The following is a 55,727-nucleotide window of genomic DNA, read 5'->3' as shown; positions in this document are numbered from 1 at the left end:
GAACTGCTCCGACACCTGCGCCGCGTGCGCCTGCCCGAGCCGCATGCCGACGAGATTGAGCATCAGATCGAGCGGCGCGGTGCCTCCCGTGCACGTCAGGCGATCGCGATCGATCACGAAGAGCTCGTCGGCGAATCGCACATGCGGGAAGCGCTTGTTGACCGGCGACATGTCTTCCCAGTGCAGCGTGCAGCGATAACCGTCGAGCAGCTTCGCCGCGAGCAGCGCGTACGGCCCGGTGCAGATGCCGCCGAGCGGAATGCCCGCTTCATGCGCGCGCCGCAGCAGCTCGATCACCTTGTCATCGACATAGTCGGCGACGTGCCAGCCCGCGCACACGATCAGCACGTCGGGCATGCCCGCCTCGTCGAGCGTCACCGTCGGCTTCACAGTGATGCCGTTGCTCGCGCGCGCCGGCTCGCCCTCCGGCGTGATGATCGACCAGCGGTAGTGCTGCTCACGGCCGACGTAGTTGGCCATGCGCAGCACCTCGACCGCGCTCGTGAACGCGATCATCGAAAAGTTCGGCAGCGTGAGAAAGCCGAAGTGCGCGAGATTGGACAACGGTGAATCGGTAACCGCCGGGACGATCGCGTCGCGCTTCATGGCTCGTGCCTTTGCCTTTATCAGCTCTGTTGCGTCGCCGGTTCGCGGCGCACTTTCATCACGCTCTTGAGACCGGAGAGCAGCGGGGCGCGCGCCATGCCCGGCGAACGGCCGAAGCTCTCGGTGATGCGGTCGAGAATGATCGCGAGCAAGACCACCGACAGGCCGCTTTCGAAGCCGAGGCCGATATCCAGACGCTGAATCGATGCGAGCACGTCGTTGCCGAGACCGCCCGCGCCGACCATCGACGCGATGATGACCATCGACAACGCCATCATGATCGTCTGGTTCACGCCGGTCATGATCGAAGGCAGCGCGTTCGGAATCTGCACCTTGTAGAGCAGTTGCCACGGCGTGCAGCCGAACGCCTGACCCGCTTCCACGATCTCGCGATTCACCTGCTTGATGCCGAGCGCGGTAAGACGCACAGCCGGCGGCATCGCGAAGATGACGGTGGCCAGAATGCCCGGCACGCGCCCGAGGCCGAACAGCATCGCGGCCGGAATCAGATAGACGAAGGCGGGCATCGTCTGCATCAGATCAAGGACCGGGCGCACGGCCATTTCGACGTACTTGCTCTTCGAGGTCCAGATGCCGAGCGGAATGCCGAGCAACAGGCTGATGAACGTGGACGACAACGTGAGGCCCAGCGTGATGACCATCTGATCCCAGAAGTTGGTCGCGTAGATCAGCAACAGCGACGCCAGCACGAACGCCGCGAATCGCCAGCCGACACGCCACAAGCCGATGCCGACGAAGATCGCCATCAACAGCCACATCGGAACGGCCTGCAGGCCGTGTTCGATCGCCGCGGCAAACGTTTCGATGACCTTGCCGATGGCGTCGAAGGTTTTCGCGTCGTGATCGAGGAGATAGTGGACGCCGTGGTCCACCCAACTGCCAAGCGGAATGATTTCAGACATGGGAACCTCGATGGTGCGTAAGAATCTTCAGGACATTGGCCTTGTTGATCGAACCGCAATACGAACCGTCGGCTTCGACGACCGGCAGCGGCGCGGGGCTGGCGACGACGCGATTGACGACGTCATCGAGCGCCATGCTGCGCTGGACGCATTCGATGGGATTGATCTGCGACGCGGCATTGCCGTTCGCATCGCGCCCGACGAAGCCGCGGATGCGGCGTTGCGCATCGAGCACGAACGCGTAGTCGGCGCTGCCGTTGAGCGTCGCCGCGACGCTCGAGGCGTCGATCTGCGGCGCGTGCTTCATCAGCGGCACGGCGTCCGTCTGCATCAGATCGCCCGCGGTCAGATAGCGACTCGTGTCGATGCCTTCGAAGAACGCTTCCACGTAGTCGTCGGCCGGATTCGTGATGATTTCCTGCGGCGTGCCGATCTGCACCACGCGGCCGCCTTCCATGATCGCGATGCGCGTGCCGATGCGCATCGCCTCTTCCAGATCGTGCGACACGAAGAGAATCGTGCGGCGCTGCTCGCGTTGCAAATCGAGCAGCACGTTCTGCATTTCCTTGCGCTTGAGCGGATCGAGTGCCGAGAACGCTTCGTCCATGATCATCAGCGAAGGATTCACCGCAAGCGCGCGCGCGAGGCCGACGCGCTGCTGCATCCCGCCCGATAGTTGCGCAGGCAACTTCTGCGCGAAGGGCGCGAGGCCGACCTGCTCGAGCACGGTCATCGCGCGTGCCTCGCGCTCCTTCTTGCCGACGCCCGCGACCTCGAGGCCGAATGCGGCGTTGGAAAGAACAGTGCGCTGCGGCATGAGCGCGAAGGACTGGAACACCATGCTCATGTCCTTGCGGCGCAGGGCCGTGAGTTCCGAGCGCGGCACCGAGGCCACGTCGCGGCCGTCGATCAGCACCTTGCCGGCCGTCGGTTCGACCAGCCGGTTGATGAGCCGGATCAGCGTGGATTTGCCCGAGCCGGACAGGCCCATGAGCACGAAAATCTCGCCTTCCCTGACATCGAAGGAGACGTTATGGACGCCGACGATCTGGCCGGTGCGCTTGAAGACTTCTTCCTTCGTCGCGCCACCGGCCAGCATGTCCAGCGCCTGTTTGGGACTGTTGCCGAAAACCTTACACAGTCCTTCGACTACTACCTTGGGGGAATTCATCGAATATCTCCTGGCGTGGGCGGACGCGCGTCCGCGCTGTGCATACATAGTTGCCAGAAAAAAGTCGCATCAGCCGACTATTTGCGACAACCACATGTGGAAATACGACACCGGAATAAGGGCGGAAGTGCAAAGTGACGAGCGAAGCCTTGCTGGACAAGGGTTTGCGGGGTACGAAGAGAACGATCTTGCGATTTTCGGCGTGTCGCGCAAATACAAGTCGCCATGTCGTTTTGCGATACAGGCGGGTCGCGAAGCCTGTGTCGGCAGGACGAAAGGGAAGAAAACGAGGGTGACGCGCGAGGCGTGGAAGAAAGATGCGTCCGGCAGAAAGGCCGAAGCGGGGGAACTACGCTAGAAAAACTACAAATTGATGAAGACTGGCGGGCGGGTCGTACGGCGTTTGCCGTCGTGTGTTGCTTGTATTGTGTTTCCCGCGCCGCCCTCAGCGACGCATTACAGACGGATGCCGAAAGCCGTGCCGCGTGCCTTGCGCTGACGCTCGGACTCACGGAAACGTGCTTGATACGAATAGTCTTTATCCATCGGCAGGTGTGCGGACTCGAACATCGAAGCGAATTTTTGCAGCAGGGCGAAGAGGTAGCTCATGACTGACTCCGGTTTGGTGATAGAGGGTTTTCCCTTAGAGAGAATTATAGGGTTAGCCCTGACCTTTTTCTAGTGCAATGCAACATTTCTCGGAAAGAAATCCTGTAGTTTTTCTACAGCCTTACCGTTTTGAGTTGCGCAGAAAAGAGGGACGGGCCGGAGAAGTCCAAAAGACGAACCTCGAGCGCCGCGGCGAGCGAGGACGCGACGTGCCGCCGCAAGGGGCGGTGTCGCAGGAAAGTGACAGCGGGGATCAGTGCGCCGAAGAAATCGCGCGATGGTGCGCGCGATGCGCGTGCTTTTTCGGCGCTGAATCAGGCTGCGCGGCGCGGACCGGCTGCAGCGGCGAGGCGTCGCCGGAATCGCGCGCGCTGTCGGGTGCGCCGTGCAGGCTGACGGTCGCGGAATCGGTATCGAAGAGCGAGGCGAGCGTCGCCTGCTGGTTGAGCATCAACTGCTCGGTGCGGTCCTGCTGCAGTTTGCCGTCGCGGCTCATGCGCAGCAGCAGCGACGTCTGTGCGATGCCGGTCGCCACCGTGACGAGCATCACGCAGACGATGATCGTCAGCATCGTCTTCATGCGGCGCGCGTGGGCTATGGCCGACGTGCGCTGCTCGGCGAGCACCGCGTAGAGCGCGTCGACGGTGTCCGCGAACGCCGTCGCGCGGGCGCGGTCGAGCTCGGGCGCGGCATGGCGGACGTTCGACTTCGCGAGCGGCTCGGCGGCGTTGCGTTCCCCGCGCTCACTGCGATCGCTCGCGATCAGCGCCGAAGCGAGCGCGGCCGGCGACGGCGGTACGCCCTCCGGCGCGACACAAGTGCTAATGCCCGCCGATCGCGTCGCGGCAGCGGCGATCGCGCCGGTCTTTGCGGCCGTCTTGCTCGCGTCCGGTTCCGGCGCCTCGACGTGGGGCAAATCTTCCTGAAACAGGCTGCGCACCGGCGCCACCGCCGCCACCGCCGCCACCGCCGCCACGCTCTCCCGCGCCGCGCGTTTTGCGGCAGCGGAATCAGGCGCAACGCCGCCCGGCGACGCCGTCCCGCCGTTGCATTGCACCGCCGCCAGAAATACGTCCGGCAGTTCGAAACCCTCGAAAGTGCCCTGGCGGATATCGGTGTTCATTGCCTGGAGATGCGCACGTTCGGCGTCTTCGGCGAACAGGTCGAGCGTTTCGCCGCCGCGCGCACCATCGCTCAACTGTGCGAGACGCTGCGCCGAGCGCGCGGCGCGGGCAAGTTTCCTTTCGGTGTCGGTTATGGCTTGCGTGACCTGCAATTCATGCGCTGGCGCGCCGCGCCGGCGGCGGGATGAGGCGGCTGGATCGCCCCGGAGCGCGTCGGAATCTCTCTTTACTGCGGAATCTGGCATAGGTTCGAAAGGCGGCGGCATCTATGGCCGGCGCGCAAGGCACACCGGCGTTTCGGCGATAATTTCCGAGAGGCCGCATTGTCGCATGGCCGCGTGCGCAAACCAGCATCCTCGCGGCGATTTCAGGTCGTATCGTCCTCGCGAAACTCGCGCACGCCGTCGAGGTGCCGCAAACGCTCGCAAATCGCCCGATATTCCATCGCCGATGCGCGCGACAGCTCCACCCGCACCTCGTCCAGATCCGGCGAATCGTCGCTCTGCTGCACGACGAACTGTTTCACGCGCACGCTGCCGGGCCCGAGCGCCTCGTGCAGACCGTGAAACGAGAGCGAGCCGCGATCGACGAGCATCGTCAGTTGCCGGCGCTGTTTCACGCTGATGAAGCGGCGCTCGAGCGGCTTGATCCCCGCCAGAATGATCAGGATGATCGCCGTCGCCGCGATCGACGCCGTGTAGAGCCCGCCGCCGACCGCAAGCCCGATCGCCGCGACCGACCAGAGGCTCGCGGCCGTCGTCAGCCCGCGCACGATTTCCCCGCGCAGCAGAATCGAGCCCGCGCCGAGAAAGCCGATGCCCGAGACGACCTGCGCCGCGACCCGCGACGGATCGAGCACGACGTGGTCGTACTTCAATGCATCCGCGAAGCCGTAGGCGGACACGATCATGATGAGCGCCGAACCCACGCACACGAGCATGTGCGTCCGCAGGCCGGCCGCCCATGAGAGCCGCTCACGCTCGAAGCCGATCACGCTGCCGAGCGCCGCGGCCATCACGAGCCGCGACACCAGTTCCATATTTCCCAACACGTTTCGTCCTCCTCGCGGTAATGGGTCCAAAGACGCGGCGCTCCATGCAGCTTTTGCTATTCTTTTGAGTTGCGTGTGCCTCGCACGGCTGCGCGCCCCTCGAAACAATAAGAGTGTTCTTATGCAGGATCAGCAATCAAACGCTTCGTCGCGCATGCAATCGACGAGCCCGGAATCCGCCGCCCAGTTGCGCGCGCATTACACGAACATCGTGCTGCCGGTGTGGCGCGGGCCCGGATTCAACGCGGCGCTCGGCCTGGCGTATGAAGCCGTCGCGCCGGGCGACCATGCGCCGCTGCCGCCGAAGCGCTATCGGGCGATGGCCTGCGCACGCCAGCTATTCGTGTTCTCGGCAGCGGGCGATCTCGCGCACGCCGCGACGCTCTTCGAATCGCTACGGCACTATTTTCATGACAAGCGCAACGGCGGATGGTTCTACAGCGTGGATGCAAGCGGCGCGCCGCTCGAGCGCCAAAAGGATTTGTACACGCATGCGTTCGTCGTTTTCGCGTGCGCGCATTACGCGAAGAAAAGCGGCTCGGCCGACGCTTTGGCGCTGCTCGATGAAACGTCGCGGCTCATCGAGGCGCGCTTTTCGAGCCACGGCGATCTCCTGAACGCGGTGCTGGCCGAGGATTTCGGCGCCACGATCGAAACGCCGTTGCAAAACCCGCTGATGCATCTCGCCGAAGCGTGGCTCGCCGCACGCGATGCAACCGGCGATGCCGCCTACGACCGGCGTCTCGGGCTGCTCGCGCGCTCCGTCGCGGACGCCTTCGTGCACGCGCCGAGCGGCTCGATTGCCGAATTGCCGATGGGCACGGCGGGCAACCGGCTGGAGCCGGGACATCAGTTCGAGTGGTACTTCCTCGCGCTGGGAAGCGGGCATCCCGCGTTCGAGGCGGCAGGGCTCAACGAAGGGCTCGTTCGCGCGTTCGATTTCGCGCAGCAGCGCGGCGTGGACAAGGAAACGGGCGGCGTGTATGCCGCCATCGACGAAGCGGGCCATGTGATCGACGGCACGCAGCGCATCTGGGCGCAGACGGAGTATCTGCGCGCGCTGGCCACGCGCGGCGAAGCCGTCGGTGCGCAAATCGAGCGCTTTCGCGCGCGCTTTCTGCATGAAACCGGCTGGGTCGAATGCCGCTCGGCGCAAGGCGAGATCAGCCGCGCCGAAATGCCGTCGACGACGCCGTATCACCTCGCGACGTCGTACGCGGCGCTGCCGGTCTGACCCGGCCCTGACTCAGGCGAGCTGGAACACCGACACAGCCGCCTTCAACTGCCGCGTCTGCTCGTGCAGCGACGACGCGGCAGCCGCGGCCTGTTCGACGAGCGCCGCGTTCTGCTGGGTCATTTCGTCCATCTGCGTGACGGCCTGATTGACCTGCTCGATGCCCACGCTCTGCTCGAGCGAAGAGGCGCTGATCTCCGCCATCATCTGCGTGACGCGAGAAATCGACGCCGATACTTCGTGCATCGCCTGGCCCGCGCGCTCGACGAGCACGGAGCCGTCGCTCACCTGCGCGACCGACTCGCCGATCAGTTCCTTGATCTCCTTCGCCGATTGCGCCGAGCGCTGCGCGAGCCCGCGCACTTCGCCCGCCACGACCGCGAAGCCGCGCCCCTGCTCGCCAGCGCGCGCGGCCTCGACAGCCGCATTCAGCGCGAGAATGTTGGTCTGGAACGCAATGCCGTCGATGACCGAAATGATCTCCGCGATCTTGTCCGAACTCGACGCGATGCCGCGCATCTTCTCGACGACATCGTCCACGACGCTCGAACCGCGCGAGGTCGCGTCGAGCGCTTCGCCCGCGAGGGTGTTCGCCTCGCGCGCGTGCTCGGCATTCTGACGCACCGTCGCGGTCAGTTCTTCCATGCTCGATGCGGTTTCTTCGAGCGAGGCCGCCTGATTCTCCGTGCGCGCGGACAGATCCGCGTTGCCGCTCGCGATTTCATCGGCGCCGAGATTGATCGAATCGGATGTCGCGCGCACGGTCTTCACGGTGCTCGCGACGCTTGCCTGCATGGTCGCGAGTCCCGCGAACAGACGGCCGATCTCGTTCGTGCCGCGATCTTCGATGCGCTCATCCAGACGCCCGTTCGCGATGCGCTCGAAATGCCTGCCGGCTTCCTCCAGCGGCTGAATCACGCCACGGCGCAGCGCGACGTGCACGAGTGCGATCCCGGCGACGAGCGCCGCGAGAATCACGATGCCCACCGCGCGGAACCACGCGTAACGCGTGTCGATCGACGCGAGATAGCCGCGGCCCGCTTCATCGCCGAAATTGACGAAGTTCTGCTGTTCCGCGAGATAGCGGTCCTGGAAACCTTGCGTCGGCTGATCGAGGAACGCCTGGAGATTGCCGGCGTCGAGATACTGCACGAGCTCGCTCAAAGCCTTCGAATACTCGGCGTATTTCGCCTGCAACGCGGTCGTGCGCGCCGCGTTCTCCTCGCCGGTCTTCGGCGCGTTCAGGAACGCCGCGAACGACTTGTCCGCCGCCGCGATCTGCTCGCGCGCGTGCTGAACGATCTCGGTCGGCTCGGTGCCGCCGCGCACCATGCGCGTTCCCGCGCGCGAAAGGTTGATGCGCGCGTCCATCAGATGCTGGGTGGTCTTGTTGACCGCGTTCACCTGCTTGAGAGCGATATCGGACAGGCTGCCGACGTCGTCATGCGTGCGCGAGAGGGACCAGAAACCGAGCCCTTCGGTCACCAGTTGAAAAAGACAGAACACCACCAGAACTGCGAGCAAACCCGATGAAACCTTGATCTTTCCGAACATCACTTGCACCCACACTTTCCGAAATTAGGCCCGCCGACGCGGGGACAGTGCGGGTTTACGGCATTCGCGCCGGAAAGCTTGAATCGTTTGCCAAAAGGCTGATCTACGCGAATGCAGGCTTCGCGCCGCTTTCGCGACTGCATCGGCGGGACGCGTCTGCGAGCCGAAACGCACCATTGCACAATTTTTGCCTGACTTCCTTGCAGTGCGCGCGAACGCTTCCTATTGTCTTTGCAGGACGGCACCGAACCCACCCAAGGAGTGTCCGAATGGCCGAAATAGTCGATATCGCGCGCGGTGCGCTGAATGCGCAACCGTTCAGCGCCTTGCTCGGAACCAAGCTGATGCAGGTCGATTCAGCGAGTCTCACGCTGTGCCTGACGATCAGGGACGAGCTCAGGCAACAACACGGCTTCGTGCACGGAGGGGTGGTCAGTTATCTCGTCGACAACGCACTGACCTTCGCGGGCGCGCTGCGGCTCGGGCCGAAGGTCGTCACCGGCGAATACAAGATCAACTATCTGCGGCCGGCCGTCTCCGGCACGCTGATGGCGCGTGCCCGCGTCGTCCATGCCGGGATGACGCAGGCCACCTGCCAGTGCGACGTGTTCGTCACCGATGGCGGCGCCGAGCGGCTCGTCGCGGTCGCGCAGGGCACGATCACGCGCATCGGCGAAAGCGTCTCCGCCGAGCCGGTTTATCACGCCTGAACCTTCAATCTCAATCTCCGTCCTTCAAAGCAAAAAACCTCGCCGCGGCGAGGTTTTTTGTTGGCTGCGCGTGCGCGTCACTGCGCCGCGACGGTCTTCTGCGTCTGCTCGCCGAGGCCCTGAATGCCCAGACGCATCGTCTGGCCGGCCTTCAGATACACCGCTTCCGGCTTCACGCCCATGCCGACGCCCGGCGGCGTGCCCGTCGAAATGACATCGCCCGGCTGCAGGCTCATCACCTTCGACAGATACGCGACGAGTTGCGCGACCGTGAAGACCATTGTCTTCGTGTTGCCGTTCTGATAGCGCTTGCCGTCGACCTCGAGCCACAGATCGAGCTTCTGCGGATCGGCGACTTCGTCCTTCGTGACGAGCCACGGGCCGATCGGGCCGAATGTGTCGAAGCCCTTGCCCTTGTCCCACTGCGTGCCGTGCTCGAGTTGCCATTCGCGCTCGGAGACGTCGTTGATGACGCAGTAGCCCGCGACGTAATCGAGCGCGTTCGCTTCGTCGACGTACTTCGCTTCCTTGCCGATCACCACGCCCAGCTCGACTTCCCAGTCGGTCTTGACCGAGTTGCGCGGAATTTCCACGTCGTCGTTCGGACCGCTGATCGCGCTCGTCCACTTGTTGAAGATGACCGGCTCGGTCGGCACGGGCAGATTCGATTCGGCGGCGTGATCCGCATAGTTGAGCCCGATGCACACGAACTTGCCGATGCGCCCGACACACGGCCCGATGCGCGGATTGCCGTCGACTGCGGGCAGCGACGCGATATCGGCCGCGCGCAGTTTCGCCAGGCCCGCTTCGGTCAGCGTCGCGCCGGCGATGTCATCGACGACCTTCGACAGGTCGCGAATCTTGCCCTCGGCGTCCAGCAAACCCGGTTTTTCCTGACCCTTGGGGCCGTAACGAAGCAGTTTCATCTGGTTTGATCCTTCTGGTTCGGAAAAAGAATGAGGGGCCGGTCAGTTCGACCAGCCGCCATCGATGACATGAATCTGGCCCGTCGTGAACGACGATTCGTCCGATCCAAGATAAAGCGCAAGTGCCGCGATTTCTTCGGCACGGCCGACGCGCCCCATCGGCTGGCGCGCGACGAACGCCGCATGGACCTGATCGACGCTCGCGCCCTGCGCCTTCGCCTGCTCCGCGATGCGGTCCTTCAGCGACGGCGATTCCACCGTGCCGGGACAGATCGCATTGCAGCGGATGCCACGCGTGACGAAATCGGCGGCGACGGACTTCGTCAGCCCGATCACGGCCGCCTTCGACGCACCATACACGAAGCGGTTGGGCACGCCCTTCACGCTCGACGCCGCCGACGACATGTTGATGATCGAGCCGCCGCCCTTTTCCAGCATCTTCGGCAGGAACGCGCGAATCGTCCGATACATCGCCCTGGCGTTCAGGTCGAAGGCGAAGTCCCAGTCTTCCTCGCTCGCTTCGAGAATCGATCCAGCGTGCACGTAGCCCGCGCAGTTGAAAAGCACGTCGATCGCGCCGATTTCATCGGCCAGCGCGTTGATCGCCTGCGGGTCGCGCACGTCGAGCGTGCGCACGTCGAAAGGCTTTCCTTCGAGCGATCCCGTGCGGATATCCGTGGCGATCACGCGCGCGCCCTCTGCCGCGAAAAGCTCGGCCGTCGCGAGCCCGATGCCTTGTCCCGCCGCCGTGATCAGCGCCGTCTTGCCTGCCAGTCTTTGTACCATCCACTACTCCAGTCGAAAGTGTTTTTGAGACATGCCGGGTATATCAGCCGTTTCAGAGACGGTAGAACGCGCGAGCGTTCGCGCCGAAAATCGCGGCTTGCTCGGCTTTTTCGAGATGTGACGTGAGGTTTTGGGCCGTGCTGTGCCATGCAGTGTAACTGCCATTCATGTCGAGCACGGGCCAGTCGCTGCCCCACATCAGGCGCTCGGGACCGAAATGCCGGAGAAGATGTGCGACGTAGGGCTTCAATGTTTCGTCGGTCCAGTTTTCGCCGGATTCGGTCGCCAGGCCCGAGAGCTTGCAATGAAGTCTTTGCCGCAACGCGGCGAGTTGCGCGATGCCGTCGGCCCAGGGTTGCCAGCCGGATGCGAGACCATCGCGGATCGGCGGTTTGGCGCCGTGATCGACCACGATGCGCAAGGTCGGATATCGCTCCACGAATTCGATCAACGAGGGCACATGCCGCGCGAAGATCAACGCATCGAAGGCCAGATCGAGGTCGATGAGACGGCCGATCGCGTCCTCGCGCGGCGCGTGTGCGATCCACGTATCGTCGGGCAAGTCCTGCAGCATCGGGCGCACGCCCTTGAACTTCGGCTCTTGCGCGAATTCGTCGATGAACTTCGCTGCATCGGGCGAATCGAGCGGAACCCAGCCGACGACGCCCGCGATCGACTCTTCATTGCGCGCGAGTTCGAGCAAATAGCGCGTTTCGTCGAGCGTCGGCGCGGCCTGAACGACGACCGTTCGTTGAACGCCGACCGACTCGCGAAGCGGCGCGAGATCGTCCGGACCGAATACGCGATAGAGCGGCTTCATGTCCGGCGTGAGCCATCCGTAGTCGCCGCGCGATGGATCCCAGTAATGCTGATGTGCGTCGACATTCATCGCGGCACCGGCGCGTTCGCGTGCAGCAGACCTTCGGCGCGCAACGCGTCCCATAGCGCGGACGGAACCGGCGTCGCGAACGATGCCGCGTTTTCGCGCACTTCATCCGGCGTGCGCGCCCCCATCAGCACCGTGGCGACGACTTTATGCGCATAAGGAAACTGGATGGCCGCGGTCGCCAGCGCAACGCCATGCGCACGGCATACGCGCTCCAGCTTGCCGACACGCTCGACAATGTCCTTGGGCGCATCGCCGTAATTGAACTTGAGATCGCCGTGCGCGTTGGCATCGAGACCGCGCGCGAGAATGCCCGAATTGAACGCGCCACCGAGCAGGATGCTCACGCCGCGTTTTTCGCACTCGGGCAGAAGATCGTCGAGCGTGTTTTGTTCAAGCAGCGTGTAGCGGCCCGCGAGCAATGCGCAGTCGATATCGAATTCGGCCATCGCTTCCATTACCGCCGCGCCTTCGTTCACGCCGAGGCCTACGGCTTTCACGCCGCGCGACTGCTTCAACTCTTCGAGCGCGCGAAAACCGCCTTCATCGGTAAGCTGCTTCCAGTAATGCGCGTTCTTCTCGCCATGCGTAACGCGGCCGATGTCGTGAATCAGCACGATGTCGATATCGACCATGCCGAGCCGCATCTGGCTGTCTTCGAACGAGCGGACGATGCCGTCGTAGGTGTAGTCGTAGATCGCTTCGAAGGGCAGCGGCGCGGCCCAGCCTTCGCTGCCGTCGTAGGCTGTCGTGCGCGGGACGAAGCGCCGGCCGACCTTGGTCGAGAGGACGAAGTCGCCGCGTGGATAACGCCGCAAGGCATCGCCCAGACGATGCTCCGCCTTCGTGTGACCGTAGTGCGGCGCGGTATCGAAGCAGCGGATGCCTGCTTCCCAGGCGGCATCGACGGTCGCGCGCGCCTCGTCTTCCGTCAGTTCGTGATACAGCCCGCCGAGCGGCGCGGTGCCGAGCGACAGCGCCGTGACTTCCAGCGCCGTGCGGCCGATTTTGCGCCGGCGCGAAACGGCCTGCGTGTCTCCTGTCATGTGCGACCCCCAGTCGATACGTTCAGTTTGAAACGCTCTCCACGGCGCGAGGCACCACAGTAACGCGTCCCGCGCCGCCGGGCAAACACGCGGGTCCGACCGGTTCGAAGGATTTGTAAGTCAGGATGAATTCCTGATGCCCGAGCGCTTCCGACTTCGACGCCGCACCCGCCGCGACCGCGACAGTGACATCGACGATTTCGCGCCCCACTTCGTCGAGCGTCGCGCGGCCTTCGAGGATGCGGCCGGCATCGACATCCATGTCGCCGGACAGGTTGCGATACGTCGACGGATTCGCGCAGACCTTGATGACCGGCGATATCGCCGAGCCGACCACCGAGCCGCGCCCGGTCGTGAAGAGGATGACGTGACAACCGCACGCGATCAGCTCGCCGATCTCCGCGTTGTCGCTGATATTGGGAAAGCCGAAGCGCGGTTCGCCATCGGGGACGACATCGAGCAGATAGAGCCCGCTCGTCGGCGGCACATCGCCCGGCTTGATGATGCCGACGATCGGCGACGCGCCGCTCTTCGAATACGCGCCGAGCGATTTCTCTTCCTGCGTCGTCAGCCCGCCGTCCGCGTTGCCGACGGAGAACGAGCCGTGACCCATCGTCGTGTAATAGCGCGCGGCCTTCTGCACGCAATCCACGATGGCGTCGCCGAGTTCGGGCCGCGCCGCCCGCCGCTTCATATGGAATTCGCAGCCGACGAGCTCGCCCGTTTCCTCGAAGACGCACGACGCGCCCGCGTCAATGAACGCATCGAATGCGCGGCCCACCGCAGGATTCGCCGTGATGCCGCTCGTGCCGTCCGAACCGCCGCATATCGTGCCGACGATCAGTTCGTCGAGCGCCATCGGCACCTTCCGTTGCGCCGCGAGCGTCGCACGCGCCTCGCGCACCCAGTCGAGCCCGTTCTGGATCGTGCTGCGCGTGCCGCCTTTTTCCTGGATCGTCAGCACGGCGGCGGGGCGGCCGCTCGCGCGCACGACATCGGCGAGATAGTGCTTGTTCATGCTCTCGCAACCGAGCGACACGAACAGCACTGCGCCGACGTTCGGGTGCGTGCAGATGCGCTCCAGCATCTTTTCGGCGTAGCTGTTCGGGTAGCAGCCCGGAAAGCCGATCAGATGCACGGGCGACCCGGCCTGCGGGTCGAAGGAATCGAAGTCATCGAACGATGGACGGAAGTGCGCGACGATCTCACGCGCGACGTGATGCGCGCACTCGACGAGATACGCCACCGCGACGACATTGCGGATGCCCTTCCTGCCATCCGCGCGCAGATAGCCTTGCAGTGCTGGACTGTTCATGAGTGTTCTTTAGTGCTGTACGTAGGCGTGCCCGGCATCGTGCGTGTACGTCGGGATGTAGTCGCTTTCCAGATTGTGCGTATGCAGATGCTCGCCGCATGCGACATCCGCATTCACATGACCGATGATCGCGCCGTAGCGCAGTACCTTCTCGTCCTTCGACAGCGCCCGCCGCGCGACCTTGTGCGCAAGCTCGATGGTCGTCGCGAGCGTGACGGACTCGCCTTCGATCATCAACGTTTCGCCTGCGGGCAAGCGCGCGGCGGCGATCAGGCAGTTGTCTTCCGGGCTCAGCAGGATGAGGCGCGGGTCGGTTGTCTTTTGCATCGTTCGATATCTCAAGTTTGCGTGTCGCCACCCGCGATTCGCGCCACCATCAGCGAGCCGAGAATGATCGCGCCGTAGATCGCCTGAATCCAGAACGAAGGAACTTGCGCAAGTGTCAGGAGGTTTTGCACGACGCCCAACAGCAAAACGCCTGACAGCGCGCCGAGCATCGTGCCCTTGCCGCCATCGAGCGAGATGCCGCCGATCACCGCCGCGGCGAATACCGTGAAGATCATGCCGTTGCCCTGATTCGCATTGATCGCGCCGACATAGCCCGTGACGACCAGACCGCCGATCGATGCGAGCACACTGCCCAGAATGAACACGCCCCACGTGATGCGCTCGACACGAATGCCCGCCGCACGCGCCGCTTCCGGATTGCCGCCGATGGCATACAGCGCGCGCCCGAGCCGGTGATAGCGCAGCATGAACGCGGCCGCCGCGAACGCCGCCGCCGCGAGCCACACGGAAATCGGCAGGCCGAGCACGAGCGTCGTTGCGAGCGTGAAGAACGACGGCGGCATGTCGAAGAGCGTGCCGCCCTTCGTCGCGCCGACGAGCATCCCGCGCAGCACGATCAGCATCGCAAGGGTGACGATGAACGCGTTCAGGCGCAGCCGCACGACCAGAAAGCCGTTGACGAAGCCGATCAGCGCGCCCACGACCACGATCGCCGCGAGACCCGCCGCAACCGGCCACTCGAGACCGAAGCCCGCCGACGCCGCGGGCATCACGAGCATCGCGCCGACGGCGGGCGCGATGCCGACCGTCGACTCGAGCGATAAATCGAACTTGCCCGTCAGCACGATCAGCGATTCGGCGAGCACGACGAGCGCGAGCGCTGCCGACGCGCCGAGGATGCTGATCAGATTCGCCTGCGTCAGAAAGCTCGGGCTGACGAACGCGCCGATCGCGAGCAGCAACGCGAGCGCGGGCAGCAGCGCGAGATCGCGGAACCGCGCGAGCTCGATGCGCGGGCGCTGGCGTTGCATCGGCACGCCGGCCATCGCGGGACTGGAAACGTCATGCTTCATGGAGACTCACTCCTTCGACGGATGCGATGAGTTCATGGTCCTGCCATCCGGCAGGAAATTCGGCCGCGATCGCGCCACGGAACATCACGAGGACGCGGTCGCAGGTGCGCAGGTCGTCGAGTTCGCCGGAGACGACGAGCACCGCCTTGCCTTCCTCGCGCACGCGTTCGACGACGCCGAGCAGCGCTTCCTTCGATTTCACGTCGACGCCCGCGGTCGGATCGATGAGCACGAGCACGTCCGGATCGGTCGCGAGCGCGCGCGCCATCACCACCTTTTGCTGATTGCCCCCGGACAGGCCGGACACGACATGCTCCGGCCCTTGCGTCTTGATACCGAGCGCCGCGATCATGCGGCGCCCGAACGCGTTCTTCTTCGCCGGCGACGCGATGCCGAAGCGCCCGAGCGTGCGCGCGATCGTCATCGACGCGTTCTCCGCGACGGACTGGGTGAGCACGAGACCCTCGCGATGCCGGTCCTTCGGCACGCAGCCGACGCCGTTCGCCAATGCATCGGGCACGTCGCCGGGCGTGAGCGCGCGGCCGTCGACCGCAATCGTGCCGCTGCGCTGCGCCTTCAATCCGGCGATGGCTTCCGCAACGCTCGTGCGACCGCTCGTCGTCGCGCCCGTCAGTCCGATGACTTCGCCGCGTCGCACGTCGAAGCTGACGTCGTCGTAGTCATCTCCGCACAGGCGGGACACGGCAAGCGCGATCGATGCGTCCGCGGGCAAAGGCGCGCGCGCCGCCGCATCGGCGACGGCGAGACCGCCTTGTTCGCCCGTCATCGCTTCGATCAGCTTGTCGCGCGGCAGCGCCGAAACCGGTGCGCTGACGATATGCCGCGCATCGCGCAATACGGTCACCGCCTGACAGATTTCGTACACCTCCTGCAAGTGATGGGAAATGAACAGGAAAGTGACACCTTCTGTCTGCAACTCTTCGATACGCCTGAAGAGACGCTTGATCTCGTCGCCGTCCAGTTGTGCAGTCGGCTCGTCGAGGATGATGAAGCGCGCGCCATACGACAGCGCCCGCGCGATCTCGACCAGTTGCCGCGCCTCGACGGTCAGGTCGCCTGCGCGCGCGTCTTCGCGCACGTCGATCTTCCAGTGATCGAGCAATGCGCGCGCGTCGCGACGCATCGTGCGCCAGTCGATCACACCGCCGCGCCGATGCTGGCGATTGATGAACAGGTTCTCGGCGACCGACAAGTCGCGAATGATCGTCGAATGCTGGTAGACGCACGCGACGCGCTCGCGCCATCCGTCGCGGTCCGCAAGGGGCGGCGCAGGCTCGCCGCCGAAGCGGATCTCGCCGGCGTCGGGACGGCGCAGGCCTGTGATCATCGAGACGAGCGTCGACTTGCCCGCGCCGTTGCGCCCGACGAGCGCATGCGACTCGCCGGGCAAAACGCGCATGGTGACGTCCGACAGCGCCGCCGTCGAACCGTAACGCTTGGTCAGCCCAAGCGCTTCCACCACGGGCGCGCTCATTTGATGCTGTTGCCCCAGAGGGACTTGTCGTCGACGTTGGCTTTCGTCACGAGCGGCGCGGGCAACTGATCTTCCAGAATGCCGGGCGCGCGCTGGACGATCGTGCTGCCGTGATCCGTCGGGCCGGGCTTGAAGGTCTGTCCGGCGAGTGCCGCCTTGATATAGAAGAGGCCGTACTTCGCGTACAGATCGGCGGGCTGCGAGATGGTCGCGTCGATTTCGCCGCGGCGGATCGCATCGTATTCCTGCGGGATGCCGTCGTTGCTCACGATCACAATGTGTTTCGGATCGCCCGCCTTGACGAGCAGTTGCTTGCGGCGCAGCGTCTGGAGCGTCGGCGACAGATAGACGCCGCCTGCCTGCATGTAGATCGCCTTCACGTCGGGATTCGCAGTCAGCAGGCTGTCGAGCGCGGTCGCGGCGGCGTCGCCTTTCCATGCTGCCGGAATCTCCAGAAGACTCAGCGACGGATATTTCTTGAGGCACTCGCGAAATGCCTCGGACCGGTCGCGGCCGTTCACCGATGCCAGATCACCCATGATCTGCACGACCTTGCCCGACTTCACGTGCTCGCCGATGTACTCGCACGACTTCGTGCCGTACGCGCGGTTGTCGGCGCGCACGACCATCGCGACCTTGCCCTGGGTCGGCGCAACGTCCACCGCGACGACCGGCACGCTCTTCGCAGACGACGCATCGAGCGCCCGGCTGATCGCCGCCGAATCCAGCGGTCCGACGACAATGCCCTTCGCGCCGAGATTCAGCAGGCTGTTCATGTCGGTGATCTGCTGCGCGGGGTCGCCGTTCGAATTGACGGGCGCGAGGATGTCTAGGCCCATTTCTTTCGCATATTTCGGCAGGTAGTTGTTGTACGACTGCCAGAACGGCGATGTCAGCAGCGGCAGGCCGAGGCCGACCTTGCCGCTCTCGGTGGCGTGCGCGAGGCCGATGGTGCCCGCCGCCGCAATGGCGACGGCGAGTGTCTTCGTGATTCTCATGCGTCTGTCTCCTGATTTGTGCGGTTCTTCGTGACTGCTACGTGGGGCTTCGGAAACTGCCGGTGCATCTATTCATCAGTGAACGTATTATTCATATACGCACAAATTGAAGTCAAGGACGATGCGCGGCGAAACCGGTCGGTAATTTCCCTAGCCGGTATTCGCCGACTGACAGAAGGCTTAAACTCGGCGCGAATTCATGAACCGACCCAGACTGCCCATGGACGTGGAAGACAACGACGCCGACCGCTATCGCGCGCCCGCTCTCGACAAGGGGCTCGATATCCTCGAATTGCTTTCGGAGCAGAAGTCGGGACTGACGCGTGCGGAAATCACGAAAATGCTCGGGCGCAACGCGAGCGAGATGTATCGGATGCTGGAGCGGCTCGTCGCGCGGCAGTACGTCGTGCGCTCGCCCGAAGGCGATCGCTATTCGCTGAGCCTCAAGCTCTATGCGCTCGCGCATCGGCATCCGCCGATGAACCGCCTGATCGCCGAAGCGTTGCCGGTGATGCAGCGATTCGCCGACTCGGCCGAGCAGTCGGTGCATCTCGCCGTCTACGATCGCGGCAATCTGCTCGTCATCGCGCAAGTGGATGGACCCGGCACCTGGGGCATTTCGGTGCGGCTCGGCTCGCGCGTCGGTTTGATCGACACCGGCTCGGGCCGCGTGATGCTCGCTTTTCAGACCGAGGAGCAGCGCGAGCACATGCTTGCGGAGCACACCAAGGTCAAAGGCGAGCTCGCGCTGGATCGCGCGGTGCTCGACGCCGATTACCGGCGGATTTGCGAACTCGGCTACTCGAAGAAGGACAGTCAGCAGACCTTCGGCGTGACGGACGTGACGTTTCCGCTGCTCGGGCCATCCGGCCAGGCGATCGCCGCCCTCACCTGCCCGTATATGCGACGTATCGACGAATACGTGGCGCCGTCGATCGAAGACGTCACGGCATTGTTGAAAGACGCCGCGGCATCGCTTTCGATGATGCACGACTGACTGGCGCGCTCGACGCGTTAGAATGGCGGCCCTCTCAAAAAGCCGGCGCGCCGCGATCGCGTGCGGCCGTGTTCAATTCAACGCATTCCCGATGGCGAAACTCCTCTCCGACACCGAATTCCTCCGATTCACCGAGCTTCAGCAAAAGCAGGCGAACTTCACGATCACGTCCGACGAAGCCGATGAGCTCCGCGAAATCGTCGCCCGTGCGCAGAAAACGCGCGACGATCGCGCGGCCGCGATGCAGGCGATAGAAACGTATATCGCGCAGTTCGACATCACGCCCGACGAGCTTTTCCCGGCCGAGCAGATCGGCGATGCGGCGCGCACCTTCGGCCTGATTCCCGCCGCAAAGAAGGAGCGCACGCTGCCACCCCAGCTGACGCACAACGGCAAGCCATATCAGTGGACGTCACGCGCGCTGCCCGAGGACATCCGCGTGCCGCTTTTCGACGCGTTCACATCGGGCCAATCGGTCAAGCCGTTCATCGCGACATTGAAGGACACGTCGCGTTGCGCATTGACAATCGCGCGACTCGAAAAGGAAACGGGAAGTACGTACGCCGAAGCATTGCTCGACGAGCTTTCGCTGTCGCGGGCCCAGATCGACGAAGCGCTCGCGAAACTGGCGGCCTAATCGGCGCGCGGCTGTGCTGGCGTATCGCACAGCCGCATCCTGAAGCCGACGACGGTCGGATCGTCGGTCTTCGTCAGCTCGAAGCCGCTATTGCGCGCGAGTGCGATCATGCCGGCGTTCTCGCGCAAGGCTTCGCCGACCAGCCAGCGCGTGCCGCGCTGTTTCACGTAGTCGATGATGCGCGACAGCAGCAGCGATCCCAATCCCTTCCCCTTCATATCCGAGCGTGCGGCGACGGCGAACTCGGCGGTCTCGTTGTCGGGATCGGCGATCGCGCGCGCGACGCCGAGCGTCTCGCCTGTCCCTTCGCCGTTCGCCCGCGTGACGATCAACGCCATCTCGCGGTCATAGTCAATCTGCGTCATGCGCGCGAGTTGCGAGTGATCGAAGCTGCGGACAGCGCCGAAGAAACGCAGACGCAAATCTTCGGCGGTATTGGCGGCGACGAAGGCCGCGTGCGCTTCTTCGTCTTCGGGGCGAATCGGCCGCACGGTGACGCGCATGCCGCGCCAGTCGAGCGTCTCTTCGAGGCAGCGCGGATACGGCACGATTGCAAGCGGCTTGCGATGCGCGCCAAGCGTGAGTTGCGGTTCGTGAACCGCGACCGAATCGCGCGTCACGCGCAAGGTGAGCCGCAGCGCGACGACTTCCTCGATATAACAAACGAGTTGCGACAACGCGGTCAGCGCATTGAGCAGCGTTTCGGCAGGGAGTTCGCGCGAGCGCGGCGAGCGCATGACGAGATCGCGTGCGAGCACGGGGTTGAGCGGCGGCAACGCGAACTCGTGAAGCGCGTCGGCAAGTCCAAGTGCGCCTTCGGCCTTGAACTCGAACACGGGACCGAACACGCGATGGTTGAGAAGCCGCGCCTGAATTTCGACGGCATCGCTCGTGAGCGAGTCGGGCGGCCCTGGCTTCACCGTAATGCCGAAGCGAGCGAACACGCGCGCCGCCCGCTCGCCATTCAGTTCGGTGATGCCGTTTTCGAGCGCGCTGCGGATTTCGCATTGCGCGGCATCGATATCTTCTGGGATATCGGCGGGGAGGCCGTCGGGCGTTTGCATCAACAACTCGCGGCCTTGCCGGAAATTGACAAGGCGCGCGAAGCCGCGAGCGAGCCGATGCGGCGTCGTGTGGACCGGAATGCCGTTCGCGTGCAGTTCGTCGCGCGTGGCCGAATCGACGCAGCCGAAAAAGCAGGCCAGCAATCCGCGATAGGCGTGACGCCGCTCGGCGATCAATGTGCGCGCGACGTCCGCGACGGGCGCGCTATGCGTCGGCGCATGCACGACGAACACGGTGCCGGTTTCGCGATGCGACGCGAGCGCCTCGAGCGCGGCGCCGAAATCGGCGGGCGTGGCATCGTCGCCCAGGAGAAGCGGGTTGCCCGCACGGGCGCGAGGCAGTGCGGCGGCCACGGCATCGCGGGCGGCGGCCGGCCAATGAGCGAGGTCATCGCCCGCGGCGCCGAACGCGTCCTGCGCGAGGGTAGCGACGCCGCGGTCGCTCGTGATGACGGTCGCGACATCGCTCGCCGCCACGCGTCCAATGCCGAGCGTTTCGATTTCGTCGAGCAGATCGTCGAGTGAATCGACGCGGACGAGTCCCGCGCGACGGAAGGCCGCCCCGTAAAGACGATCGAACGGATCGTCACGGCCGTTGCGAAGCACGAGCACGGGCTTATTTCGCGCGGCGGCGCGCGCGGCGGACATGAATTTGCGCGCCGACCGGACAGTTTCTATCGCGAGCAGGATTGCACGCGTCGATGCATCGCTCGCGAGGTAATCGAGGATGTCGCCGGAATCGACATCGGCTTCATCGCCAAGCGCGACGATGCGCGAGAAGCCGAGCCCACGTGCGCGCGCCCAGCCCAGCACGCCGTTTGTCAACGCGTTCGATCCGGAAACCCACGCAACGCCACCGGATTTCACACTGCATGCGGGCGCGCCGAGACACGCGCCGATCGCAGGCGTGACTACACCGAGACTTCCAGGCCCGATGATCCGCACGAGGAAAGGCCGCGCGGCTGCAAGGGTTCGACCGGTCCATTCATCCGCCTCGGCGGCGGACGATTGATGCTTGTCTTGCAATGACGACGAACCGCCACGTTGCTTTGCTTCGCCGACGATTACGACGGCCTTCGTTCCTCGTCGGCCCAGGCGCTCGACGAGCCCCGGCCATGTGTGCGGTCGAGTGCACAGCACGGCGACGTTCGGCGCTTCGGGCAACGCATCGACGTCCGCATACACGGTTTCGCCATCGAGCGACTTGTGCTTCGGGTTGACCGGCCACAGTGAACCTTTGAATCCGGCGCATTGGATACGCGCCCATACCATCTCGCCGACGCTCCCTGCACGCGACGAGGCCCCCACGATAGCGATCGACTTCGGCGCGAAAAGAATATCCAGATTGCGAACGGTCATGGCGGCTCCGGCACGAGCGGCAGTTGTGACAGCGCTTAGGATAGGCGATTTTGTTTTGGGGAGGATGACTGAGATCGAACGTCGCCGGGGCGGACTTTATGCGCATAAAGTCCGATGACCGTCTCACCGACTTGGCCGCGTCGGACCGGTCCCGCGCGCCGTACTTTATGCGCATAAACCTCGGCCGAATGGCTAACCGACCCGCTTTGTTGCTGTTTATCACTGGAAAAAAAACTACGCCAATGTAAAATTCAACGAACTTCAAAATCCGGAGCGAAATGTGGCGGCGGAAATCATAGCGATCACGCAGCAGAAGGGTGGCGTCGGCAAGAGCACGATTGCGATGCATCTCGGTGCGGCCTTTCACGAAAAAAAGAAGCGTGTGCTGGTGGTCGACGCGGATGGTCAGAACACCTTGGTACATTGGTCGAGCGCCGCATCGGACGGCGCAAGCGGAATTCCGTTTCCGGTCGTCAATCTCTCCGAAGCGGGAGGACAGATCCACCGCGAGATCAAGAAGTTCGTCAACGACTACGACATCATCGTCGTGGATTGCCCACCGTCGATCACCGAGAAAGTGTCCGGCGTCGTGCTGCTCGCGGCGAGCGTCGCCGTGATTCCGACTTCGTCGTCGCCTGCGGATTATTGGTCAAGCGTCGGTCTGGTTAAGCTCGTCCAACAAGCACAGGTGATGAACGAAGATCTGCGCGCTGTCTTCCTGCTCAACAAGACGGAAGAGAAGCGCATGCTCACACGCGAACTCAAAGTCGCGCTCGAAGAGCTCGGCTTTCCTTTGCTTAAAACCCAAATCCCCACGCGCGAGTGCTACAAGCAGGCGATGGCACTCGGTGTGACCGTCCTTCAAATGAGCGATCGCGGGTCGCGTCTCGCGGCAGCGGAGATCCGCGCCGTGGCGGACGAGATCCTCGCCATGCTGTCCTGACTTTATGCGCATAAAGGACCCTGAATGAAACCGTCTCAGTTTGCAAAGGGCTTCAAGGCTCGCCCCGATTCGACAAGCAGTGAGAAGCGCACGGCGCTCGATCGTCTCAATGCAATCGATGGCATCGTCGACATTCAGCACGTGGGGCAGGCTGCCGCGAATGGCCGATCGAGCGCTTTCGTCGCCGATGATCCCGCCGACGTGAATACCGGACCGGAGTCCGATGAATATCGCGCGTGGCGGCGCGCTAACCGTTATACGACGGGCCAAGTGATCGAACTGCCGCTCAAGTCAATCAAACCCAGTCCGTTCAATCCGCGCCATTTCTATCTCAAGACCTCGATTGCGGAATTGGCCGTCAATCTCGCGAAGCAGGGGCAACAGCAGGCGATTCACGTCATCCCTGACTACGAAAGCCCGGGAACGTTTTTCGTCAGCGATGGCGGTCGCCGCGTACGGGCGCTCAAAGAGGCGAACAAGGAAACGGTCAAGGCGGTGGTCGTCGACCTGCCGATTGGCATTCAGAGCTACAAGCTGGGTTACGACCTCAACGTTCAACGCGACTCACAAACCGTGTTCGACAACGCCGTAGTCTGGCGGCGCTTCCTCGACGAGCAGCACTTCCAGAGTCAGCGCGAACTGGCCGACCATCTCGGTCTGGATGAATCGACAATCGCCGTGGCGCTATCCATCGCGAAGCTTCCCGAGAACGTCATGCACGAGATGGTCGCGCGGCCGGACCGGTTCGGCTCGAACATGGCTTATCAGATCGCCCGCTATCATGCGGCGCGCGGCAGCGACGCGACGTTGCGGCTCATCAACAAGATCACGTCGGACGATCTGAGCACCCGCCAGGTCGCCGATATCGTCAAAGGTCGTGCGAGCGCTCAAGAAACACCGAAGACACCGAGCCGTCAGCGCTATGCGCAGCGTCTCGAGATCAAGCTGGATGGCGTCGCAGTCGGCGATCTGAAGTCATACGGTGAAGATCGTCTTGAACTGCGTTTGCGGGGCTTGTCGCGGGACAAGCGCGATGCGTTGCTGCATCAGATCGAGCTCATGCTTCAGCCTTCCGACGCCGAAAAGTAACGCAGTGAATGGCCGCGGAACTGATTCTTCGGCGGCCGTTCTTGTCTCACGATTCATTCTGAAAGTATTGCAGCGGCGCCTGCGGCATCACTGTGCATGCGAAGCGGTCAGCGCGACTGACTCAGCGTAAATGCCAACAAGTCGCCATCCGTAGGCTCGCCCCATGTCTTTCGAGCCAACCAGTCGAAGAAGGATGTCTCCGCGAGCTTGGAATCCAGTCCGCGCTTGCGCCAATCGTCGCGCATATGCGTGCCCAGCCCCGGAAGCACATCCTCCTCGAAAGACTGGCGCGCGATCTCCCGTTCTTCCTCACCTTGCTCGTCGTACAGCACGCGCGCTTCCTTGCGGCGGTAGGCCGAAAACTCGCTCAGCAAGCGGGCCTTGAGATCGTCGGCGGCAAAAGCGGTCGCTGGCGTGCGCACCGCCGTACCGCTCGTTGCGGGGGGCAGTGCCTCTACAGGCGGCGCATAGCCCTTCTTGAGCGCGTCCTTAAAAAGAGCCGCTGCGCTGCGAACCGGCGGTAGGGTTGTGCTGCGCATGCGCTGCTCCGTCATCTGGAGCGCCGCGCGGATGCGGTTTTCCTCGCTGTCTGCGTAAAGTGTCTGCGCGTCTTTCAATGGAATGCCAATCTTTACCATCCGATCAACGAGCGTACTGTCGAACACGTTCGGATGTTCGTCGAGCGCCAGCATCGGCTGCTTGCGCTCGGTGACGCGGAACTGAATTTCAGCGACCCGCCGCCCTTCACGATGTTCGACCAACTCGACGAAGATGTTGGTTACCGCATTCACCTCGGCAATCGCGGGGCGCAGATAATCGCGCTTGAAGTATTTGTATTCGCGCTTGGCTTCGTCGCCGGCTTCGGTGTCGGGCGTACCGGAAAGGATCGGCCGCCACCACTCCCACGTTTCGCGCATCGTCAGATGACTGGGATTGGTCAAGTAGCGAACACAGATTTCGTAGAGTGCAAGGCCAGCGCTGCTGCGCAGTTGGCTTTGGAACTGCAGGCTTAGTCGCGCATACTGGACGGGATCCAGCAGCTTCTTTTTGATTTTGGGCGCGAAAGAGAATTCGACCCATACGCGACGTGTTGTCGGATCTTCGAGAATTTCCGCATCGGCGATCAGCGTCGAAATGCCCCATTTCCGACCGGGCTTCTGGCTCGACGTGCCGGTACTCCACTCGACCTGCACCGACACCATGCGACGCAAATGCTCTTTGACAAGTGCGGTATCGTTCGAGTCGAACGCAGAGTTCGCGACGATATCCGATAACAGCGCGCGATACGTGTCGCCAGCGTCGTCAGCCTGCTGAGCGACTGCGAGGAGCACATTGAAGAGCTTTCGGGTGAGCAGCGTGATCTTGCCGCTCTTCGGTTGAATCGCAATAGCCTCGACCGCCTTGCGCAATTCCGCCGAGCTCGGGCTGACTACGTCGGTCTTCTTTGCGCGCTTGGTGGCCATGAGATGGTCAGGATCGATATTGCGAGCAAGGATACCCATCGGGGTGAACCGCGTCTATAGGGGCGACTTCACCATAGAGGGGTGAGGTTGGTCCGAATCATTCGACTCACTGCGGTGCGCTCCTGTAAACGCTCACCGCTCACCAATCGGGTTCATCTCATATAAGCACTGCCCGCACGGGTAAACGAAATGCGGGGATTTCTGGAAGTGCCCGCAACGTCCGAACGCAGGTCCCGAACACACTCACCTGCGATTTTTTTGGCGCATTATGAGGTGTGGTACGCGAGAGACATTCCGGCACTTGAACATGAACTAGCACGCGATTGTGACGGTTGAGGTGCAAATCCAGCGCTAACGCTCTTCACTCTGCGTCCAGCCCAGCAAGACGTCCCGAAAACTCTCACCTTCGAGTCGGGTGGACCGGACGTTATATGTACGCCGAGGCCCTATCCCGGCGTCCGCACAACGGAATAACCTCCCGTAAATGCTCACCGACTGAGTCTTGAAGCGCGCGCAAGAACCAAAAAGCACGGCCTCGGGCTCCTGCAAAGGCTCACCTTTGCGAGTCGCCGTCGGAAAAACGCGCCTTTTTGGGCACCTATCTCGCTTTCACTGCGTGGCTATGCGGACACCGGCTCCCGCAAAGCCTCACCTTTTGACGCTGTGCTACAGAAAACTAGCGGTACCAGCCGCTCCCGAATTTGCTCACCATCCCTCATCACAACCACGCGGGCCTCGGCCTATCTATCTGATTTCACGGGAGTTACGACATCAGGACGAAGCGGCGGCGCTCGCTCTCCATCCAACTCGACAAAGTGACATCCCGGATTTCCTCACCATAAACTGGGTACTTTTCCTACAGAACGTTCGCCAGTACTACGCTGTCTCTTCCCGAAAATGCTCACCTTACATCGTCGAGCCTGAAAGTTTCGGTCGCGAGGGGCAGTCTTGCGGCTCAACACCCCCGGCCGCCAGTCCATTACTCCCGAAAAAGCTCACTCTTCGATCAAAACTACACCAGGGAGCAGCGCAATGTTGCACATTCGCCCGAAAAGACTCACCTTCGTTCCCGAACCTTTCCTGTAAACGCTCACCTGTCGGGAATTATTACTTCATACATGTAGTTAACACCCCATCTAGCCGCCTCCCTAGAATCCTCACCTTTCCCCAATTGCTGGGCATGAGAGGATTCACGTATAGCAACGCCGACAGGGTATTAGTCTCCCGAATACGCTCACCTAGATGTTTACCACGCTCCCTGAATCCGCTCACGATCCCTCCCGCAGGTGCTCACTGACTGTCCCGAAGCCCGTCACCGATCCCTCCCGAATAGCTTCACCATAGTTCCCGTACAATCTCACCCGATCAACCGCAAAGCCTTATGGGATAAGGCTTTACCGCGGCGTTAACAGGGTTAACAAGGTTCAAGGGTGTTTACTTCTAATACTCTCAAGCGCCACTGAGTCTCTTTCGCTAGCTGCGATACAAAACGCGTGAAACATCGCCCGGAAAACGCATATATCGTAAATCCCTTGCTAAATCATAGGCTTGTAGCCACAATCTCAGGATGTTTCACGAATAACCTCGACGACGCCGGCTCGAATGCTTAAAACGGCAGGAAGCGGTCTGACAGGGACATTGGTGCAGATCAACAAACCATTTTCATAACGTTCAACACGTAAAACGTTATGATCGTTATGTTGAACGGCTTATTCTCGGACATGAATCAGCACACCCGCGACATCTTGCGTCAGGAAATCGAAGCGATGCGTACCGCAGGCGCCCGACGGCAAGATCTTTCTCAGCACGCGTGCAAGCGGCTTTTCTTCGACCTCGGCATACGACCTTCAGTCACCACCGTCCGCGAACTCACACAGACGGGCAGCGCGAGCGACATTCCCAAAGATATCGAAGCCTTTTGGGCGGGCCTGCGCACGGCGCTGCGCGTGCGCATCGACGCCGGCGCGATGCCGGAGGTGTTGCAGCAACGCGCAGGCGAACTGCTGGCGGCGCTCTATGACGAGGCTCAAAAACTCGCACTCGCAGCTCTCGACGACGACAAAGCTCGTCTCAACGCGGCCGTCCAGGCCGCGCAGGCGCAGGTTCGGGATGCCAACATTCGTCGCGAGGCGATCGAGCAGGCCCATCAGCGTGCGGAGGCACGCGCCGAAGCCAACGCTGCACAGATCGCCGCCCTGGAAGCCGAACTGAAGGCGCTGCGCAATGAGGGATCGGGCGCTCAGGCCGGTCTACGCGAGGTCATCGCGCGTTGGGAAAAGGAAAACGAGACCCTGGCGGCGCGCCTGCAGCAGGAGCAAGAGTCGGCTGCGCGGCTTCGCGACCGGGTCGACGAACTGCAAGCCGAATTGCGCCAGAACACCGAGCACTACGCCCAGCAGATCAAGGACGCAATCAAGGAAGCTGAACGACGCGTTCACCCGATGCTGGTCGAGCTCGACTCCTTGCGCGGCATGGCAGCTACTTATCAGGCAGGCGCGCGCGAAGCAGGCCAGAAGGAATTTGATTTCATTCAACAACTTAGCGCTGCAAGAAGTCGCGCGGATCGGCTCGAATCGCAAGTGCGGGCGCAGTCCGACGAAATCGATGCGCTCGTTCGAGAGCGCGACGCTCAGCGTGTCCAGTCCGGGGCCAGCGCTGAAGTCGGTGCGTTGATTGCGTCGCTGGCGGCCGAGGGTCGCCTGAGTTCCGTCGAAATCGCCAGACTGGGTACGCAAGTGGATGCGCACGTCGTGGCGCCCCCCGCCTGTCCGGCGTGCGAAACGGGCGAACCGGAACTTCAGCGCCACGAAGACGAATACGAACTCTCCTGCCCGAACTGCGAGCGGACATCGGGTGCAGCGTCATCCAAGCTCGCGGCTGTCGACGGCTTTATCCGCTCGGCGCGTGTCAGCGCATCGTGAGAGCCGTCTCGCGGGCGTATCGGGTCAAAGGTGAGGGTTTTCGGGATCGTCGACGGCTGTGTGTAAATCCCCGCCGGGCGTTCCGCTAACGCGCGCCTGAGCGAGATCCCGCTCCCGTATTTGCTCACCCATCCAATCCTGCCATGCACGGAGCAGCCGATGCACGGAGATCGTCTGCTGAAATCCGAGCCATTGCCCGACGCGTTCGGGGTCCGTTCCGTCTTCGAAGTGTTCCGCCGCGTACGTGTTGCGCAGCGTCTGCGGACTCGCTCGCGCGACGCGTGATGCGGCGATGCCGGACGCGGCCACGACAGCGTCGATCGCGCGCAGCATAGTCGCCTTGTGCATGTGGCGGCCGGACGACGCGGCCGGAAACAGCAGCTCGCCCGCTAGATCTGCCGTCTTGCGCTCGCTGATCCAGTTGTCGAGCAATTCGACCGCGAACGGCGCAAGCCGCGCTTGCCGGATCAACAGCGGGTTCGACGCATCGACGGTGATATACGGCGCGCCCGCCGCGTAGCAGTCGACGGTCAATTGCGCCGCTTCGCCCGTTTTCACGCCTCCGCCCAGAAACACGGCGACCAGCGCCCGGTCGCGTCGCTCGCGCCAGCGCTGCCCGGCCGGCATCGCGCCCATAGGCGAAAACAGATGCGCGACGAGCAGCGCCCGCTCGTCGTGAGTGAGAAACCCGGTCGGCTCGTTGTCGCGCGCTTTGCGCCATGCCGCGTTGCCGTCCTGAGCGATGAATCGCGCCGGATTCGTCGCCGCCGATTCCACCTCGCGCACATGATCCAGCACGCGCTCGATCAGCCTCAGATAGCGCATGCGTTGCGGACGTCGGATGTCCAGCTGCGCGACGAACTGCTCGATCACGGGACGTTGCACCGTATGCAGCGTCGCGCGCTTCGCGGCCAGCCACTCGAGAAAGTTGCCCCACTGCGCGCGATACACATCCGCCGATGACGCCCGGAACGACTGCTGGGCGAGCCATGCATCGAAAGCGGCGTGCGGATCGGCCTGCCAGTCGGCGCGCTGTTGGTCAAAAAGATCGGGAGTGTTCGGCATAGTGTTCGGAAGGCGCGTTGCGCACTGTGTTGCACTGCGCACAGGGTCGGGCTTCACGCGCGGAACGTCAAGCAGAGGTGTTCGCAAAAGTGTCGAACACTGTCTTGCCGCCGGTGCGTTTGGTCACTACTGTCGTCGATACGGCTTCCTTCCGCCCGCAAGCACAAGAGCAAAATGGAGTGAGTGATGCCCCAGCTATCCTGGCGGCAACGCCGTGCAACGGGACGCGCCGCGCGCGAGCGCACGCCGCGAAGCGCACAAGAGGCGATTGGCGACATCGACCGCGATCCGATCGAGCTCTTGCGGATAAGCAGCGAAGGCCGCGTGCGTGCGCTGATCCCTTTGCGCTACGGCCGCATGCTGGTTTCGCCGTTCACCTTCTATCGCGGGAGCGCCATTTTGCAGGCGCATGATTTGGCCACCACGCCGGACAGCGGCATCGCGATTCAAATTTGCGGCGACTGTCATTTGTCCAATTTCGGCGGCTTCGCGACGCCGGAGCGCGCGCTCATCTTCGATCTCAACGACTTCGACGAAACCGCGCCCGGACCCTGGGAATGGGATCTGAAACGGCTCGTTGCGAGCTTCACGATCGCCGGTCGGCATCTCGGCCACGGAGATCTTGCCGCCGACGAGTTCGCTTTTCGCGCCGCGCGCAGCTATCAGACGCATCTGCGCGAGTACGCCGAAATGAGCGTGCTCGATCTCTGGTACGAGCGCATCACTTTCGATCGCATGCACGACACGCTGCAGAGCGAGGACGCGCGGCGGCGCATCAAGCGCGGCATCGACCGGGCGTCGCGCCGCACGCACGAGACGATGCTGCCGAAGCTCGCGGAACGGACCTGCGACGCCTGGCGCATTCGCGATGCGCCGCCTGCCGTATTCCACATTCAGGGCAAGAGCACGCTGATCGACAAAAACGATGGCTGGATGACGCTGAAAGGCAGGCGCGACGAGATTTTCGAGGCGCTCATGCTGAAGTACGTGGCCACGCTGACGCCGGAGCGGGCGAGGCTGCTGTCGCAATTCGCGCTGCAGGACGTCGCGTTCAAGGTGGTAGGCGTGGGCAGTGTCGGCACGCGTTGCTTCGTCCTGTTGCTAACCGACCACCACGACAAACCGCTTTTTTTGCAGATGAAGGAAGCATCGACGTCGGTTGTCGCGAGATACGCGAAGCACGCGAGAGACGTGGACCATTCCGGGCACGATGGACAGCGCGTCGTTCATGGTCAACGTCTGATGCAGGCGGCCACGGACCCGTTCCTCGGCTGGGCGACAGGGCCGCTCGGACGTACGCTGTACATCCGTCAGTTGCGCGACATGAAAATTTCCGCCGAACTCGAAAACCTGAGCGACGACGCCTTTCGCGAATACGCCGCGCTTTGCGGCTGGGCACTTGCCCGCGCGCACGCGAAGGCAGGCGGACGCGCGCCGGACATTTCGGGCTATCTCGGCAACAGCGATCGCATGGCCGAAGTGCTGGTGCGTTACGGGCGGAGCTACGCGGATCAGGTGGAGAAGGATTACGAGGTGTTTCGTGCCGCGTGTCGGAACGGCAAGCTCGAAGCGCGTTCCGATGCGGACATGTCGGCCGACTTTGCGCCTTGAAGCTATTCGATGCCGGGTGAGATGGAACCGGGGACGTCGGCATCGCCGCGTCCCCGGGTGCCACGTCAGTGCGCGCCGATGACCGCCCGCGGTTGCCCTTGTCGGGCTGCGCGCTCGTAAGCGTCTACGGCGAAAGCGAAAACGGCGGGCAACGCGTCGGACGATGCAACATCGACTACGTCGTCCGTCTCAGGGAAATGAAAGTCGTCGGGACGCGCAAACAGTTCACGCAATGCGGCTTCGTGCCGTCCGGCAAACCCGAGGTCCGCGACGGCCTCGGCCTCGATTGCGTGCAATAGCCGCCAGGTCAACGGCACGCCTTTGTCGATGTAACGCCCTGCGATCTGACGCGTGATGCGCTCCAGGTCGCGCACGGCGCGGGCAAACTGCCGCCTGCTCAGGTTCTCGCCATTCGACTCCATGATTCACCCCTTTTCCCAACCGGTCTCATTATACTGTATAAACATACAGTACTTGTTGCAATGAAAATAGCGTCGCGCTACTCGACCCGGGTGTATGTGCGATTCCGCCTACGTGCGATTCAGACATTCGCTGCTATGCGTGCCGGCCGTCGAAGCGCATCGTGGAACCATGCTTGGGAAATCTTCCGAGCTGAACGCGCAGACGCTACTGCGTGCGTTCGACGGCACCGCGCGGCCAACACCGCTGCAAACCACGGGAGAACTGAGATGAATAAGGATCAAGTCGAAGGCGTCGGCAAGCAGGTCAAGGGCAAGATCAATGAGGGCGTCGGGAAGGTAACTGGCGACACGGCTCAGGAAGCCAAGGGCGATCTGCAACAGGCTGCGGGCAAGGTCCAGAAAGGCGTGGGCGATGCGCGCGAAGATCTGAAGGACACTGTGAAGAAGAACCCGTAAGACGGGCGTTTCGGCGCCGCGACGTTGGCGCCGTTTCCGGCGGGACGTGCTCCGATGCGCGTCCCGTTTTTCATTGCGGGTGAACTATTGTCGCGGGCTTTGTGCGCATAAAGTTGCCGCGGACGCGTCAGCCGTGAATCACCACGAGCAGCGCCTTGGCTTCCGCGCGTCCGACGTTGCGGACCGCATGCGCTTCGTCCGCCGCGTAGCGCGCCGTTTCTCCCGCTTTGAGCCGACGCGTCGAACCCGACGCATCCACTTCGATCGTCCCGTTTAGCACCGTCACGTGCTCACGCGTCCCCGGTTCATGCGCGTTCGACGTGAGCGCGGCGCCCGATTGCAGTGTGAGTTCATACCATTCGAATTTGCCCGCTAGTTCTATCGGTCCCCACACACGCAACTGATAACCACCGTTATCGCCGGTCAACGTCGGTATTTCGTGCGGCCCGGCAACGCGGATTGCTTCGACCGGCCTCTGCTGCGCGAACAATTGATCCAGACTGATGCCGAGCGCGTTGGTCAGTCGCCAGGCGACCGCAATCGTCGGATTCGCCTTGTCGCGCTCGATTTCCGACAGCATCGACTTCGACACGCCGGCCGCCCGCGATAAATCGTCGAGCGTCAGCTTCCGTTCATTGCGCAAGCGTTGAATGATCTCTCCGACGCGCGGTGGCGTCGCACCGGCCCCCGCGAGGTCGCCTGTTTTTCCTTCCGAAACCGTGCTTGCCATGAATCGATCAATCCCTTAAAGTGTTCGGCATATCGAAAATAAGTTCGAAATATCGAACGTGTCCGATGCGATGAATGCACTATAACAGGGCTAAGGGCCGCTCGCGCGCACTGCGCGGCCGGACACCACGATCAGGCCAAACAAAGGATTGCGATGAAAGACCGATATCTCTCCCATCTGCGTTCGACACTCGACGAAATTCGCTCTGCAGGCTTCTATAAAACGGAGCGCGTAATCGCAAGCCCGCAGTCATCAGATATCCGGCTCGCGAACGGAAGCGGCGTGCTGAACTTCTGCGCCAACAACTACCTCGGTCTTGCGGACGATCGCCGCCTCATCGAGGCCGCGAAGGCTGGTCTCGACGCCGACGGTTTCGGCATGGCGTCCGTACGGTTCATCTGCGGCACGCAGACCGTGCACAAGGAACTCGAGCAGGCGATCGCGCAATTTCTTGGCACCGACGACGCAATTCTTTATTCCAGTTGCTTCGACGCGAACGGCGGCCTTTTCGAGACGCTGCTGACAGAGGAAGACGCCATCATTAGCGACGAGCTCAATCACGCCAGCATCATCGACGGCGTGCGGCTTTCGAAGGCGCGGCGTCTGCGCTACAAGAACAACGACCTCGCGGATCTCGAGGCGCGCCTCCAGGAAGCCGACGCCGCCGGCGCACGCTTCAAACTGATTGCGACCGACGGCGTCTTCTCGATGGACGGCATCATCGCGAACCTTGCCGGGATCTGCGATCTCGCCGACCGTTACGGCGCGCTTGTGATGGTCGACGACTCGCACGCCGTGGGCTTCATCGGCGAAGGCGGACGCGGAACGCCGGAGCACTGCGGCGTACTGGATCGCGTGGACATCATCACCGGAACGCTCGGCAAGGCGCTCGGCGGCGCATCAGGCGGCTATGTCGCCGCGCACAAGGAGGTCACCGACCTGCTGCGTCAGCGTAGTCGGCCGTATCTGTTCTCTAACTCGTTGGCGCCGAGTATCGCGGCGGCATCGCTGAAGGTGCTCGAACTGCTCGACAGCGCTGAAGGCGCGACATTGCGCCGGCGTGTCCGCGAGAACGGCGCGCACTTCCGCCGCGCGATGTCCTCGCTCGGCTTCGACCTTGTCCCCGGCGAACATCCGATCATCCCGGTCATGCTCGGCGACGCGCAACTCGCCTCGAAGATGGCCGATGCGTTGCTCGAAGAAGGCGTCTATGTAATCGGCTTCTCCTACCCCGTCGTACCCAAGGGACGCGCGCGCATCCGCACGCAGATGAGTGCGGCGCATACGCCCGAACAGATCGATCGCGCAGTCGATGCGTTCGCGCGCGTCGGCCGCTCGCTCGGCGTCATCCGCTGAGCAGCACCGCGGACTTTATGCGCATAAACCACGAGGAACGGGCCACGAGCCCTCGACCTTCGAAGAAGCACCACGAAGACCACACGTCAGGAACAAACGCAATGAAAGCCCTCGCCAAACTCGAACGCGCACCCGGCCTCACGTTGACGCGCGTGAAGCGGCCCGAAGTCGGCCACAACGACGTTCTCATCCGGATCCGCAAGACAGCGATTTGCGGCACCGACATCCACATCTGGAAGTGGGACGATTGGGCACAGAAGACAATTCCTGTGCCGATGCATGTCGGGCACGAGTACGTCGGCGAAATCGTGGAGATGGGTCAGGAAGTGCGCGGATTCGCCATCGGCGATCGCGTGTCCGGTGAAGGCCATATCACCTGCGGCTTCTGCCGCAACTGTCGCGCGGGCCGTCGTCACTTGTGCCGCAACACGGTCGGCGTTGGCGTGAACCGCGAAGGCGCGTTCGCGGAATATCTCGTGATTCCTGCGTTCAACGCATTCAAGATTCCGCCCGATATCTCCGACGATCTCGCCGCCATCTTCGATCCGTTCGGCAACGCGACGCACACTGCGCTTTCCTTCAATCTCGTCGGCGAAGACGTACTGATTACCGGCGCCGGGCCGATTGGCGTGATGGCCGCCGCGATCGCGCGGCATGTGGGCGCCCGCAACGTCGTCATCACCGATGTCAACGACTATCGCCTCGAACTCGCCCGCAAGATGGGCGCGACGCGCGCGGTCAATGTTGCGAACGAAAACCTGCGTGACGTGATGAGCGAACTCGGCATGACCGAAGGCTTCGACGTCGGTCTGGAAATGTCGGGTGTGCCGAGCGCATTCACGGCGATGCTCGAATCGATGAATCACGGCGGCAAGGTCGCGCTGCTCGGCATTCCGCCGGCACAGACCGCGATCGACTGGAATCAGGTGATCTTCAAGGGACTCGAAATCAAGGGCATTTACGGACGCGAGATGTTCGAGACCTGGTACAAGATGGTCGCGATGCTGCAAAGCGGCCTCGATTTATCGCCGATCCTCACACACACCTTTGCCGTCGACGACTATCAGCAGGCGTTCGACACGATGCTCTCCGGGAACAGCGGCAAGGTCGTGCTCGACTGGACCGCAGCTTGAACGCTGCTCGTCATTGGCTTGTCATTGAGCAGAAACAGCCGGCGCTTTCGAAAATTCGGCCTGAATGGCGACGTGCACATCGTCGCCGACGGCTGGATACCACGTCGTCAATCCGAACTTCGCGCGGCTGAAATGTCCATCGGCTGAAAAGCCCAGCGTTTCCTGCTTCGTAAGCGGATTGACCGCATGCCCGTTGAAGGTCACGTTCAGCGTAACGGGCTTCGTCGTGCCGCGTATCGTCAGGTCGCCCGTCAATACACCTTTGTCGTCGCCCGTGCGCTGAAAAGCCGTGCTGACGAAAACGATGCTCGGATACCGCTCGACATCGAACATGTCCGGCCCTTTCAACATGCGGTCGAGTAGCGGCACGTTGGTGTTGACGCTCGACGCGTCGATGGTCGCACGCACCGAGCTTCGCGACATGCCGTCCGCATTCCAGTCGAGTTGCGCGGTTGTCCTGTCGAATCGGATGACGAAGCGCGAGTAGTGAAAATGATCGACGTCGAAGCTTACGTTCCAGTGATGCGGATCGAGCTGATAACGTCCCGGCGGCACGCTCGATTCGCTCGACGACACATGATGCGTAACGACCTGCAGCGGCGTGCACGCCGTCAGCGCGGCCGCCGCCAGAAAAGGAACGAGACACTTATAAACGTTCATCGCGCTTTGCCTCGGATACACGTACAAGAAAATTTCGACAAGTTTCGCCGAGATCATGAAAGCGTGCGCAAGCCGTCACGCGCTTTTCGTCAGCACACACAAAAATGCGGCGATCAGGTAGAGTTCGCCTCGACCTCCATCTCAAAAAAGGCGCCATCGCCTGCGCGCGACGGCGGAGAACCCATGCGCACATGGCTGTCCCGTTTCCGAACCTTCCGCGCGCACGTGTTGACGGCCGTCGCCGTCGCCGCGTCGGCCTGGACACCAGCCGCGCACGCGAGCTGGTGTGGAGACGGCCTCTGGATCGACGCGATGGTCGCTTCGCATCACTTTCATCCGGACAAGGATTTCGAGCAGTTCAATCCCGGCATCGGCGCGGAATGCTGGGTCGCGCCGCAATGGGCGGTAACGGGCGGCTACTTCCGCAATTCGCTGTCGAAGCCATCGTTCTATGGCGGCGGCGTCTGGGGCCCGGACTTTCTTCACTGGAACTACATCAGGCTCGCCGTGATGGCCGGCCTCATCTCCGGCTACGACTACGGCAGTTATGGCATCGGGCATAACCATATGGTCGGGCCCGTGGCCGCGCCGCTCATCATGCTCGAATACAAGCACGTCGGCGCGAATATCATTCTGATTCCGCCGATACCGTCGAGCGATCTCCCATTCACGCTGGGCTTCATGCTCAGAATGAAATTCTAGGGAATCCTCAGCGAGACAATAAAGTGTCGACTTTTCGGAAACCTCATTAGAACGCCAATATTGTGGCGATGTTTCACTTCTCTTTTGAAATGGCCGTCTGGCGCGTTGTCACGACGGGCGCGCAGGTCCTTGCAAAAAAACCGGGGGGAACCAAGATCCGACAAAAAGCTGCTTCGTCGTCTGAACATGTCAGTAGGTGCCCAAAATGAAAGTATCGACTTTCCGCGCTCATGCGGGACTCGCGGTTGGTCATAAGACTCTCGAGCTCGATTGGGCGGCAAGCGCTGCTTCTCGAGTTGCTTCGGCAGCACGCGCCGGGTTGCCCCGCTGGTGCCCTACCGAGGCGTGATAAGCGCGGCGAGCGTCGCCGGCCGTGCGGTCATAATCTTCGATGATAGTTTGAGCTTCACCTGAGGAACTCGGCCATTCCGTTCGAAAGCCGCTTGGCTCGACGGTCATGATCTTGATGCCTAATGGTTCGACCTCTTTGCGGAGCGTGTCCGACAGTCCCTCCACGGCAAACTTGCTGGCACAGTAGTAACCGACGCCCGTAAACCCGACCATTCCGCCGATCGAAGTCAGGTTGACGATCATTCCGCTGCGGCGCGCGCGCATCCCGGGCAACACAGCATGAATCATATTTGCAGTGCCGAAGAAATTTACCTCGAGCAGTCGCCGCGCGTCGGATTCCGCGGTTTCTTCCACCGCTCCGAAAAAGCCGATACCCGCATTGTTGATCAGAACATCGATCCGGGCGAAATGTGCTTCTGCGGCTTCGACCACTTTCCGGCACTGCTCCCGATCTGTGACATCCAAGGGTAGAACAATCGCATCCCCCTTCCATTGCAATTCGGCGATCGTTTCCGACTTGCGGGCGGTAGCGACGATCTTATCGCCGCTATTGAGAAGATGTTCAGCGATAAAGCGCCCGAAACCAGTCGAGCAGCCGGTCACGAGCCATACTTTTGACGTTTCGTTTCTCATGGTTCCTGTTCCTTGAGACAAATGCGATTGCAAAAGAGCGCATCTGGTAGTCGCAGGGCGCAACAGCCTATGGCTGTTGCAGCACCAAAGAAATGAACTAGCCGGTGGTAAGCACCAGCGCCTCCTTCAGTACCGGAGGCTTTCGCCAGGACTCAGTCCGCGAAGTCGGTGGCTTCGGAAGAGCCCCTCCACGCGTCGAGATCCTGAGCGACTGCTTTGGCCTTGACTGCTGCGAGGTCGTTGGCGATCCTGCCGGCGAACAGATGCAAGGGCGGTGTCTCGACACTGGCTGCCTGGATGATCAGCAGTGCCAGCTTGTCTGGGTCTCCCGCCTGATGGCCGTGCAGCGTGTCCAGGTGCAGGTCGAGCGACGCCTTCGCCTCCGAATAATCGTCGATCTGCCGCTTTGCCACTGCCAGCGCCCCGTTCGACAGGAAGTCGGTGCGGACCGGGCCCGGATACACCACCGTAGCGCGAATGCCGAGTTCAGCAACTTCGGCGGCCAGCGACTCCGTCAAACCCGCCAGCGCGAACTTGCTCGAAACGTAGCTGCCCCAGCCGGCATATCCGCCCTGGTAGCCAACAATCGACGAGATGTTGATGATGTGTCCGCTGCGCTGCCTGCGCAGATGCGGCAGCGCATGGCGCAGTACAGCCGCTGGGGCAAAGAAGTTAACTTCGAAATTCTGACGAAGCTCACCTTCGGACAGTGCCTCGACCGTTCCTTGCTGAGCATATCCGGCGTTATTCACGACCACATCGATGGCGCCAAATGTCTGCACGGACTTCTCGATTGCCTGTCGGATGCTCTGTTCGCTGGTAAGGTCCACTTCGAGCGGAAGGAAGTGGTCGGATGCCTGACCGAACGCTTCCGTCAGCGAAGCTGCGGTGCGCGAGGTCGCGGCCACGCGGTGGCCTTGCTCAAGCAGATGACGGACGAGCTTCTGGCCGACGCCTTTCGATGCACCAGTGATAAACCAGGTACGGGATGCTGATTTCATGATGAAAGTCCTCGAGTAGAAAAGTCGGGTGTGCAATGTCTTTACGGGAGTGCGACGCTCATGCCGCCATCGGCCATCACTACGGCGCCAACCATGAAGCTGGCCTTTTCCGAGGCCAGGAAAGCAATCACCTCTGCAATTTCCTTCGGGTGGGCCGCGCGGCGGATCGGCGCCTTTTTGCCGTGCTCGGCGAGGAATGCCTGACCGTCAGCGTGGATGTGATTGGTGATGTTGGTGATGACGTCGCCCGACCCGACCGCGTTGACGCGAATGCCATGGTCGATGGCTTCCAGCGACAAGGCGCGCGTCAATTGCGCCAGCGCGCCCTTCGAGGCCGCATAGGCTGCGATCGTCGGGAATGCCTGATAGCACGCGTACGAACCCACGTTGACGATGGCGCCGGTCTTTGCCGGCACCATCACGCGCATGGCTTCGCGTGAGAACAGAAACGCACCTGTGGCATTGACTGACTGGATGCTGTTCCAGTCTTCAAGCGACATTTCGACGACGGGCTTGTTGATGATGATCGCGGCATTGTTGACGAGGATGTCGAGCTTGCCGAATCTGTCCACCGCAGCTGCGACAGCCTGCACCGCGCTTTCCTCGCGGGCCACGTCGGCGATGAGGGGCACGATGCCGGGGCGGGCAAGCGCCTCGACATTGGCGCTGCGCCCCACCGCGATTACGTCTGCACCCTGGGCATGGAGCAGTTCCGTAGTCGCCAGGCCAATGCCGCTGGCCGCGCCGGTAACGATCGCGACTTTGCCCGCGAACGTTCCGGTTTCTCGATTGCGTGATGTCATGATGGTTTCCTTGATGGTTGGCCAGATCGGTTGAGTGATAGGTGCCCAACTTTCAGAACGGGCTTGCGGTAGGCCGCACGACTATTTCGCTGACGTCGACATCCGCCGGCTGCTCTACGGCGTAGGCGATGGCGCGAGCGATGGCGTCAGGTGCGATGGCAATGCGGCGGAACTCCTGCATGGCCGACCGTGCGGTGTCGTCGGAAATCGAATCGGCCAGTTCGGACTCCACGACGCCCGGGCAGATCACCGTCACGCGGACCTTGTCGGTCTCCTGACGCAGCCCGTCGGAGATGGCGCGCACGGCAAACTTGGTGGCGCAGTAGACGGCTGCGGTCGGCGTTACGGATAGCCCACCGATCGACGAGATATTGATGATCTGGCCTTGGCCCTGCTGCTCCATGGCCGGCAGGACCGCCGCAATGCCGTGCAGTACGCCACGGATGTTCACGTCAATCATCCGGTTCCACTCGGTTACCTTCAGCGCGTTCAACGGCGACAAGGGCATCACCCCGGCATTGTTGACAAGCACGTCAATGCGGCCAAACGTATCGAGCGCAAAGCGGGCGAAGGCCGCGACGTCCTCGGATGAGGTGACGTCGAGTTCGCGGTAGCGGACGATGCCGCCGGCTGACTGCAGCGACTCCGTCAGCTCGACGAGCCGGTCGGTGCGGCGCGCGCCGATGACAAGCCGATGGCCTTGCGCCGCGAGCAAACGGGCGGCGCCTTCGCCAATGCCGCTGCTTGCGCCGGTGATCAGAATAACTTTGGACTCGGTGGATGAGATTGCCATCTTGCATACTCCTATTGTTGGTTCGAAATTGGCCGCGCCTGTCACTGATAGCGCGGAGGACGACCTTGCCGGAGCTCGGCCTGTTGAACCGCTATGTGTTCATCGGCCGGTGAATGAATGGTAGGAAAGACGGCATCGCAGGCGAATACATGGAGCGATGCCATCGTTGCCTAATCCTATTGATTCGGTTGGCGCATACAGCGGAGGTGAATAAAATGCTGTCTGTCGAAACTTCGGGAGAGCGTGGTGCGAAACAATCGCAATCCGGTTTCCATCCGGATGGTCCGGCTACTGGAGAAACTTGCACCCAGCGAGGGTTACACCCAGTCGGCGCTCGATACCGTGCGGCTGATGCGATCTGATCGCCCGCTCGGGCGCACGCCCGTTTTGTACGAGCCGAGCATCGTGATCGTTTGCCAGGGGCGCAAGCTTGGATTCCTTGGCAACGAGGTGTACGTCTACGATGCGCAGCACTATCTCGTGCTGTCCGTCCCCCTACCGTTCTCGACGGAAACGCAGGCCTCGCCGGACGAGCCAATGCTTGCGGTATCAATCCGGCTGGACCTGCTCGAACTGAGCGAGCTCATCGCGCACATCGGTGCGGCTAGGCAGCATCCCGAAGCGGCGCCAGCAGGCATCGTCTCCACACCGCTGGACGACAAGCTCGCGGGCGCGACAATACGGTTGCTGGAAGCGTTGACTGAGCCGCTCGATGCACAGGTACTGGGGCCGGCGATCGTGCGCGAAATCTGCTATCGCGTACTCACTGGCGAGCAGGGTGCGGCAATGCGTGCGGCGCTGGCACATCACGGCCGCTTCGGACGAGTGGCGCGGGCACTCAAGCGGATCCACACCGAATATGCGGAGCCGCTCAACGTCGCGCGTCTTGCCGAGGAAGCGGGCATGAGCGTTCCCGCGTTTCACGCTAATTTCCGTACGGTGACCCAGACATCGCCGATCCAGTACATCAAGTCCACCCGCCTTCATCAGGCGCGCCTCATGATGATCCGTGATGGTGTGACTGCGGCGGCGGCAGCCGGACGCGTTGGGTACGAAAGCGCGTCTCAGTTCAGCCGGGAGTTCAAGCGCCTGTTTGGCCGGACACCGGTCGAAGAGGTGCGGGACATGCGCGAATCATTTACGCTCTCGCCGGCGGTCCGCTTCGGGACCTGAGCTTCGATAAGCGCCCATATCGAGTATCACCTTCCCGCGCACGTGGCCGCTCATGCTCCGTGCAAGAGCATGGCTTGCCTTTGGAAAAGGGAAGACCGAATCGATGTGCGTGCCCAATTGGCCTGAGCCATGGAGGGCGGCTAACGTTGTAAGCAGCGCTTCATCGGCGCGCGTGGCGAAGTTTTTGCCGGTGGCACCGACATGGTTGCCAAGGACTGGGTCCGGCTTGCTGACGGTAGACGCTAGTGTTCCTCCCGGCTTCAGCACGGACCACGATCGGGCCTGCGTATCGCCACCCACCAGGTCCAGCACCACATCAAATTTCGATGTGCGCGCCGCAAAATGTTCTCGGTTGTAGTCGATCACGTCCGTGGCGCCGAGGCTTTGCACGTAGTCCCGATTGCCGGCCGACGCGGTGGCGCTCACGTGGGCGCCCGCCAGTCTCGCAAGTTGCACAGCGACGCTGCCCACACCACCTGCTGCGGCATGAATCAGAACTGTCTGACCGGCCTGCAACGCGCCATACTCGTGCAGCGCCTGCCAGGCCGTTGAGCGACGCAGCGGGAACCGCAGCCGCCTCGAGGAAACCAAGGGACGCCGGTTTGCGCGCAAGCCGGGCAGCGTCGACAACAGCGCGCGTGGCGAAGGCACCGACGATGCCGATAAACCCCATCACCTCGTCGCCTGGTGCCAGCGTGGTGACGTTGCGTCCTACCGCGATGACGGTGCCCGCAACATCGACGCCGGGCGTGAACGGTAACCGCAGCGGTATGAACGGCGATCGAAATATTCGCGCAGGTGCGCGATCCGGCCATTACGGGCGGTGAGGAAGACGACGTACTACTGCCGGTCGACGTTTCATTGGGCAGACACGTGGTCGTCTTGCTATCTGTATCTCATTGCCATGCGAGGAGGGGCACTTGCGGTGCGACGGCGATTCCACTCACTCACGTGATGTCCAGTCCATTCTCGTTATATAAGGTTCCGGTGCGCATTCTCTTGTGTCGCTGGTGAACGTGACAAGTCGCTCGAGGCCATGATCGAGCATGAGCAGTACGGGCATCTCCGACTACTCAATGACTTCCGCAACTATCTTGCGATCCAGCGGGACATGTCGCGCCGCGAGTTGGTGGGGCGTTCGCTGAGTGACGCGGGCTACACCGGCAAGAATGTCGCCGGCAGGGCGCACGTCAGCGTCAAAAGCGGTGCGACCGTGACCAACGGTCAGATGGTCGCGATGAGCATGCCGGGCTACCTAGACGCGAAGAGCGGCCCGCGTCCCGCCTACGCATGCTTCGTCATTAACGCGGGGCCGGTGCAGGCGCTCACCGACATGCTCGAAATCTTCGACGACGAGGCGAAGATACTCGGCATCGTTTACGCGCGTTATTGAGCTGGCGTCATTGCGGCGGCACCGGAATCATCCACGGAAACACATACGCCTGCAGCATCGCAATCACGCCGATCACCGCCGCGCCCGCGATCGAATGGAAGAACACGGTCCGGAAGATCGGCCCGAGCGCAAAAGCGCGTTCCTTGGGATCGTCGTAGCACGCGGCGCATGCGACCATGATCGATTGCGCATCGATCATCTTGCCCATCACGCCGCCCGTCGAATTCGTCGCGACGATCAGGATTGGATTCAGGTTGAGCTGTTGCGCGGTGATGCGCTGCAAACTGCCGAAGAGCGCGTTCGACGCCGTGTCCGAACCGGTCAGGAACACGCCGAGCCAACCGAGGAACGCCGCGAAGAACGGGTAGAACACGCCCGCGCCCGTGAAAGCGAGTCCGAGCACCGCGTCGGTGCCCGAGTAGCGCGTAAGAAAGCCGAGGCCCAGCACCTGCGCGATCACCAGCACGGGAATCTTCATGCGGCGCATGGTCTGCATGAAGGCGTCCTTCCATTGCACGGCGGACAGACGCAGCACGAAGCCCGACAGCATGGCCGCGACGAACACGCCGGTGCCCGCCGCCGATAGCCAGTTGATCGTGAAGCGGGCCGCTTCCGCTTTGGCGTTGACGGGCGCGACCGGCGGCATCCGATGCACGAGGTTGTGCAGCGCGGGCATGTCCCAGACGGGCAAGGACAGCGTGCCTTTGAAGGGCGAGCCGAGGAGCGTCGTCGAGAAGGTGACACCGGCGAACAGGCTGTTGAGGAATTTCTTGAATTCGGGCACGCCCCACAGCGCGCAACACGCGATCAGAATCACCCAGGGCATCCACGCATACACGGTTTCGCCGACAGAGTATTTGTACTTCCACTCCGACTTGTCGGTCGCGACCGTGGCCGTGCTCTTGCCCTGCCGCGCGAGCGCCTCGCGCTCGGACCTGAGCAGAAAGCGCGTCTTCGGATGCCAGACGAAGCGCAGGAACAGCGCCGTGCAGATCACCGAAAACACGCCCGACACCACATCGGTCATCAGATGGAGCGCGTGACTTCCGGACGCGTAAAACTGCATCAGCGCGAACGATCCGCCCGCGCACAGCATCGCCGGCCAGACTTCGAAGACTTCCTTCCAGGATCCGCCCTCCATCTTCACGAAGGTCGCGACGAGCCAGAACGGCACGAGCAGCGATACGAACGGCAACTGGTGGCCGGCCATCGCGGAGAGCGTGACCTGATCGAGCTCGCTCACGGCGGCGAGCGTGACGATCGGCGTGCCGATCGCGCCCCACGCGACCGGCGCCGTATTCGCGAGCAGGTTGAGCACGGCGGACTGAAACGGCCTGAAGCCGAGCCCGACCATCACCGCGCCGGCGATCGCCACGGGCGTGCCGAATCCGGACGTGCCTTCGATGATCGCGCCGAACGAAAACGCAATCAGCACGCATTGCAGCCTGCGGTCGAACGAGATATGGACGATCGATTCCTTGACGATCTCGAACTTGCCGGTGACGACGCTCATCGTGTAAAGGAACATCGCGGCCAGCACGATCCAGATGATGCCGAGAAAACCGGACAGCGAGCCGAGCGCGAACGCCGACACCGCCGAGGCCACCGGCATCCGGAACACCAGACAGGAGACGATGAACGCGGCGATCACGCCGAACAACGCCGCGTAAGGCGCTGAAATGCCGAGATGGACGTTGCCCTGCGAATCGCGATGGCGATGCAGCGCGATGAAGTAGAGCAGCGTCAGAATGGGGATGGCCGCGACGATCGTCGAAAGGAATACGTTGCCCAACGGGTTGTAGGTCTGCTGGTACATGTCGTTTCCTTTTTCGGTCTTAGGATTCGAACGCTGCCCGCAGTCCAGACGAGACTTCACGCCGGCGGGAAGTGCGAGCACCCGGGCAACAACCTGTTCCTTACAGATTTACTACCGATTCTTTGAGGTATAGCGGGGGGAAGGGTCGAATGCAAGTTTTGCGGCGGCCCGCGGGGAGGCTCGACGAAAACTTCCGAAGGCCGCAGTGGTGCCGTAGGGTCCACCCTCACTCAACGGGAGGGAGGTTCGCAGGTTTGCTAGAGCGCCTGTCAGCATGGGGAACGATTGATAAGGGACGTCGCGGTGCCGTCACCGGACAGCAGAAGGGCCGCATCTGGATGCCGCCCCCGAAACAGGCTCAGAGCTTGCTATCTATTCCAACACGGGAGGTCTTCATGTTCAAACTCTTCGGTCTTTTGACCCTTGCCGTAGCGTTCTCCGGATGCGTTGCCGCTCCGCCGTACGGCTACAGCGAGCCCGTATATGGACCCGGCTACTACGCGCCGGGCCCCAGCATCGGCGTTGGCATTGGCGGTGGCAGCTTTGGATCGGGAGTGGGCGTCGGCGTAGGCGTCGGGTTCTGAGCTGGACGCATTCCTGATACCAATGGCTCCTCAGTCGCGGGACATCGAGCAGCTTCCTGAATACCGTGCCTCTCTCGCGCTTCGGGCCGTTTATGGCCTGCCTGCAACGGGCAGCGATAGAAGTCACGCTTGTCAATATCGGATTCTGAGCGGCTCCGGATGATCACGGGTAATGACGAGCTTCGCGGCTGCGGGGTACCCCGCGATCGTCAAAGGGCTCGGATATTGGTTGCATACGGGCGGACCGGTGCCCCCGAAGCTGGAGCGGACGGTCAAGGGCACCGCCGGACCTGCGGAGGCGAAGTACACCGTGACCTCGCCACCCCGTCTGACCGGAATCGCGAACCGGGGTCCCCACGCGGACAGGATGACGGGATCGCCGCTGCAATCCGTCGACGTGAATTGGCCGGACGAAACAGCGAGCCATTGGAAATCGGTCGCGGAGAAGTGGAAGCTCGCGTCCTGGATCCGCGTGATGGGCACGACGGTGGTCGCGTCCCCGGCCGTGAACGCGACACCGTTTTGACCGCTGAAACTTGCGAGATTGCCGATCACGCGTCCGTTCGCATCGAAGACTCTTAGGAGGCGATGTTTCGCGTGATGCGCAGAATCGTCCGCAAGCGGCGCGATCGTATAGAGCGCGAACAGTGCTCCAGCCAGGAAGCGTTTCATATCGGCCTCCATGAGGACCGCACTCCGACCGCATCAGAAGACGATGCGCAACGGTTCGGGATGACGCTGAGTCAGCGGATACGTGCTTCTGACCGCCCAATACAGCGAGCCTTGGTCGTACGGCGTCGGGCTGCATGAGGTCGCGCCGGAACCATCCGTCTGCCTCAACGACCACACATGCACATTGCCGGAATACCCCTCGACGGCGGTATAAACCGTCACGTCGACACCGTCTCTGACCGCGATGGACGGCGTTGGACTGGCCGATAAGGGAACCAACACGCTTCCGCTGCAGTCGGCCGACGCGTACCCGACGGACGGATAGCCGACCCATTCGTACTCCGATGCCGAGTACTGGGACGGACCGATGCGCTTGTGATCGACGATGACGAACACGGGCTCGCCGTCTATCGCGATATACACGCCGACGACGCCCGCGAAAAACGCCAGCGGTCCGACCGCGCGCCCTTGCGCGTCGTACACCATTGGCAGGCGCGCTTCGTCGCGCGCATCGCGTCCCCGGTCAACGCGCCCGCCTGCGGCACTCAGACTAGCGCACAAGATGAGCAGCATAACGAGGAATCGTCCCACGACGCGTCTCCGTCTATCGCAGCTGGTCAATAGCCGATCGTCAGCGGCTCGGGATAATGGGCCGTCAGCGGATAACTCGTCTCCGCGGTGAACGCGGGCACGGGCGCGGTCGAAGGCGGCATGTGACCGATGACCGGAGGCGGCTTGCACGTCGTTCCGTCGGACACCGCGACGATCTGCGCCGGCGACGAGACGGTATCGCCCGCGATCAGGAGCGTGACCTCGGCGCCATTTCTCATCGCGATGGAAGGACGCGGGCCGCTCCAAGGAGAGATGATCGGCGAACCGCTGCAGTCGGTGGTCGAATACTGGAACGGGCCGAACGTCTTCCACTGGAATCTCGACGAATCGGTGTCGTTGACATCGATGCGCAGCCATGTCACGGCGGCGAAGACGATCGCGCCGTCTACATCGAGATAAACGCCGTCACCGCTGCGATCCGACGCGAGCCGTCCGACAAGTTTGCCGTTCGCATCAAACACCTTGAGGACGCGCTGATTGTCGCGTCGTTGACGCTCGCGAGCGTCGTCCGCATCCGCATGTAGCGACATCGCGCTCATGAATAACCCGACCATGAGAAGGAGCAAGCGCCGCATGAGCGTCTCCTCTGACCGATGCCGTCCGCACGGCTTGCGGCCCGGATCTGTCTGCTCAATCAGGATAGGCTCGCGATGCCTTCATTTCAAGGACGATGCATGCCCACGCCGGGTTGTCGACGCCCAGAAGCAATGGACATCAATACCTGGATCGTCGAAAATCGCAGCACGTGCATCGACGGTCTGACCGAGCCTGGACAATGTAAGTTGCCCAAGAAAGGAGCGCATCATGCCCGCCCTATCCCTTTCGAGCGGTACAGTAGTCAACGAGATTGCGGAACGCATCTATCGCATCTCCACTCCAGTCGAAATCCCCGGCGGTGGAGGATTCTCGTTCAACCAGTATCTAATCGACGACGACGAACCCCTGCTATTTCACACCGGCCTGCGCAGGATGTTTCCCGTCGTCCGTGAAGCAGTCGAGCGCATAGTACCAATCGATCGACTGCGCTATATCGGTTTCTCCCATTTCGAGGCCGACGAATGCGGCGCACTCAACGAGTTTCTCGCGGTCGCGCCGCGTGCGGAGCCACTGTGCGGCCAAGTCGCGGCCATGGTTTCAGTTAGCGATTATGCCGACCGGCCGCCACGCGCGCTCAGTGATGACGAGACGATCTCGCTCGGGCAGCACAGCGTGCGGTGGCTTGATACGCCGCATCTACCGCACGCGTGGGAATGCGGATTTCTCATGGAGACTGCGTCGGCAACGCTGCTCTGTGGGGACTTGTTTACCCAAGGCGGTTCGCATCCCCCGCCACTTACCGAGGGTGACATCCTCGAACCCAGCGAAACGTTCCGTCAAAAGATGGATTACTTCTCACACACCAGGTACGCCCGCCAAATGCTAGAACGCCTTGCTGCATTGCAGCCGACAACGCTGGCCTGCATGCACGGCAGCGCTTGGCATGGCGATGGTGCGGCCTTGTTGCGCGCGCTCGCTGACAGCGTCGAACGCGCCTGACTAAAGTGCGGCGCAGAAGAGCGAGAGACAGCAAGCGGCCAATTTTTCCAGCCTGTCGAATACTCGGGGGTTCAACGTGACGGTTGCGCGAAGGGGTTGATTAGCTGCACCTTCTTTCGGTCTTCTACTCGCTCGAGCAGTTGCACCTTGCCCCAATCGGCGCACAGTGCTTCCAGTTCCCGCACTACGTTTGATTCCAGTGCCTGCAATCCCGCGTCGCCCTGGAAGTTCGATTTGAATGCGTGGAGGAGGCGGTGCTGAAGAAGGCGTGTCACGTCCTCAATTCGTCCGGGCGCGTTCGAGTCAGCGAACAAGACCGTCTCGGGCGAGAACGGGTCGTAGTAAATCAAGTTTGGATACTCGGCGTTCACCGCAACCTTGGGCTCATCACTGACTAGCAATGAGCCGAGCAGTTGGACAGAGCCTTTCATGCCCTTGGGCGTTTTGAAAACCCATAGGCGCTTCGGCAACCGCTCCTTGAGTTCAGCTATCTTCGCGCTGTTGGAGCCGAAGTAGCCGACCTGACCGTTCTTCAAGTCCGGCTCGAACTTCTGCCAATAGTAAAAGATATCCATTTCCCGCCTGTCCGCCTTTGTCGGTTAGTCATTTGCGACGACGTAATGGTACCAACAGCGTACTCCGAGTTCGGGAGATGATTACAGAGTCCTCGCGTATACCCGCACTGGGGGTGAGAGGCCGTGTCCGGCGATTCAGAGGGTTGGTCCTCGCTCCGACGGCCATCGCCTGGTGTTTCCACGTTGCCAACAGAAGCTTTGTGATGTGTCGCAATCCATCACACACTTCGCTGCCGCGACCTGACGGAGTGAAAAAGAGGATTCCAGATTTGCCATTTGTAAACAGTAAGTTGGGCCCGTTCGTAGTGACAGGATTGAGCTTGGCACAGAACGTGTCTATAGCTAAGCGAGCGCAGATGCGAGCCGCTCAATCACAATCCCGTTCCTTACCCCACATTACTTTTAGGGTGAATCGAAATGAGCACGCTGACTATTGTTGACCTTCGCCAGGAAAAGGAACTGTCTCGTACCGAGATGGCCCGTGTCGTAGGTGGGCATGATGTGGAGAAAGAAAAAGCACTTGTTGAAGCCTACCGTGTTATCCACGACATAAACACACTGGAAAATACGCCCGACCCAGCCCCTGCCCACGTTGGCATGAAGCTGTGATTATCGACCCTTGAGAAAGGGCATGGGTTGTCCTCAAGGGAATGCGTGCCGCGTGGCGTAGCAGCTGCACCGATACGTCACGCGGCGCTTGCACGCGAAGTTGCACAGCTAAGACATAAAACCGGCAAATTCAGGAACCGATGGCTTTCGTGGCTACTCCTCGAACGGGTTGCGGGGGTCTTTTGTTTCGGTACTAAGGTTGTACTCGGCACGCACAGCTTTAAGCACGCCCTCGATGTCGCGCTCGAAGCCGACTGCGTTCCCGAAATTGCTCATGTTCCAATTGCAGCCTGTTTTGTCGGTCTCTTGTAACTGGGGCCGCGGCACACGAATCTTCACTCCATCCTCGACGACTTCTTGCAGTCGATGAATTCGACGGTCGACCTCTTGCTGGAGCCGCGAAGCATTAAGCGTCTTGCGTATCACCCGAGTCTCCTTTTCGAGAATCTGAGCCAGTCTGGCTCATTCGCGGTGTTCCGCGACCTATGATCGACATGCGACTTGCCTGCACAGAACGCTCGATTGGCGCGACAAGGAGCGTGACCAAATTAAGCGCTCTCAGCGCGCGGGTTCGTCCGGTGCATCGTTATGCTGCAAGTTGATGCTCGTAGCAAGGCTGTCTCTATCATCCGATATTGCATACATTGCTTCTGCCTGCGGCCTCGACCTCCGGTGAGGGCTCATCCGTGATTGCGGCAAAAGAAAGTAAGTCGCGTTCTCCAGGCGAGCGCCAGCGCGACCTTCTCGTACTTCGCTTTCTTGATGTTTTCGAAAAAGACATCAACGAGCATCACTGCATGTGTGTAACCGAAGCACTTCACATCATAGTTCACAGGTTTGCCGGCGATTCGGCACTGGTATCGCAGTGGCTTTACCACGTACTTGCCATTCTCCATCACAAGGACTGGCGCATACCCCGTCTGAAGCCGAAAACATCGTCGCTGACTACAACCTCAGCCGAACTCATGAGCTATCCGAATGGTCGTTTCGCGCGTAGGTGTGGGCTCGTTACGGGCCGCCAGCGGCCCGGCACCGCGAAGGGCGTAATGTGCGTAACGCCGGAGACGAGACCGGCAATGTGAATGTCATTATCTGGCCGTCGCTCCTTGAGAAGCAAAGAAGGGAAGCACGCCGCCCGGCTCGGCCGCTCTCCGGAACGCGGCTTGCTTAAGCCTCAAGTGCACATCACACCTGGAGGCACCCATGGCAGGCGACACCGCATACAAGCCCGGCGAAATCGTGAAGGTCAGCGGCATCTACTCGGTCGTACACGAGGACGGCAAGAATACGTTTGAAGTGACCTGTGTGGAGGGAGAGCACTTCCCGCCGACGCGAAGTGGGAAGGGAGCGCATTTCGAACTAAAGTACGCCGCGACGCATGCTCACAAACACGACGAGTTGAAGGGCACGGAGGCGCGCAACTGACATGGGGAACTGGCCATGGCGCATGCCGACAATGGAGACAATCAGCTGCGCCGTGGTTTCGTGCGTCGTACCTAGCGTTGCATTAACGCAATTCAGGCCCGTAACGAGACGGGCGTCTGTTTATCCTGGAGCTGGCTTCAATGTCCGAACACGTCTATAAACTTCTTGAGGTGACCGGTTCGTCCGCGATTTCATCCGACGACGCGGTGCAGGCCGCGCTTGAGAAAGCGTCTGCTACAGTGCACAACCTTGAATGGTTCAACATTCAGGAGGTTCGAGGTCATATTGAAGGCGGAAAAATCCTTCACTGGCAGGTGACGCTCAAGGCAGGCTTCCGCATCGAAGACTGATTGGCTATGTGGAGCAGCCGGGAGTGAAACAAGACGGTGGCGAAGCCGAGGCCATCTTGCGAGTCGCGAATGCAGCGCGAGAGGTGCTATCGGCGGCGGAGGCATTGGAAGAACATGCCAAGGCCAAGAGCAACGAAGGCGCCCGGGCTTTGCACCTGGCGCGCCTCACCGCTGCTGTTGATGACCTTCAATCGGCGCGCGATGCGCTGGACGAGCTTCTCGCCAAGAAGTTACGCTGACTTTGTCCGCAACGCTCGTCACTTTGCGACTTATGTTGTGCCGCGCTCGAGTCTCCGCGCAAAACCGCTTACGGCAGACGCTTGATCGCTGCTGCCAAAGATTGTCTGGCCGACCAGAAGTCCTTCCACGGGTCGCTCGCCTGGAAGCTCAGATATTCACGTGCCGTCTGGACATTCCACTGAGCGCCGGTCTTGAGGTCGGAAAGCTGCTCCCAAGCGACCGGCATCGAGACGCCCATTCCAGGTCGAGCCCGAGCGGAGAATGCCGAAGCGGTTGTTTGTCCTTTCCCGTTGCGCAGATAGTCGACATAGATTTTGCCGACTCGATTAGATGGTCCAGACACCGCCGAAAAGCGTTCAGGGATAGTCTTGGCAAGATGCCGAACGAACGATTGCGAGAAAGCCTTCACCTTCGCGTAGTCCAATCGCGGAGCCAGCGGCACGACGACATGCAACCCTTTGCCGCCGCTTGTCTTGAGCCAGGCCTGGATACCTAACTCGGACAGCAGTGTCCGAACCAGCATTGCCGCCTCCTGGACGTGATTCCATTTCACCGCCTCACCGGGGTCCAAGTCGAAGATGACTCTGTCAGGCGCGTCAAGCCGACGGACCACCGAGTTCCATGTATGGAATTCGATGGTGTTCATCTGAGCCGCGCTCAGCAACGCGTCCGCCGTATCGACCGTCAATAATGGCGGATGCTTTGGCCACAAATCGCGACTGTGAGCAGTCAGGCCAGGCATCGCGGTGCGCTCGGCGTGTTTCTGAAAGAAAAGGTTACCAGCGACACCGTCCGGCGCGCGAACGAGCGCGACAGGCCGATCTTTGATGTGAGGTAGCATCCGCTCCGCAACGCTCGCGTAATACCGAACAAGGTCTGCCTTCGTGACTGACGCCGACGAATCGATAACGCGCTCGGGATGGGTAATCTTGAGTTGCGGGGGCGGCTCGGGAGCTTGCGTCTTTCCACCCTCACGGACGACGGTGCGAGCAGTTTTGTCCAGGCGTAACCCGATAAAGGATGCTTGCCTTACCACACCTTCCGCCGTCCAGGCTGCAAACTCCACCTCTGCAACCAAAGTTGGTTGAACCCACCTCTCGCTGCCGGCTGCACGCTTGGACCATCGTCCGGGCTTCTTGACAGGCGTGTCGAACGGCGTCTTGTCAACCTCGAGAGGCGCGAGGCGGTGCCAAAGGTCTCGTGCGGTTTTGGAATCCCATCCGGTGCCGACACTTCCGGCGTCATGGAGCTTGTCGCCAACGTAATAGCCGAGCAACAAGCTGCCGACTTCCCCATCGTTGCCGCCACGTGCGGTCATGCCGCAAACAACGAACTCCTGTCTCAAGCGTGTCTTCGCTTTGAGCCACGTTTGCGTCCGGCCCGACTCATAAAGCGCATCTCGCCTTTTGAGAATCAGGCCCTCCAGGCCCAGTCCTGCAGCAGCCTGAAAAACCTGTGCGGCCGGTGCGTCGAAATTTTGACTGAACAACAGGTGTTCGCCCGAGTCCTCTAGAAGCTGTGCGAGTCGTGCTCGCCTTGCCCAGAGCGGCACTTTCCTGAGGTCGTCCCCGTCGATATACATCAGGTCAAAAAGGAAGAAGACAATTTCCTGATTCTTGGCGCCGTCAATGGCATCCTGAAGTGCCGAGAAGCTGGGAATGCCGTCCTTGAGCACGACAATCTCGCCGTCAATCCAGGCGCTTGAAAGCGGGAGTTCCAATAGCTCGGCGGCGAGCGTCGCAAACTTTGCCGTCCAGTCGTGGCCGTTTCGCGTGAACAATTTCACGCGCTTCTTATCAATTCGGGCGAGGAGGCGATAGCCGTCCAGTTTCGTTTCGGTTATCCAATCGCCGACCGCAGGCAGCGACTCAGCAAGCGTGGCCAGTTGTGGCTCCAGCTTTGCAGGCAGCGGCGCTCGTATTGCGGCCGACAGGTCAATCCGGAATTCGGCTGCGCGCGAGCGTCGCGCCGCCCTTGGCTCACGTTCTTCAATGAGCCCAAGCGGCTTCGCGGTGACGCTGTCAGGAAGCGCCTTTATCACATCGTACTCAGCGAGCGGGCGAGCCCACTCGTCGCGCTTTTTGAAGAGCATCCACTGGTCTTGCTTGTCGCCGGCCTTCGAAATGCGCACCAGCTCCCATAGGCCGGCGAGCTTCTCACCGTGCAGCCGAAAGACCAGCTTGCCCGCTTCCATTCCTTTAGCGGCGTCGCCCACCGGCTCCCACGTTCCGCGGTCCCACACAATGACAGTGCCGGCACCGTATTGCTTTGGAGGGATGGTGCCCTCGAAGGCAGCGTAATCGACGGGATGGTCCTCTACATGCACCGCCATCTGCTTTTTCCCGGGGTCGTAGCATGGACCTTTGGGTACCGCCCACGACAACAGCACGCCATTGAACTCGAGTCGAAAGTCGTAGTGCAGACGGCTCGCCCAGTGCTTCTGGATAACGAATCTGAGGCTACCAGTACCGACGGTCGTGTCACTGGTCGGTGCTGCCGGCTCGGGCGTGACGTTGAAGTCCCGCTTTTTCCGGTAGCGGGCCAGCGGGGGCGAGTTCGTGTCACGGGTAGGAACCATGATGGCGGTCCATAAGCAGAGCGGTGACCAAGCGCAGCTTGCCACCTCGAGCAAACTTTCAAACCAGCCGACGAAGCAAGCGACATGCCGTTCCGTTGCATGACGCCGGAAGCCGGAATGGCCTTCATCGCGGTTGCTGCCGTGCGGCGGCACACCTGGTGCTATCCTGTTTGCACGCCCTGGCGGCCGTGGGCGACGATTTCATCCTTTTCGTCCGGCGAAAGGCTAACAGCCGGCCAGGAGAAGCTCATGGTTGCTCGCTCCATTGCATCGCTTTCTCTGTCCTTTGGACTGGTCTCTATTCCCGTTCGACTGTACTCCGCCACAGAGAGCTCGTCCGACATTCGATTCAACCTGCTGGCCCCCGACGGCTCACGTGTGAAACAGCAGTATGTCTCGGAATCCACTGGGCAGGTCGTCGAGCGGGCTTCCATGCAGAAGGGTTACCAGTTTGAGAAGGACCGCTATGTCGTCTTCACCGGCGACGAATTGAAGGCGCTGGAGGAAGGCGCGAGTCATGTCGTCGAGATAGTCTCATTCGTTCCGGAAAAGTCAGTCGATCCCGTGTTTTACGACAAAGCGTATTTCATTGCGCCCGATAAACGCGGCGGGAAGCCATACAGCCTCTTGCAGCAGGCGCTCGCCGAGACCGGCAGATGTGCCTTGGCAAAATGGTCGTACAAAGGCAAGACGCGAATCGTCCAGGTTCGTCCAACGCCGGACGGCATGGTTTTTCAGCAGTTGCTGTTCGCAGACGAAGTCCGGTCTCTGAAGGACTTGAATATCGAACATGTCGCAGTTTCCGATTCCGAATTGAAGCTCGCGGTGCAAATCATCGAGCAGGGCGCAGAGGACAACTACGACGCTTCGGCCTACGAGGATGAAGAGAAAAAGCGCGTCCTGGCAGCTATCGACCGCAAGATTGAAGGCAAACAAATCGTAGCGCCCGAGGCTGGCGAAGCTGCACCGACTGGCGAAGTGATTGACTTGATGGAAGCGTTGCGCGCGAGTCTCGCCAAGAGCGGCGAGAAGACAAAGCCCACAGAAAAGCGGAAGACTGCGTCGAAAGCTGTTGAAGAACCGGTGGTTCCAAAAACACGCAAACCTGCCGCACGAGCGCCGAAGGTTGCCGCCGAAACTCCGGCGAAGGCGCGCGCACGCAAGTGAGCAAACGCGACGTATCGCACTACGTCTCACTCGCCAAGCTTCAATCGATGCTTGGCGTCTCGCGCGGCATCGTCGATGGACTCATCGAGTTAGGTCTCGTGACGCCTACCCGGGGACCTCGTAACGCCTTGCGCTTCACGTTCCAAGATGTCGTCCTTTTGCGCACGGCATTGCAGTTGCGGACGGCGAAGACCACGCCGCGTAAGCTGCGAGAGGCGCTCGCCCGACTCAAGCGCGACCTTCCTGACGAGCTTCCATTGTCCGGCATCCGCATCGCTGCCGAGGGAGACGCGATTGTCGTCAAGACGGGACCGTCGCGCTGGGACGCGGTAACGGGTCAGATGCTGCTCGACTTCGAAGTGGCCAGGGTCGGAGGCGATGTCGTGCTCTTTGACGCGACGCCAGAGCGCAAAAACACTGCGGCTGCTCAGGCACAGGAACGATATGAATTGGCTGAACAGTTGCTGGCGGCTGACCCGCGCGCTGCCGAGCGGAACTACAGGCGCGCCATCGAGCTGTCTCCCGAGCCCTTTTACGCTGCGTACGTCGACCTCGGCGCCTTATTGTGCGAGGACGAACATCAATGCGGTGAGGCGCTGCGCGTGTTCGACCAGGCGCTAGAGCATTTCCCGGACGATGCCGTGCTGCATTTCAACCGAGCGGTGGCGCTCGACACGATGGGGCGGCTCGATGAGGCAAGGAGGAGCTATGAACAGTGCCTCGCCATCGACCCGAATTACGCAGACGCTCACCACAACCTTGCCATCGTTCTCGACAAGCGCGGTGACCGGCGCGGCTTGATTCGCCACCTGAACGCTTACCGCAAGCTGAGTAATTGAATCCGGCAAGACGCTCCACATAGCCCTCTACCGCGGGCAAGGATGAGGGTCGAACGGTGTCTTAGCTTCAGGTGTCGCCCTTTGCTTTCGAAGCCCGGGAGGTAGACGAACCTGCGTGGCCCAAATTTTGAAAGACAGAATCCAGACTGAATCGGCATGAGACATTCGAGGCGT

57 protein-coding genes and 2 pseudogenes (1 of these 59 running past the window's edge) are annotated in these 55,727 nt (G+C 61.8%); 23 read left to right on the top strand and 36 right to left on the bottom strand.

Translation table 11 applies throughout. From position 1 onward, the window contains the following. The 3 genes in view from NCT32_RS20930 to NCT32_RS20920 are tightly spaced (at most 20 nt apart) and all read right to left on the bottom strand, a layout consistent with a single transcriptional unit that may run on beyond the window. A protein-coding gene (locus NCT32_RS20930; RefSeq protein WP_035502687.1) for a GlxA family transcriptional regulator crosses the window boundary here: on the bottom strand, positions 1–606 show its 5' portion. The gene continues 387 nt to the left of window position 1, outside the view; only the first 606 of its 993 coding nucleotides appear in the window; its start codon is at positions 604–606; its stop codon lies beyond the left edge, outside the window. A 20-nt stretch (positions 607–626) separates the two neighbouring features. Further along, positions 627–1,529 carry a choline ABC transporter permease subunit gene (choW, locus tag NCT32_RS20925; RefSeq protein WP_061120449.1) on the bottom strand — a complete coding sequence of 301 codons (903 nt, stop codon included), beginning with the start codon at positions 1,527–1,529 and terminating at the stop codon, positions 627–629. Next, positions 1,522–2,700, bottom strand: a complete 1,179-nt coding sequence (locus NCT32_RS20920) for a glycine betaine/L-proline ABC transporter ATP-binding protein (RefSeq protein ID WP_061120448.1) — start codon at positions 2,698–2,700, stop codon at positions 1,522–1,524. The genes choW and NCT32_RS20920 overlap by 8 nt, the downstream gene beginning before the upstream one ends. Between NCT32_RS20920 and NCT32_RS20915 the strand changes: the two genes are divergently transcribed. Then, positions 2,687–3,058 (top strand): hypothetical protein, encoded by a 372-nt coding sequence (locus NCT32_RS20915; RefSeq protein WP_143756390.1) that lies wholly within the window; start codon positions 2,687–2,689, stop codon positions 3,056–3,058. The genes NCT32_RS20920 and NCT32_RS20915 overlap by 14 nt on opposite strands. Before the next feature lie 98 nt (positions 3,059–3,156). Here the strand turns inward: NCT32_RS20915 and NCT32_RS20910 are convergent, their stop codons facing one another. Together NCT32_RS20910 and NCT32_RS20905 are read right to left on the bottom strand one after the other, a co-directional pair. Then, positions 3,157–3,309, bottom strand: a complete 153-nt coding sequence (locus NCT32_RS20910) for a hypothetical protein (RefSeq protein ID WP_167357790.1) — start codon at positions 3,307–3,309, stop codon at positions 3,157–3,159. 253 nt (positions 3,310–3,562) lie between these two features. Further along, complete coding sequence (locus tag NCT32_RS20905) at positions 3,563–4,432, bottom strand: hypothetical protein (protein ID WP_250477542.1); 870 nt, start codon at positions 4,430–4,432, stop codon at positions 3,563–3,565. A gap of 9 nt (positions 4,433–4,441) precedes the next feature. Here NCT32_RS20905 and NCT32_RS20900 point away from each other — a divergent pair, with 9 nt between their 5' ends. Further along, a complete protein-coding gene (locus NCT32_RS20900; RefSeq protein ID WP_250477541.1) occupies positions 4,442–4,621 on the top strand; it encodes a hypothetical protein in 180 nt (59 codons plus the stop codon). Positions 4,622–4,800: 179 nt separating this feature from the next. Here NCT32_RS20900 and NCT32_RS20895 read toward each other — a convergent pair whose 3' ends face one another. Then, the gene (locus tag NCT32_RS20895) at positions 4,801–5,484 is read right to left on the bottom strand and encodes an MgtC/SapB family protein (protein WP_061120445.1); all 684 of its coding nucleotides are present in this window, start codon (positions 5,482–5,484) and stop codon (positions 4,801–4,803) included. A gap of 121 nt (positions 5,485–5,605) precedes the next feature. Here NCT32_RS20895 and NCT32_RS20890 point away from each other — a divergent pair, with 121 nt between their 5' ends. After that, positions 5,606–6,718, top strand: coding sequence for an AGE family epimerase/isomerase (locus NCT32_RS20890; RefSeq protein ID WP_086961414.1), 1,113 nt, complete (start codon positions 5,606–5,608; stop codon positions 6,716–6,718). 12 nt (positions 6,719–6,730) lie between these two features. On the opposite strand, the gene NCT32_RS20885 is transcribed toward NCT32_RS20890, so the two are convergent. Next, complete coding sequence (locus tag NCT32_RS20885; protein ID WP_250477552.1) at positions 6,731–8,272, bottom strand: methyl-accepting chemotaxis protein; 1,542 nt, start codon at positions 8,270–8,272, stop codon at positions 6,731–6,733. A gap of 269 nt (positions 8,273–8,541) precedes the next feature. On the opposite strand from NCT32_RS20885, the gene NCT32_RS20880 reads away from it, so the two are divergent. Further along, a complete protein-coding gene (locus NCT32_RS20880; protein ID WP_061120443.1) occupies positions 8,542–8,982 on the top strand; it encodes a PaaI family thioesterase in 441 nt (146 codons plus the stop codon). Positions 8,983–9,059: 77 nt separating this feature from the next. On the opposite strand, the gene NCT32_RS20875 is transcribed toward NCT32_RS20880, so the two are convergent. The 9 genes from NCT32_RS20875 to NCT32_RS20835 are packed head-to-tail and all read right to left on the bottom strand — an operon-like array spanning position 9,060 to position 17,795. Next, entirely contained in the window at positions 9,060–9,908 is an 849-nt protein-coding gene (locus NCT32_RS20875) for an ureidoglycolate lyase (protein ID WP_061120442.1), read from the bottom strand. 42 nt (positions 9,909–9,950) lie between these two features. Next, a complete protein-coding gene (locus NCT32_RS20870; protein WP_061120441.1) occupies positions 9,951–10,694 on the bottom strand; it encodes an SDR family oxidoreductase in 744 nt (247 codons plus the stop codon). 52 nt (positions 10,695–10,746) lie between these two features. After that, positions 10,747–11,583 carry an amidohydrolase gene (locus tag NCT32_RS20865; RefSeq protein ID WP_250477540.1) on the bottom strand — a complete coding sequence of 279 codons (837 nt, stop codon included), beginning with the start codon at positions 11,581–11,583 and terminating at the stop codon, positions 10,747–10,749. Beyond that, positions 11,580–12,626: an aldo/keto reductase gene (locus NCT32_RS20860; protein WP_250477539.1), complete on the bottom strand. Its 1,047-nt coding sequence runs from the start codon at positions 12,624–12,626 to the stop codon at positions 11,580–11,582. Before NCT32_RS20860 ends, NCT32_RS20865 begins: the two co-directional genes overlap by 4 nt. 22 nt (positions 12,627–12,648) lie before the next feature. Further along, a complete protein-coding gene (locus NCT32_RS20855; RefSeq protein WP_061120438.1) occupies positions 12,649–13,941 on the bottom strand; it encodes a UxaA family hydrolase in 1,293 nt (430 codons plus the stop codon). Positions 13,942–13,950: 9 nt separating this feature from the next. Then, on the bottom strand, positions 13,951–14,268 hold the full coding sequence (locus NCT32_RS20850; protein ID WP_061120437.1) for a UxaA family hydrolase: 318 nt from the start codon (positions 14,266–14,268) through the stop codon (positions 13,951–13,953). Positions 14,269–14,279: 11 nt separating this feature from the next. Then, positions 14,280–15,302, bottom strand: coding sequence for an ABC transporter permease (locus tag NCT32_RS20845; RefSeq protein WP_250477538.1), 1,023 nt, complete (start codon positions 15,300–15,302; stop codon positions 14,280–14,282). Then, positions 15,292–16,797: a sugar ABC transporter ATP-binding protein gene (locus NCT32_RS20840; protein WP_061120436.1), complete on the bottom strand. Its 1,506-nt coding sequence runs from the start codon at positions 16,795–16,797 to the stop codon at positions 15,292–15,294. Before NCT32_RS20840 ends, NCT32_RS20845 begins: the two co-directional genes overlap by 11 nt. Further along, positions 16,794–17,795: a sugar ABC transporter substrate-binding protein gene (locus NCT32_RS20835; RefSeq protein ID WP_061120435.1), complete on the bottom strand. Its 1,002-nt coding sequence runs from the start codon at positions 17,793–17,795 to the stop codon at positions 16,794–16,796. Before NCT32_RS20835 ends, NCT32_RS20840 begins: the two co-directional genes overlap by 4 nt. A 220-nt stretch (positions 17,796–18,015) precedes the next feature. Between NCT32_RS20835 and NCT32_RS20830 the strand changes: the two genes are divergently transcribed. After that, a complete protein-coding gene (locus tag NCT32_RS20830; RefSeq protein WP_061120434.1) occupies positions 18,016–18,792 on the top strand; it encodes an IclR family transcriptional regulator in 777 nt (258 codons plus the stop codon). 91 nt (positions 18,793–18,883) lie between these two features. Continuing rightward, entirely contained in the window at positions 18,884–19,429 is a 546-nt protein-coding gene (locus NCT32_RS20825) for a hypothetical protein (RefSeq protein WP_061120433.1), read from the top strand. On the opposite strand, the gene NCT32_RS20820 is transcribed toward NCT32_RS20825, so the two are convergent. After that, positions 19,426–21,852 (bottom strand): GNAT family N-acetyltransferase, encoded by a 2,427-nt coding sequence (locus NCT32_RS20820; protein WP_061120432.1) that lies wholly within the window; start codon positions 21,850–21,852, stop codon positions 19,426–19,428. The two genes, NCT32_RS20825 and NCT32_RS20820, sit on opposite strands and share 4 nt — an antisense overlap. Positions 21,853–22,132: 280 nt before the next feature. Here NCT32_RS20820 and parA point away from each other — a divergent pair, with 280 nt between their 5' ends. Together parA and NCT32_RS20810 are read left to right on the top strand one after the other, a co-directional pair. Further along, positions 22,133–22,795, top strand: a complete 663-nt coding sequence (gene parA, locus NCT32_RS20815) for a ParA family partition ATPase (RefSeq protein WP_250477536.1) — start codon at positions 22,133–22,135, stop codon at positions 22,793–22,795. A 24-nt stretch (positions 22,796–22,819) separates the two neighbouring features. Then, positions 22,820–23,884, top strand: a complete 1,065-nt coding sequence (locus tag NCT32_RS20810) for a ParB/RepB/Spo0J family partition protein (protein WP_061120430.1) — start codon at positions 22,820–22,822, stop codon at positions 23,882–23,884. Positions 23,885–23,991: 107 nt separating this feature from the next. Here the strand turns inward: NCT32_RS20810 and NCT32_RS20805 are convergent, their stop codons facing one another. After that, a complete protein-coding gene (locus tag NCT32_RS20805; RefSeq protein ID WP_250490503.1) occupies positions 23,992–25,347 on the bottom strand; it encodes a replication initiation protein in 1,356 nt (451 codons plus the stop codon). A 1,721-nt stretch (positions 25,348–27,068) separates the two neighbouring features. Between NCT32_RS20805 and NCT32_RS20800 the strand changes: the two genes are divergently transcribed. Next, positions 27,069–28,268, top strand: coding sequence for a DNA-binding protein (locus tag NCT32_RS20800; RefSeq protein ID WP_061120481.1), 1,200 nt, complete (start codon positions 27,069–27,071; stop codon positions 28,266–28,268). A 24-nt stretch (positions 28,269–28,292) separates the two neighbouring features. On the opposite strand, the gene NCT32_RS20795 is transcribed toward NCT32_RS20800, so the two are convergent. After that, the gene (locus NCT32_RS20795) at positions 28,293–29,333 is read right to left on the bottom strand and encodes a tyrosine-type recombinase/integrase (RefSeq protein WP_061120428.1); all 1,041 of its coding nucleotides are present in this window, start codon (positions 29,331–29,333) and stop codon (positions 28,293–28,295) included. Between the two features lie 186 nt (positions 29,334–29,519). Between NCT32_RS20795 and NCT32_RS20790 the strand changes: the two genes are divergently transcribed. Continuing rightward, entirely contained in the window at positions 29,520–30,944 is a 1,425-nt protein-coding gene (locus tag NCT32_RS20790; RefSeq protein WP_061120427.1) for a DUF2252 domain-containing protein, read from the top strand. Between the two features lie 65 nt (positions 30,945–31,009). On the opposite strand, the gene NCT32_RS20785 is transcribed toward NCT32_RS20790, so the two are convergent. Continuing rightward, positions 31,010–31,366 carry a DUF2471 family protein gene (locus tag NCT32_RS20785; RefSeq protein WP_086961411.1) on the bottom strand — a complete coding sequence of 119 codons (357 nt, stop codon included), beginning with the start codon at positions 31,364–31,366 and terminating at the stop codon, positions 31,010–31,012. A 267-nt stretch (positions 31,367–31,633) separates the two neighbouring features. On the opposite strand from NCT32_RS20785, the gene NCT32_RS20780 reads away from it, so the two are divergent. Further along, the gene (locus NCT32_RS20780) at positions 31,634–31,822 is read left to right on the top strand and encodes a CsbD family protein (protein WP_061120425.1); all 189 of its coding nucleotides are present in this window, start codon (positions 31,634–31,636) and stop codon (positions 31,820–31,822) included. Positions 31,823–31,949: 127 nt separating this feature from the next. Here the strand turns inward: NCT32_RS20780 and NCT32_RS20775 are convergent, their stop codons facing one another. Beyond that, the gene (locus NCT32_RS20775) at positions 31,950–32,552 is read right to left on the bottom strand and encodes a helix-turn-helix domain-containing protein (RefSeq protein ID WP_061120424.1); all 603 of its coding nucleotides are present in this window, start codon (positions 32,550–32,552) and stop codon (positions 31,950–31,952) included. A gap of 153 nt (positions 32,553–32,705) precedes the next feature. On the opposite strand from NCT32_RS20775, the gene NCT32_RS20770 reads away from it, so the two are divergent. Both NCT32_RS20770 and tdh read left to right on the top strand, forming a co-directional pair. Continuing rightward, positions 32,706–33,908 carry a glycine C-acetyltransferase gene (locus NCT32_RS20770; RefSeq protein ID WP_061120423.1) on the top strand — a complete coding sequence of 401 codons (1,203 nt, stop codon included), beginning with the start codon at positions 32,706–32,708 and terminating at the stop codon, positions 33,906–33,908. A gap of 101 nt (positions 33,909–34,009) precedes the next feature. Continuing rightward, complete coding sequence (tdh, locus tag NCT32_RS20765; protein WP_061120422.1) at positions 34,010–35,041, top strand: L-threonine 3-dehydrogenase; 1,032 nt, start codon at positions 34,010–34,012, stop codon at positions 35,039–35,041. Between the two features lie 21 nt (positions 35,042–35,062). On the opposite strand, the gene NCT32_RS20760 is transcribed toward tdh, so the two are convergent. Continuing rightward, complete coding sequence (locus NCT32_RS20760) at positions 35,063–35,701, bottom strand: YceI family protein (protein WP_061120480.1); 639 nt, start codon at positions 35,699–35,701, stop codon at positions 35,063–35,065. Positions 35,702–35,884: 183 nt separating this feature from the next. On the opposite strand from NCT32_RS20760, the gene NCT32_RS20755 reads away from it, so the two are divergent. Then, positions 35,885–36,403, top strand: a complete 519-nt coding sequence (locus NCT32_RS20755; protein ID WP_061120421.1) for a hypothetical protein — start codon at positions 35,885–35,887, stop codon at positions 36,401–36,403. A 249-nt stretch (positions 36,404–36,652) separates the two neighbouring features. On the opposite strand, the gene NCT32_RS20750 is transcribed toward NCT32_RS20755, so the two are convergent. The 4 genes from NCT32_RS20750 to NCT32_RS20735 all read right to left on the bottom strand — a co-directional run bounded on the left by NCT32_RS20750 (position 36,653) and on the right by NCT32_RS20735 (position 39,984). Further along, positions 36,653–37,387 carry an oxidoreductase gene (locus NCT32_RS20750; protein ID WP_250490502.1) on the bottom strand — a complete coding sequence of 245 codons (735 nt, stop codon included), beginning with the start codon at positions 37,385–37,387 and terminating at the stop codon, positions 36,653–36,655. 152 nt (positions 37,388–37,539) lie between these two features. After that, on the bottom strand, positions 37,540–38,388 hold the full coding sequence (locus NCT32_RS20745) for an SDR family oxidoreductase (protein WP_061120420.1): 849 nt from the start codon (positions 38,386–38,388) through the stop codon (positions 37,540–37,542). Between the two features lie 41 nt (positions 38,389–38,429). Continuing rightward, positions 38,430–39,191, bottom strand: coding sequence for an SDR family NAD(P)-dependent oxidoreductase (locus tag NCT32_RS20740; protein WP_061120419.1), 762 nt, complete (start codon positions 39,189–39,191; stop codon positions 38,430–38,432). Positions 39,192–39,243: 52 nt separating this feature from the next. Next, positions 39,244–39,984, bottom strand: a complete 741-nt coding sequence (locus tag NCT32_RS20735) for an SDR family oxidoreductase (protein ID WP_086961406.1) — start codon at positions 39,982–39,984, stop codon at positions 39,244–39,246. A gap of 279 nt (positions 39,985–40,263) precedes the next feature. Here NCT32_RS20735 and NCT32_RS20730 point away from each other — a divergent pair, with 279 nt between their 5' ends. Then, positions 40,264–41,157, top strand: a complete 894-nt coding sequence (locus NCT32_RS20730) for an AraC family transcriptional regulator (protein WP_061120418.1) — start codon at positions 40,264–40,266, stop codon at positions 41,155–41,157. Here the strand turns inward: NCT32_RS20730 and NCT32_RS20725 are convergent. Both NCT32_RS20725 and NCT32_RS37625 read right to left on the bottom strand, forming a co-directional pair. Continuing rightward, positions 41,119–41,787, bottom strand: coding sequence for an NADP-dependent oxidoreductase (locus tag NCT32_RS20725; protein WP_250490501.1), 669 nt, complete (start codon positions 41,785–41,787; stop codon positions 41,119–41,121). The two genes, NCT32_RS20730 and NCT32_RS20725, sit on opposite strands and share 39 nt — an antisense overlap. Before the next feature lie 28 nt (positions 41,788–41,815). Then, positions 41,816–41,878: pseudogene (locus tag NCT32_RS37625) on the bottom strand (hypothetical protein); the annotation flags it as partial. 315 nt (positions 41,879–42,193) lie between these two features. Here NCT32_RS37625 and NCT32_RS20720 point away from each other — a divergent pair. After that, a complete protein-coding gene (locus NCT32_RS20720; protein WP_061120417.1) occupies positions 42,194–42,550 on the top strand; it encodes a hypothetical protein in 357 nt (118 codons plus the stop codon). A gap of 7 nt (positions 42,551–42,557) precedes the next feature. Here the strand turns inward: NCT32_RS20720 and NCT32_RS20715 are convergent, their stop codons facing one another. From NCT32_RS20715 to NCT32_RS20695, 4 genes are all read right to left on the bottom strand, one after another. Then, positions 42,558–44,366: an L-lactate permease gene (locus tag NCT32_RS20715; protein WP_061120416.1), complete on the bottom strand. Its 1,809-nt coding sequence runs from the start codon at positions 44,364–44,366 to the stop codon at positions 42,558–42,560. Positions 44,367–45,082: 716 nt separating this feature from the next. After that, complete coding sequence (locus NCT32_RS20705; RefSeq protein ID WP_061120477.1) at positions 45,083–45,622, bottom strand: hypothetical protein; 540 nt, start codon at positions 45,620–45,622, stop codon at positions 45,083–45,085. A gap of 33 nt (positions 45,623–45,655) precedes the next feature. Continuing rightward, entirely contained in the window at positions 45,656–46,213 is a 558-nt protein-coding gene (locus tag NCT32_RS20700; protein ID WP_061120415.1) for a hypothetical protein, read from the bottom strand. Between the two features lie 26 nt (positions 46,214–46,239). Further along, positions 46,240–46,809, bottom strand: a complete 570-nt coding sequence (locus NCT32_RS20695) for a hypothetical protein (protein WP_061120414.1) — start codon at positions 46,807–46,809, stop codon at positions 46,240–46,242. 229 nt (positions 46,810–47,038) lie between these two features. Between NCT32_RS20695 and NCT32_RS20690 the strand changes: the two genes are divergently transcribed. After that, a complete protein-coding gene (locus tag NCT32_RS20690) occupies positions 47,039–47,770 on the top strand; it encodes a hypothetical protein (RefSeq protein ID WP_061120413.1) in 732 nt (243 codons plus the stop codon). Between the two features lie 71 nt (positions 47,771–47,841). Here NCT32_RS20690 and NCT32_RS20685 read toward each other — a convergent pair whose 3' ends face one another. Then, the gene (locus NCT32_RS20685; protein WP_061120412.1) at positions 47,842–48,345 is read right to left on the bottom strand and encodes a hypothetical protein; all 504 of its coding nucleotides are present in this window, start codon (positions 48,343–48,345) and stop codon (positions 47,842–47,844) included. 417 nt (positions 48,346–48,762) lie between these two features. On the opposite strand from NCT32_RS20685, the gene NCT32_RS20680 reads away from it, so the two are divergent. After that, positions 48,763–48,954 (top strand): hypothetical protein, encoded by a 192-nt coding sequence (locus tag NCT32_RS20680; RefSeq protein WP_061120411.1) that lies wholly within the window; start codon positions 48,763–48,765, stop codon positions 48,952–48,954. Positions 48,955–49,107: 153 nt separating this feature from the next. Here NCT32_RS20680 and NCT32_RS20675 read toward each other — a convergent pair whose 3' ends face one another. Together NCT32_RS20675 and NCT32_RS20670 are read right to left on the bottom strand one after the other, a co-directional pair. Beyond that, complete coding sequence (locus tag NCT32_RS20675; protein WP_061120410.1) at positions 49,108–49,380, bottom strand: hypothetical protein; 273 nt, start codon at positions 49,378–49,380, stop codon at positions 49,108–49,110. A 226-nt stretch (positions 49,381–49,606) separates the two neighbouring features. Continuing rightward, positions 49,607–49,868: pseudogene (locus tag NCT32_RS20670) on the bottom strand (hypothetical protein); the annotation flags it as partial. Positions 49,869–50,157: 289 nt separating this feature from the next. Between NCT32_RS20670 and NCT32_RS20665 the strand changes: the two are divergent. The 3 genes from NCT32_RS20665 to NCT32_RS20655 all read left to right on the top strand — a co-directional run bounded on the left by NCT32_RS20665 (position 50,158) and on the right by NCT32_RS20655 (position 50,968). Beyond that, a complete protein-coding gene (locus NCT32_RS20665; protein WP_061120408.1) occupies positions 50,158–50,379 on the top strand; it encodes a hypothetical protein in 222 nt (73 codons plus the stop codon). A gap of 140 nt (positions 50,380–50,519) precedes the next feature. Further along, positions 50,520–50,729, top strand: a complete 210-nt coding sequence (locus tag NCT32_RS20660) for a dodecin (RefSeq protein ID WP_061120407.1) — start codon at positions 50,520–50,522, stop codon at positions 50,727–50,729. A 23-nt stretch (positions 50,730–50,752) separates the two neighbouring features. Next, positions 50,753–50,968: a hypothetical protein gene (locus NCT32_RS20655; RefSeq protein ID WP_143756389.1), complete on the top strand. Its 216-nt coding sequence runs from the start codon at positions 50,753–50,755 to the stop codon at positions 50,966–50,968. A gap of 68 nt (positions 50,969–51,036) precedes the next feature. On the opposite strand, the gene ligD is transcribed toward NCT32_RS20655, so the two are convergent. Continuing rightward, a complete protein-coding gene (gene ligD, locus NCT32_RS20650; RefSeq protein WP_250477531.1) occupies positions 51,037–53,547 on the bottom strand; it encodes a DNA ligase D in 2,511 nt (836 codons plus the stop codon). A gap of 249 nt (positions 53,548–53,796) precedes the next feature. On the opposite strand from ligD, the gene NCT32_RS20645 reads away from it, so the two are divergent. Both NCT32_RS20645 and NCT32_RS20640 read left to right on the top strand, forming a co-directional pair. Further along, positions 53,797–54,714, top strand: a complete 918-nt coding sequence (locus NCT32_RS20645; RefSeq protein WP_061120475.1) for a Ku protein — start codon at positions 53,797–53,799, stop codon at positions 54,712–54,714. Further along, on the top strand, positions 54,711–55,553 hold the full coding sequence (locus NCT32_RS20640; RefSeq protein WP_061120405.1) for a tetratricopeptide repeat protein: 843 nt from the start codon (positions 54,711–54,713) through the stop codon (positions 55,551–55,553). The genes NCT32_RS20645 and NCT32_RS20640 overlap by 4 nt, the downstream gene beginning before the upstream one ends. The last annotated feature ends 174 nt before the right edge of the window (positions 55,554–55,727 follow it).

The organism is Caballeronia sp. INML2, from assembly GCF_023631365.1.
In the GTDB taxonomy this organism is placed as follows: domain Bacteria; phylum Pseudomonadota; class Gammaproteobacteria; order Burkholderiales; family Burkholderiaceae; genus Caballeronia; species Caballeronia turbans.
Note: the sequence above shows the minus strand (reverse complement) of the source record. Positions and strands in the feature narration are given on the sequence as shown.

Coding starts and splice junctions, on each gene's coding strand:
- choW (WP_061120449.1), bottom strand. CDS start 1,529: ATGTCTGAAATCATTCCGCTTGGCAGTTGGGTGGACCACGGCGTCCAC.
- NCT32_RS20920 (WP_061120448.1), bottom strand. CDS start 2,700: ATGAATTCCCCCAAGGTAGTAGTCGAAGGACTGTGTAAGGTTTTCGGC.
- NCT32_RS20910 (WP_167357790.1), bottom strand. CDS start 3,309: ATGAGCTACCTCTTCGCCCTGCTGCAAAAATTCGCTTCGATGTTCGAG.
- NCT32_RS20905 (WP_250477542.1), bottom strand. CDS start 4,432: ATGAACACCGATATCCGCCAGGGCACTTTCGAGGGTTTCGAACTGCCG.
- NCT32_RS20900 (WP_250477541.1), top strand. CDS start 4,442: ATGCGCACGTTCGGCGTCTTCGGCGAACAGGTCGAGCGTTTCGCCGCC.
- NCT32_RS20890 (WP_086961414.1), top strand. CDS start 5,606: ATGCAGGATCAGCAATCAAACGCTTCGTCGCGCATGCAATCGACGAGC.
- NCT32_RS20885 (WP_250477552.1), bottom strand. CDS start 8,272: ATGTTCGGAAAGATCAAGGTTTCATCGGGTTTGCTCGCAGTTCTGGTG.
- NCT32_RS20880 (WP_061120443.1), top strand. CDS start 8,542: ATGGCCGAAATAGTCGATATCGCGCGCGGTGCGCTGAATGCGCAACCG.
- NCT32_RS20875 (WP_061120442.1), bottom strand. CDS start 9,908: ATGAAACTGCTTCGTTACGGCCCCAAGGGTCAGGAAAAACCGGGTTTG.
- NCT32_RS20870 (WP_061120441.1), bottom strand. CDS start 10,694: ATGGTACAAAGACTGGCAGGCAAGACGGCGCTGATCACGGCGGCGGGA.
- NCT32_RS20865 (WP_250477540.1), bottom strand. CDS start 11,583: ATGAATGTCGACGCACATCAGCATTACTGGGATCCATCGCGCGGCGAC.
- NCT32_RS20860 (WP_250477539.1), bottom strand. CDS start 12,626: ATGACAGGAGACACGCAGGCCGTTTCGCGCCGGCGCAAAATCGGCCGC.
- NCT32_RS20855 (WP_061120438.1), bottom strand. CDS start 13,941: ATGAACAGTCCAGCACTGCAAGGCTATCTGCGCGCGGATGGCAGGAAG.
- NCT32_RS20850 (WP_061120437.1), bottom strand. CDS start 14,268: ATGCAAAAGACAACCGACCCGCGCCTCATCCTGCTGAGCCCGGAAGAC.
- NCT32_RS20845 (WP_250477538.1), bottom strand. CDS start 15,302: ATGAAGCATGACGTTTCCAGTCCCGCGATGGCCGGCGTGCCGATGCAA.
- NCT32_RS20840 (WP_061120436.1), bottom strand. CDS start 16,797: ATGAGCGCGCCCGTGGTGGAAGCGCTTGGGCTGACCAAGCGTTACGGT.
- NCT32_RS20835 (WP_061120435.1), bottom strand. CDS start 17,795: ATGAGAATCACGAAGACACTCGCCGTCGCCATTGCGGCGGCGGGCACC.
- NCT32_RS20830 (WP_061120434.1), top strand. CDS start 18,016: ATGGACGTGGAAGACAACGACGCCGACCGCTATCGCGCGCCCGCTCTC.
- NCT32_RS20825 (WP_061120433.1), top strand. CDS start 18,884: ATGGCGAAACTCCTCTCCGACACCGAATTCCTCCGATTCACCGAGCTT.
- NCT32_RS20820 (WP_061120432.1), bottom strand. CDS start 21,852: ATGACCGTTCGCAATCTGGATATTCTTTTCGCGCCGAAGTCGATCGCT.
- NCT32_RS20810 (WP_061120430.1), top strand. CDS start 22,820: ATGAAACCGTCTCAGTTTGCAAAGGGCTTCAAGGCTCGCCCCGATTCG.
- NCT32_RS20805 (WP_250490503.1), bottom strand. CDS start 25,347: ATGGCCACCAAGCGCGCAAAGAAGACCGACGTAGTCAGCCCGAGCTCG.
- NCT32_RS20800 (WP_061120481.1), top strand. CDS start 27,069: ATGAATCAGCACACCCGCGACATCTTGCGTCAGGAAATCGAAGCGATG.
- NCT32_RS20795 (WP_061120428.1), bottom strand. CDS start 29,333: ATGCCGAACACTCCCGATCTTTTTGACCAACAGCGCGCCGACTGGCAG.
- NCT32_RS20790 (WP_061120427.1), top strand. CDS start 29,520: ATGCCCCAGCTATCCTGGCGGCAACGCCGTGCAACGGGACGCGCCGCG.
- NCT32_RS20785 (WP_086961411.1), bottom strand. CDS start 31,366: ATGGAGTCGAATGGCGAGAACCTGAGCAGGCGGCAGTTTGCCCGCGCC.
- NCT32_RS20780 (WP_061120425.1), top strand. CDS start 31,634: ATGAATAAGGATCAAGTCGAAGGCGTCGGCAAGCAGGTCAAGGGCAAG.
- NCT32_RS20775 (WP_061120424.1), bottom strand. CDS start 32,552: ATGGCAAGCACGGTTTCGGAAGGAAAAACAGGCGACCTCGCGGGGGCC.
- NCT32_RS20770 (WP_061120423.1), top strand. CDS start 32,706: ATGAAAGACCGATATCTCTCCCATCTGCGTTCGACACTCGACGAAATT.
- tdh (WP_061120422.1), top strand. CDS start 34,010: ATGAAAGCCCTCGCCAAACTCGAACGCGCACCCGGCCTCACGTTGACG.
- NCT32_RS20760 (WP_061120480.1), bottom strand. CDS start 35,701: ATGAACGTTTATAAGTGTCTCGTTCCTTTTCTGGCGGCGGCCGCGCTG.
- NCT32_RS20755 (WP_061120421.1), top strand. CDS start 35,885: ATGCGCACATGGCTGTCCCGTTTCCGAACCTTCCGCGCGCACGTGTTG.
- NCT32_RS20750 (WP_250490502.1), bottom strand. CDS start 37,387: ATGAGAAACGAAACGTCAAAAGTATGGCTCGTGACCGGCTGCTCGACT.
- NCT32_RS20745 (WP_061120420.1), bottom strand. CDS start 38,388: ATGAAATCAGCATCCCGTACCTGGTTTATCACTGGTGCATCGAAAGGC.
- NCT32_RS20740 (WP_061120419.1), bottom strand. CDS start 39,191: ATGACATCACGCAATCGAGAAACCGGAACGTTCGCGGGCAAAGTCGCG.
- NCT32_RS20735 (WP_086961406.1), bottom strand. CDS start 39,984: ATGGCAATCTCATCCACCGAGTCCAAAGTTATTCTGATCACCGGCGCA.
- NCT32_RS20730 (WP_061120418.1), top strand. CDS start 40,264: ATGGTCCGGCTACTGGAGAAACTTGCACCCAGCGAGGGTTACACCCAG.
- NCT32_RS20720 (WP_061120417.1), top strand. CDS start 42,194: ATGATCGAGCATGAGCAGTACGGGCATCTCCGACTACTCAATGACTTC.
- NCT32_RS20715 (WP_061120416.1), bottom strand. CDS start 44,366: ATGTACCAGCAGACCTACAACCCGTTGGGCAACGTATTCCTTTCGACG.
- NCT32_RS20705 (WP_061120477.1), bottom strand. CDS start 45,622: ATGAAACGCTTCCTGGCTGGAGCACTGTTCGCGCTCTATACGATCGCG.
- NCT32_RS20695 (WP_061120414.1), bottom strand. CDS start 46,809: ATGCGGCGCTTGCTCCTTCTCATGGTCGGGTTATTCATGAGCGCGATG.
- NCT32_RS20690 (WP_061120413.1), top strand. CDS start 47,039: ATGCCCGCCCTATCCCTTTCGAGCGGTACAGTAGTCAACGAGATTGCG.
- NCT32_RS20685 (WP_061120412.1), bottom strand. CDS start 48,345: ATGGATATCTTTTACTATTGGCAGAAGTTCGAGCCGGACTTGAAGAAC.
- NCT32_RS20680 (WP_061120411.1), top strand. CDS start 48,763: ATGAGCACGCTGACTATTGTTGACCTTCGCCAGGAAAAGGAACTGTCT.
- NCT32_RS20665 (WP_061120408.1), top strand. CDS start 50,158: ATGGCAGGCGACACCGCATACAAGCCCGGCGAAATCGTGAAGGTCAGC.
- NCT32_RS20660 (WP_061120407.1), top strand. CDS start 50,520: ATGTCCGAACACGTCTATAAACTTCTTGAGGTGACCGGTTCGTCCGCG.
- ligD (WP_250477531.1), bottom strand. CDS start 53,547: ATGGTTCCTACCCGTGACACGAACTCGCCCCCGCTGGCCCGCTACCGG.
- NCT32_RS20645 (WP_061120475.1), top strand. CDS start 53,797: ATGGTTGCTCGCTCCATTGCATCGCTTTCTCTGTCCTTTGGACTGGTC.